The organism is Curtobacterium sp. PhB130 (assembly GCF_003755165.1).
Classification (GTDB): Bacteria; Actinomycetota; Actinomycetes; order Actinomycetales; family Microbacteriaceae; genus Curtobacterium.
The window spans coordinates 111,681-166,955 of the sequence record NZ_RKII01000009.1 but is presented as its reverse complement, the minus strand read 5'-3'; the positions used below and the strand labels follow the sequence as shown (position 1 = coordinate 166,955).

The window sequence follows — 55,275 nt, the reverse complement described above, 5'->3', positions numbered from 1 at the left end:
CGGAGCACGGTGAAGCGTCGCTCGTCGTCGTTGAGGAACGTCACCGCCACGGCGCCCCACGTCGCGGTGTCGTCGCCGCGCAGGTTCACGTCCCGCAGGGCGCCGGACTCCGGGTCGCGCCGCGTGTCGATCTTGCCCCGCAGGTACGTCAGCAGGTTGCGCTGGTCGGCGCTCCGCGCACGCCCGGTGGTGGCGTCGTTCGACGCGCCGTTGAACGGCACGTCGGACGGCATCATCACCGCGAGGTACGCGTCCATCAGCGTGGACTTGCCCGTGCCGGACGCGCCGGAGATCAGCGTCGCCGCACCGGACAGCTCGATCTGGCGGTGGCCGTGGAAGCCGCCCCAGTTCACGACCTGCACGGACTGGGCGCGCCACTGCGCAACGGTGTCGAAGAGCGCCGGCATGCCGGCGGTGTCGATCCGGAAGTCGGTCACGCGGACTCCTCCTCGTCGTCGTCATCGGCCTGGAGGCTCGGCTCGGCTCCCTCAGGCGCGTCCACCGGTGCGGTGGTCGCGTTCGACGACGCAGTACTCGCCAACCACGTGTCCAGTTCCAGCAGCCGCTCCAGGGGGAGCAGGACCTCGACGACGCTCGCCACCCGGAAGCGGTCCGGGTCGCTCGTCTTCAGCAGGACCCGCGCGGTGATCAGGCGCTCGATCGCCTTCGCGACCCGGCCCTCGTCGCGGGTGCGGTCGGTCGCGGTGGCCGGTCGGAAGCCAGCCACGTGCCCGAGGATCTCCGACCGGTCGACGACGACCTGGTCGGGGCCCGGCCGGGTGTCGGCGCGGAGCCGCATCCGGAGGTAGACCAGGACGATCGTCTCCTCCCGCGTGTACGGCACGTCGCGGAGCAGCGTCGGGAAGCCGCGGCGCTGGCTCTCGGAGCGGGCCTGGCGCTTCCACGCAACCTCGCGGTCGCGGTCGACGTGCAGTTCCAGGAACAGGTCGTTCAGCCGGGACCGCAGTTGCCCCTCCGCATCGAGGACCGCGCGCCACTCGTCGGCGTGCGTCCGCGCGCTGACGTAGGAGTGCCGGAGCAGCGCGACGAGCGCGCGGCGCTGCGGTTCGTCGAGGCGACCCTCGTCGCCCTCGAAGAGGGCGAAGCTCGACTCGTCGCGCTCGTCCTCCTGCGGGACGGAGGCGGACTCGTCGAAGGGATCGATGCCGTCGAACGCGTCCGTGTCGTCGACGTGGGATGCCGTCGTGTCGGTCACCGGGCCTCCAGGGTGGTGCTGTCGTCGTCTGCCGGACGGTCCTCGGTGAGATCCGCCGTGGGCATGGTGAAGGTGACCGCCGTGCCGTCCGGGCGCACCGTGTGGTGCGGGACGGCGGTGACGGCGGTCTCGAAGTCGGTGTGGCCGGTGAGCAGGTGCGCGAGGCCGAACAGCTCGACCGGGCGACGCTGCTCCGGCGGCAGCGCGTGGAAGGCGCCGACGCTCGTGCCGGCACCGGCGGAGCGCAGCGCCTCGCGGAGCTCGACGAGCAGGGGGCCACCGTGGCGCCGGAGCGACTCGACGTCGATCTCGTCGAAGACGTCGTCGTCGGGTTCCTCGATGGGCGGCGGGACCGCCTCGGTGTCGGGGTCGTAGAAGCGTTCGCGGAGCGTGCCGACCTCGGCGACCGGGGGGAGGAGGCCGAGCGGGATGCGCTCCCGCGCACCGCCGGACTCCATGAGCGCGGCCATCCGGCGGTTCACGCTGCGGAGCACGGCGTCGAGCTCGCGGTCCCGGACGACGTCGTGCGCGACGATCTGGTCGCGGAGCGTGCCGGTGAGCAGGCGGCGCTGCGCGAGGACGTCCTCGATGCCCTGCCGGAGGATCACGACCGTGTTGCGGAACGTGCGGCGCTCGGCGGTGCTGAGCGACTCCGCGAAGGGATGGTCGAGGATCGTCGCGATGTCGTCCCGCAGGCGGAGGAGCAGGGCGTCGTCGCGGAGCAGCTCGAAGGCGCCCTCGAACGCACGGCCCTCCGGCGTGGCCTCCATCAGGGTATCCGTCCGCGCGAGGTAGTCGTCGAGGATCTCGCCGATCGGACGGACCTCGTTCCGGAAGTCCTCCACGATCTCGCGGTGCATCTTCGCCACCGCTTCCTCGACGCGCTTGAAGTCGCTCGGGAGCTGGCGGATCAGGTCCGTGATGTTCGTGTAGCCGTCGCGCATCCGGTCGTCGTCCACCGCGGTGGGCTCGTCCCCACTGGCGAGACGACCACGCTCGGCCTGCAGCTCGGCGATCTGTGCGTCGAGCCGGCGGATCTGCACGTCCGGGTCCGGCTCGGCGCGGGCGGCCCAGCGGTGCACGGCGTCGACGATCATCGCCAGGCGGCTCTCGCTGATGAGCGCCCGGTCCGAGGAGAGGGCGTCCACGAGGCTCAGCGCTTCGAGGGCGTGGCTCGTGAGGGAGTACTGCTCGTCGCCGTCGGGGGAGTTCGAGCGGACGAGCCACTGCGCGGCGACCCATTCGCGGCAGAGCGTGCGGCCGGTCGGCCTGGTGTCGGGCTCGTCCTGTTCCTGTTCCTGTTGCTGCTGCTGCGTGTGCTGCTGCTGCTGCTGCTGCGTGTGTGCCTGCAGCCGGGCGACGTGCTCCTCGACCTGCAGGTGCATCCGGTCGGCGGGGACGTACTGCACGTCGCGGTCGAACACCGTGCGGAAGACGGCGAGCACGACCGCGCTCGTGGGGCGGGACATGAGGCGGAGCGTCGGGCGGTCGAGCACCGCGCGGACGCGGGAGTACTCGAGGTCGACGTCGGTCATGCTGCCCTTGCTGATCGGGTGGGTCGGGGGATGCAAAGAGCCCGACGCGATTGCGCCGGGCTCTTTGTGCACTGCAGGTGTTGTTGCAGTGGGTGGTTCTTCAGGCCCTGAATGGGCACGTGGGCGATACCAGACTCGAACTGATGACCTCTTCGGTGTGAACGAAGCGCGCTACCAACTGCGCCAATCGCCCCCTGCACTTGCGTGCGGATCGATAGTAGCGGATGTCGGCGGTGGTGCCGAACCGCGTGTCGCTCCCGCGCGCGTCGTGCTGCCCGGCGTGCTGCTGCGCCTGCGGTTCCGCAGTGTGCGAGCTTCCGTACACCGTGGGGCCCCGCGTGCCTCGCACCCTGTCCGGAACCTCGCACACTGGGCACCGCGAGCCGCCGGCGAGCCGCCCGCGAGCCGCCGGATCCGCATGAACTCGGGGGACACGCCCGGTGGACGGGGAGGATTTTGGAGAAACCGCTCGGAGTCGGATACAGTTTACGAGTCGCCGCGAGAGCGGGTCACGACATGCGGATGTGGCGCAGTGGTAGCGCATCACCTTGCCAAGGTGAGGGTCGCGAGTTCGAATCTCGTCATCCGCTCGAGTGCTGGTTCCCTCGGGAACCGGCTTCTCACCAGAGGGTATCCCACCGTTCGGGTACTCACGGAGACGTGAACCTCGATGGTGGGGTGGCCGAGAGGCTAGGCAGCGGCCTGCAAAGCCGTCCACGCGGGTTCGAATCCCGTCCCCACCTCAAGTTCCTGCAGTGACCTCGGTCAACGCAGCGACTCTCTGGGCGATTGGCGCAGCGGTAGCGCGCTTCCCTGACACGGAAGAGGTCACTGGTTCGATCCCAGTATCGCCCACCACGAAACCCCCGACAGGACTCCGGTCCGGTCGGGGGTTTTCTCGTTCCCGCTGCAGTTCAGCAGCAGTCGCCACCGTCAGAGGTCGACGGGGAAGGTGATCAGCAGCACCGCGCCGACGACGGTCCCCGCGATCGCGGTCAGCAGCAACACGTCCCGGAGCCGATCGTTGAGCTCGCGTTGCGACATCGCGGTGAGGAAGAGCACCAGGGCGAAGAGGACCGTGAGGATGGAGTAGTTGTCCGCGCGCTGGTTCATCTGCAGCGCGACGTCGAACCGCTGGTCCGCGCGGTGGCTCAGCGCCGCAGCGTGCGCGCTCCCCTCGGGGACGTAGGACTTCTCCGCGAACGGCCCGGTGTCAGCGCGTCCGTCCGCCTGCCACGCGTCGAAGGCGGTGCGGAGTTCCGGCGTGAAGCGTTCCTCGACGTAGTTGCGCAGGGTCGTGTCGCCATCGGCGTCGGCGAGCACCCACTGCACCCAGATCGTGAGGTCCCACTGGCGGGCGTCCCGAGCCTCGGAGGACGCGTCCGCCGCTTGGACACGCGCACTCGACGCCTGGCTGAAGGCGATCGACATCTCGCCGCTCCACTTCGACGCCTGGAAGCCGCACCACGCGGTCAGGACAGCGGTGACCGACAGGATGATGACGGTGACGAGCTCGCGGCTCCCGCGCCACCGATCGCGCTTGCTGACGGACTCGGTCACCGTTCGCTCCTCTCTGCGCGTCGGACCGGTCAGTCCTCGCGCCCGCCCTCGTCCGTGATCCGACGCGTCACGCGTTCGCCGGTCACCGGGTCGACCGTCACCGTGTACGTCGACTCCACCCGGCGCCGTCGGACGCGGCTGACGATCCCGAGGACGAGCACCAGGAACCCGGCGACGAGGAGGATGTAGCCGATCAGGTTGATGTCGACGCGCGCGAGCTGGAAGTCCAGCGCGAACGCCATGATCGCGCCGACGACCATGAGGAAGATCCCGCCACCGATGCTCATGCTGGCTCCTGTGCTCGTCGTGGTCATCTGCGTCAGTCCACGGAACGGCACCCGCCGACCGCCCGCATCGCCCGGGCCGGGTGAGTTCGTCCGGTGTCGAGCGTCACCCTGGTCGGGTGGTGTCGTCGCCGGCAGGGTGCGGTAGACCGGGCGGCACGCAGAACGGAGCCGCCATGACCGATCTCCTCGTCATCACGTTCCACGACGACGCCCGGGCGTCTGCCGCGTACGAGGACCTGCGATCCCAGGAGCAACTCGACCTCGGAGGCATCGCGCTCGTGCACGTCGACGAGTCGGGACGGATGCACGTCGAGACGCCGGGTCGCGGGGCGGTGCGGGGTGCGCAGGCGGCCACGAGCGCGGTGTTCGGTGCGCTGATCGGTCTGGTCTTCTTCGTCCCCGTGATCGGACTCGTCATCGGTGGAGCGGTCGGCGCGCTGTTCGCCGGGCTCGACCGCACCGGGGTGGACGCCGCGTTCCGTCGGCGTGTGCAGGACGAGGTGCATCCCGGCACGAGTGCGGTGGTCGTCTACGGAGACGCCGGGCCCGGAGGCGACGTGATGGACGCCGTCGAGCGCCACGGCGGCACGGTCCTGCGCACGACCCTGTCAGACGCAGACGAGCGAGGGATCGCGCACGATCGCTCGCACCGGGACTGATCGGCCCGCGGCGACGTCAGGGCCGGTAATCGTCGCGCGGCGGGCGCTGCTGCATCGGCGCAGGCCCGTTGCTCGTCGTGCCGTTCGCGCCGAGCGCGCCCAGCACGCCCGCCAGCACCTGGATGCACAGCAGTGCGGTTCGTCCAGCCCACCTCAGGATCCCCATGCCCCGACGATAGCCGTCGCTGTGTCAGGTCGTGGGGACCGGGCGGGTGCGCACCGGGGCGAGCTCCGCCGTGAGGACGGTCGCGACGATCGCCCCCGCCGCGATGATCGCCGCCAGCACGACGATCTGGAAGCGCCCGGCCTCGAGCGGTGAGACACCGCCGAAGATCGCACCGACGAACGCGCCCGGCAGCGTGACGAGCCCGGTCGTCCTGGTCTGGTCGGTCGCCGGGACCATCGCGGCGTGCACCGCGCGGCGGACCAGGTCGGCGGTCGACTGCCGCGGTGTGGCACCGAGCGCGAGCCACCCCTCGACCTCCTCCCACCGGTCGTCGGCGAGTTCGACGAAGCGTCGTCCGGAGAGCGTCGCGGTCGTCATCGCGTTGCCGATCACGATCCCGCCCACGGCGAGCACGTAGCGCGGGGTGAACGCGATGGCGCCGGTGACGAACACGACGCCGAGCGCGACGACGATGCCGGCCGCCATCGCGAGGACGACGGGCAGGAACCGTGTCCGCAGGGTGCCGAGACGTCGAGCGGCCGTGGTCGTCGCGACGCCGAACATCACCAGGAGCGCCACCACGATCCAGAACGGGTCGCGGATCACTCCCGTCAGGACGAGGCTGATCGCGGCGAGCTGGAGTGTGCCGCGGAGCACGGCGAGTGCTGGTGCCCACGGCGCGGGCGCGCGGGTGACGAGCAGCACCGCGGTCGCCACGGCGACGAGGACGAGCACGCCGAGGAGGGTCCACACGACGGTGCTCGGCTCGATCACCCCTCGAGCCTGCCACGACGGGGGCACTCAGCGCTGGTGGCTCCGGGCTCGGCGGCGTGCGAGGAGGCCGATCATCCCGAGGACGAGCAGGACCACGGTGGCGGCGAACGGCACGGCCAGCGACACCCCGGTCCAGGCGAGCCCGCCGAACTGGTCTGCCGTCGCGGAGCCGACCAGCCCGACCGGGCCGCCCTGGTCGATCGTCGTCGCGGACGGGGCGGCTCCGCCGCTGCCGGTGTCGGAACCACCGTCGTCACCCGTGCCGTTGCCGCCGGAGGGTGTCGGCGTGGTCCCCGCGACGGTCCAGGCGCCGCCCGCGTCGTTGTCGGTGGGGGAGGCCGCCGGGTCCGTCTCGAGGGTGGGGACGACGAGCGGGCTGGTGCGTTCGACGACCTCGTCATCGTGTCCGTCGCCGTCGAGGTCGCGCACCGGTGCCGGAGCGACGTAGGCAACCACACGGAGGTCTGCCGGCGCGTGCTCCGTCACACGGACGGTGACGGTGACGGGCGGCGCGTCTTCACCCGCGGCGAGCGGGTCCTCGGCGGTCGCCGTCGTCCCGTCGAAGCGGTACCCGTCGCCGGTCATCGACACCAGCGTCACTCCGTCCGGGAGCAGCTGCGTCACGGTCCACCCGGACGGTGCTGCACCGGGGCCGTCGTCGTGGGAGGTGAGCCTCCACGACACGGTGTCCCCGGCGTGCAGCGGGACGTCGGTCGGGGTGATCGCGCTCTGGGTCAGCGCGAGGTCGATGCAGTTCTCCGGGTACAGCACCGGGGCCACCGCCAGTTCGTACACCGTGGCCCCGCCGCCGTCGTACGAGAGCGCGTCGTCGAGGTACCCCGTCGCCCGGCACGGCGACCCCCAGTCGTTCGGGTCGCCGTGGTCGCGGGCATCCACTGCCACGGGGCCCGTCACGTCCGTCGGTGCCACCGTCCGTGCCGCGGCGCCGAAAGCGGCGACGTCGGCACTGTCCGCGCCGACCACGGCGTTCGGGAACGTCCGGATCGCGACGGAGTCGGCGGGGAAGGTGTTGCCGACGACGAGGACCGGGTCCTGCAGCGTCCGGCGCTCGGCGCTGTCGCTGCCGGCCGGCGACCCCACACGGATCCAGGTGCCGGACCCGCTGAACCGGTTGTCGTGGACCTCGATCCCGGAGGACGAGTACGAGCCGGGATCGGCACCGTCCTCGTACGTCGGCACCACGACGACCGCCGTCGCGTCGGCGCTGGTCTGCGTCACGGTGTTGCCGCTGATGACGACGTCGTGCGCCGGCGCGGCGGTGATGACCGCCGGCTGGCCAGTCACGACGTTGTCCGTGAACCGGACGTCGCGCGTCCCGGCCGAGAGGTTCACGCCACCGCGGTTGTCGGTCATCGTGCTGTCGTGGATGACGACATCGTGGCTGATGCCGTCGGCGGGGACGGTGACGACGATGTTCCCCACGGCTCCGTTGTCACGGAAGACGCTGGTGCCGATGTCCAGGTCGGCGCTGCTCCGCGCGTAGACGCCGTACTCGGAGACGTTCGCGACGGTGACGTCGGTGACGTCCGAGCCGACGGTGGACGAGTAGAACACGCCGTAGGAGCCGCCGTCGATGCTCGCGTGGGAGACGTTCACGCGCTCGGAGCCGTAGGCGCGGAGGATCGCCGCGCCACTCGTCGGCGTGAGCCCCGGCTTCCCCGTCACGGCGACGGTGCTGACCGTCACGTCGCTGGACTCGTGGGTGATCACCCCGGCGCCGGCGATCTCGGCCACGACGTCGGTGATCCGGGTGTCCGTCACACCGAGGAGGGTGACGGCGTTGGAGGCGTTCGGAGCGCCGTCGACGGTCAACCGCTCGATGGTGATGCCGGTCCGGTCGCTGTCGGCGTCGATCTGCGAGGTGGTGCCCACGCCGTAGAGCATCCCGGTGACGTCGGCATCGCTGACGGTGACCCGGCCGGCGTTCTGGGTGTTGATCCCGGTGCCCGGAGCCGACGCTGTGATGGTCGCGTCGGTGATCCTCGCACCCTGCGTCGACCCGAGCGTGACGCCGGTCGTGACGTTCCTGATCGTCGGCGTGACGATCCGCGGACCCGTCCCGGTGTCGCCGACGTTCGTGAACACGCCGTACGCGAACGAGTCGATGGTCGGCCGGGTGATCGTGACCCCCGTTGCGAGGTAGAGGTTGATGCCGGTCGACGCCGCGGCCGCGGTCCCGGTCACGTCGGCGCCCGTGATCGCCGCGCGACCGGTGCTCCCGAGCGAGATGCCCTCCCGGCTCACCGCACTGATGGTCGGGTCGGTGATGGTCGGGCCGGCGGCGGTGCTGGTGTTGGCCGTCCCGATGCCGCGTGCGAACGAGGAGACCCGCACATCGCTGACGACGGACGCGCTCGCGTTCTGCAGGTCGATGCCGGTGCCGAGTGCGCCGGGACCGGTGACCGTCGTGCCGGCGACCTCCGGGGCCGTCGCCGTTCCGAGCGCGATGCCGGTGGTCGCTGCCGTGATCGTCCCGCCGCGCACGGCGATGCCGGACGCGGTCGACGTCGACGTCACGCCGACTCCGGTGGCGACGCCGGAGATGGTGGGGTCGGTCACGGTCGCGGACCCCGTGGTCAGGTTGACGCCGAAGGCCGAGGCCTGGCCGCCGCCGTCCATGGTGAAGTCCGCGATCGTCACGCCCGTCACGCCGGCGCCGAGCTGCACACCGGTCGGGCGGAGCACGCGGTTCGGGTTGCTCACCCGCAGGTCCGCGAGGGCGACACCGCTCCCGGTGACGGAGAACACGGGCGTCGCAGACACCCCGAAGCGGACCGTACTCGCGGCGGTCAGCCCGCCGGCGCTCACCGTGAACCGAGCGAACAGCGTCGAGTCCGCGGCGGACGCGAGCGTGACGGGGCGCTGCACGGTGAGCGCGGTGGTGAAGGCGTAGTCGTTCGGATCGAACGACACCGTGCCGCCTGCGGGCGCGGCGTTCAGCGCTGCCTGCAGCGTCGACAGCGTGCTCTCCGACCGCTGCGCCGGGGTCCCGACCCACGCCATCGGCACCGTGTTCGCGTTCGGGACCAGCGCCTGCGTCGTCGGCGGGGCGGCCGCCTGGACCGCAACCGAGCGCGGCGGATCCGGTGCCGATGAGCGTGTCGGTGTCGGGGCCGACGGCGGCGTCGGAGTCGGTGTCGGTGTCGGTGGCGACGTGGGTGTCGACGTCGGATCGGGCGAAGGCACCGGAGAGGGTGTCGCCGTCGGCGCAGCGGCTGGCGTCGCCGACGGCGAGGAAGTCGCCGTCGGTAGCGGTGTCGGTGTCGGTGTCGGTGGCGCGACGGCGCCCACCGGCATCTCCTCGGCAGCAGCCGACGGCCCCGCGGCGGTCATCCCCATCGCGACAGCGACCCCGAGGGCCGCAGCCAGTGCCGTGAACGAGCGCGCCCTCGTGCGGATCCCCATGGGGCACTCTCTCCGCACCGCGACGCCGCTGTCCATCGCCCGTGTCGGGTGAAACGCGCCGCGCCGCGGCGCGCCGCCGTGCGCCGAGCACTGTCCGTCCTGATCGCGGTCGCGACGCTGGTCGCGGTCGCCACACCGAGCCTCCCGTCCGCCCTGTCCCAGGCGACGTCCGCCGTCACCGCGACGTCCGTCGCACCACGTGGCGGTGCCGCCGCTCCGCCGCACCAGAACCCGATCACCGCGTCGACGAGCGCGGACGGCCGGCACTTCGTCCAGGGCGGGACGTGGACCGCCGACCTCGGCGACGCGCCGCGGATCGGGCTGATCTCGCTCGGCGGGTCCGGGTTCACGAGCACGTTCGACGACCTCCGGGTGAGCACGGTCGCGCGCTGAGGGGGTTCGCAGGTCGGGGCGTGGGCCTCCCGCACCGGGTGCGGGGGGCCTAGGGTCGCGGTGTGGGGAACAACAACGCACCGGGTCGGCGACGCGGCGGACTCATCGGCATCCTCGTGGTCGGGGGCTACCTCGTGCTGCGCTTCGGCTTCCTGGCGTGGCGCGAGCACGAGGACGGCATGTCGACCGGAGCGGTGGCCGGGACGCTCGCGCTCTACGCGGTCGGGATCTTCGCGCTCCTCGAGATCGTCCTCGCGTTCCAGAACGCCACCGTGCGTCGGCGCGAGGCCGCACTGGCGCAGCTGCACCCCGGTGCGCACCTGGCACCCGTGCTGCTGAAGAAGGACCTCGCGACGGAGATCCGCCGGACCGCGGCGATGCTCGGCACGGACCTCACCGGGGACGTGCCCCGGCGCGGGTCGGCGACGCTCGTCGCGGACCACAACGGCATCGGGCTGTACGCCGGCGGGAGCACCCCGCGGCTGCTGCTCGGGATCCCGCGGGCCGTGGTCCGTTCGGTCGGCAACGGGGAGACCACGGCGGCCGGTCGGTACGCGTTCGGAAAGGTCGACGCACTCCGGGTGGTCGTCGACAACGGGCAGTGGACGGCGATCGACCTGCCGCTGTACCGGACGGTGATCGGGTTCCCGAAGCACCTGCGCGGCGACGAACTGACCGAGCGGGTACGCGCCGTGGCCGTGGCCGCCGGCGTCCGCGAGGACACCGCGCAGCAGGACTGGATGCGCTGAACGAGCACCCGGAACGGGTGAGGCGCGCAGGAGGCCGGTCGGGGACCATCGCCCCATGACGGAACTGACATCGTGGCGCCCGGGCGCCGCACGGACGACGATCGAGGACTTCATCGCGCGGGCGACGAGCGGGCCGGACGCGCTCGACCCGGCGGACCGCATCGCGGTGTTCGACAACGACGGAACCCTGTGGACGGAGAAGCCGGTCCCGACACAGCTGCAGTGGCTCGTCGCGCAGTGGGCCGACGCCGCGCGCGACGACCCGGAACTCGCCGGGACCCAGCCGTACGCAGCAGCCCTCGCCGGGGATCTGCGGTGGATCGGGAACGCCGTGGATGCGCACGCCGCCGGGGACGACACCGACCTGCGCCTGCTGCTCGGCGCGGTCGTGCACGTGACCGCGGGCATGAGCGTCGACCGGTACGGCGAACTGGTCGCGGACTTCTACGCCACCGCCGAGCACCCGGTGCTGCGCACCCCGTACTCGGCGACCGTGTACCAGCCGATGGTCGAACTCATCGCGGTGCTCCGGAGCCACGGGTTCGCCTGTTACGTGGTGTCGGCCGGCGAGCGGGACTTCATGCGGCCGATGACCGAGGTGAACTACGACATCCCGGCGGAGCGCGTGGTCGGGTCGGCGATGGGCCTCGAGTACGTGGACGGGGAAGTGCGGTACGTCGACGCGCTCGCGTTCTTCGACGACGGTCCGGAGAAACCGGTCCGGATCTGGAGCCGCATCGGTCGACGTCCGGCCGTGGCGGTGGGGAACTCGGACGGCGACCGGGAGATGCTCGAGTACACGCTGCCCGGTGCCGCCGGACTGCGTCTGCTGGTCCACCACGACGACACGACGGGCCGGGGTGACGAGCCCTACGACCGCGGCGCGGAGGCGATGCTCGCCGAGGCCGCCGACCGCGACGTGACGGTCGTGAGCGTCCGCGACGACTGGGACACCGTGTTCCCGGCCTGAGTGCCGTCCTGAGCGCCGTCCTGAGCGGAGTTCGCCGGTGCGGATCCCGGTGGGGCGGTCCCCGGCGTCAGAAGCGCCCGAGTCCGTCGCCGACGAGCACCGCGCCGACGAGGAACAGGACGACGAGCGTCACCGCCCGCGAGTTCCGGCCCGACCAGGCTCGGATCTCCTCGAGCCGTCCGCGGGCGGAGTCGCCGCCCACCACGGCGAAGACGATCGGCCCGATGACCGTTCCCGCGGTGAGCACCGCGCTCACGGCGAGGAGCGCCACGGCGGGTCCCGGCGCGACGTCCGCCGGCGCGAGGACGATCCCCACACCGGCAGCGAGCAGCAGGGCCTTCGGCCGGACCGCGAGCACCGCGCCGACGGCGAACGCGATGCCCGGTCGCACGGTGCCGAGCGCCGCGGACAGGACGGTGCTCATCCGGCTCGGCTCGGTCCGCGCGGGGCGGGAGCACAGCACGGCGCCGGCCAGGACGGCCCCGCCGCCGAGCACCAGCTCGAACACGCCGAGGGTCGGGTCCTTGCCGAGGTGGAGGTCGGGCACGAGGACCGTCGAGAACAGTGCGGTCGCGACGAGAGTGGCCACGAAGACCGTCGCCACGTACCCGAGGGCGAAGAGGATCGCGGGGCCGAGTCGTCGCGCGCCGAGCAGGAGTGTCAGGACGCCGGCGATCGGGACGGAGCTCAGCGCACCCGCGATCGCGAGTGGCAGCACCTGACCGATCGCGGCGAGCATGGGCCGACGTCAGATCCTGGTGAAGTCGCCAGGGGTCCAGCTGCGCTCGAAGTACGGCTCGAGGGGCCCGTACAGACGCAGGTACGAGAACCAGTGCTGACCGGGGATCGTCTGCACCCAGTTGGACTCCCGGCCGGCCGGCGCTTCGGGGCCGAAGTGCAGGACGACCGAGCCGTCGGACTCGACCACGAGGTCCGCGTCACGACTGCCGCGGTCCCCGCGCTGCTGGGCGTTGTCGATGAGGCACCGGCTCGCCACGTCGTAGACGGTGACGGACCAGAAGAGCGCCGCGGGGACGTCGGGCGGAACGGTCAGGGTGTACGCGGCGCCGCCGTCGAGCCACGCTCCCTCGGCGTCGACGTAGGCGCCCAGGTACGCCTGGCCCTTCCCCGGGGTGGTGCTCTTCATCGCCGAGGAGAAGCTGACGGCCTCGTAGAACCACGACGCCCGCTCGAGCAGTTCGTCGTACCAGGGACCGCGCTGGTCGGAGCGCGACAGGACGACGGCGGTGTCCCACCGGCGATCCGGCCAGTACCGCGCGCCCGGGAAGCGCTTCGCGAACGTGTTGGCCTGCGCCATCCGTTCGCCGTCGGACGTCGCGCGCTCGAGGACGGCGCGGAGCCGGTCGTCGGGCGCGAAGGGCTCGCCCGGTGAGATCCCCAGCTGCCGCATCATCGCGAGGAAGAACCGGTCGCGTTCGTCGACCACCTCGGACTGGTAGACGGCGTGCAGCGACTCCCAGTACCCCAGTCCGCGCGGTTGGTCTCCGGACCACGGACGTCCTGCGGGCGAGACGAGTCTCGTGACCGGCGGGTCGTCGTGCTGGGACAGCGGGTGGACGCGCACCGCACCGGCCAACGCGGCGCCTCGGGCTGGGTCGGGATCGAGGGTGCGGAACCCGAACATGATGTTGACCCCGGTCGAGTGCACGACGTTCCAGGAGTCGTCGTGTGGCGGGACGCCCTGGCCGGGTCCGACGACGAGGGTCGTGCCACCGTGACCGGCGTCCGGGCCCATCTCGCCGAGGACAGCCACCTCGCGTTGCCAGAAGTCGGAGATCCCGCCGGCGGTCGGCCCGGGTGGCAGTTCGATCACGAGCGGACCGGTCGCCGACAGGTCGAAGAAGTTCAGGATGTACGGGGTGGTCGCGTTCGCGGTGATGATCCCGAGCCGGTCGCGGTACGAGACGTAGCGCACCAGATCGTGGTCCGATGCCCCGAAGACGTCTCGGTGCACCGCACTCCAGTGCGCGTACGACACGATCGGCAACGCCCAGAGGTAGGTGAGGCACGCAAGCTGGTGGTCGAGGTCGTCGAAGAGGCCGGGGATCGCTGCCATCGGCGGCAGGTCCGGTGTGCTGACCGTCGTCTCGTGATCGCTCATGGCGCCACTGTCGCGCTGCCGGTACGGGGCCGCATCACCCGGGCCGGGTGAGTGCCCGGCACGCCTGGAATCACCCGCTTGGGGTGGTCCTCCGGGTGTCCGGTCCCGGATAGACCTGGGCCCATCAACTCAGGGAGGGATCCGTCATGGACTTCTGGACCACATTCTGGGCGATCGTCTGGTACGCGTTCCTCGCGTTCACGTTCGTCGCCGCGCTGATGGCGCTGTTCTCCGTCATCGCCGACCTCTTCAGGGACCGCGAGCTCAACGGGTGGTGGAAGGCCGTCTGGGTCCTCTTCCTCGTCTTCGTACCGTTCCTCACGGTGTTCGTCTACCTGATCGCGCGTGGTCGCGGCATGGCGGAACGGAGTGCCGCGGCGACGCAGCGCAACCAGGAAGCCGCAGAGGGCTACATCCGTCGTGTCGCCGGCAGCTCGCCGTCGGACGAGATCGCGAAGGCCCAGGCACTGCTCGACGCCGGCACCATCACGCCGGCCGAGTTCGACGCGATCAAGGCGCACGCACTCGGTGCCGCGCGTCCGTCGGCACACGCGGCGGCGTGACACCGTGACCACCACCTTCGCGTACGGACCGGCCGAGGTCTTCGTCGCCGCGTACCGCGGTGACCTGCCGGACACCGCGGTGCTCGGTGCACTGACCGACCTCATCGCATCGGACACCGTGCGACTGCTCGACCTCCTCCTCATCACGAAGGCGGAGGACGGGTCCGTCCGGGTCCGTGAGATCGACGACGTCACACCGGTCGCGATCCCGGGCTCCTCGGGGCCGGTCGAGCTCGAGGCCCGCGGGCTCGCCGCGAACGACGACATCGACGAGGTCGCGGAATCGCTGGAGCCCGGCACGTCGGCGGCCATCGTCGTCATCGAACAGCTCTGGGCGAAGGCCCTCGCCGAGCGGTTCACCGACAGCGGGAGCCACCTGCTGTGGAGCACACGCGTTCCGGCACCAGCACTCAACGAGCTCGCCGCAGCGGCGCACATCGGCTAGGAGACCCCATGTTGTACCGACGATTCGGCAGACCAGGACTCCTCGGGCTCGCCGCCCGGACCGCGGTCGTCGCGGGGACCGCGTCCGCGGTCGGCGGCGCGATGCGGAACCGCCAGCAGCGGGCCGCGGACGAACGCGCCTCGGCCGACGCGTGGGACGCCGAGCAGACCGTGCCGATGGCGCCACCGGCTCCCGCGCAGGCCCCACCGGCCCCACCGGTCGCGCCGGCGCCCGCCGAGCCGGACCTGATGACCGAACTGGAACGACTCGGCCAGCTCAAGCAGCAGGGGTTGCTCAGCGACGACGAGTTCGCCGCCGCGAAGCAGCGACTGATCAGCGGCTGACGACCCCTCGAGACCAGACACCAGACACCAGACACCACAGGAGGACATCCCATGGCAACGACGACCACCGCAAGCGACTCGACAGTCGGCGTCTTCGCGTCGAGCGACGAAGCGCTCGGCGCCGCGAAGGCCCTCAAGGACGCCGGGTACGGCGACGACGTCGTCTCGATCGTCGGGAAGGGCGTGAAGGACGACAAGAAGGTGCACGGTTGGATCCCGGTCGGGAACGAAGCAGGGACCTTCGGCGGCTGGGGCGCCCTCTGGGGAGCGTTGACCGGGTGGCTCCTCCTCGGGTTCGTCTGGTTGCCCGGCATCGGCTGGGTCGCCGCCGCCGGGTGGCTCGCGAGCACGCTCGTCGGCGCCGGCATCGGCGCAGGACTCGGCGCGCTCATCGGCCTGGCAGTCCCCGAGGAGGAGATCCCGCAGTACGAGGACGACCTCAAGGCCGACCGCTACCTCGTGGTCGTCCACGGCGACGCCGCGACCGTGGACGAAGCACACCGCATCATCGACGCCGCCGGTCCGGTGCGCGTCAACCGCTACACCAAGTGATGACCGCCAACAACCGAAGGAAACGACCATGGCAGACCTCATCGTGATCTCGTTCGAGGACGACAAGAACGCCGTCGCCGCGTACGAGGAAGTGCAACAGCTCCAGAGCGACCTCGTCGTCGAGCTCGCGGGCCTCGCGCTCGTCCACGTCGACGACAAGGGCAAGACGCACGTGGAGACCCCGGGACCGGCGGGCAACGTCGGCGCCGGAGCCGCCGGCGGTGCCCTGTTCGGCACCCTCCTCGGGCTCCTGTTCTTCGTGCCGTTCTTCGGACTGGTCATCGGCGGCGCGCTCGGCGCGCTGTTCGCCGGCCTCGACAAGACCGGCCTGAACGCGGAGTTCCGCGACCGTGTGAAGTCCGCCGTCGCAGACGGACGATCGGCAGTCGTGATCTACGCGACGAAGATCACCGAGGACAAGTTCGGCGAGGCGCTGTCGCGCTTCAACGGGACCATCGTGCAGACCTCGCTCTCCGCCACGGACGAGCACGAGCTCGCGCACGACATGACCGGCGCTCGCTGAGCCAGGGAGGGCCGGACCATGGGTGCGCTCATCCTCGGACTCATCGCACCGGCCCTCGGGATCCTGCTCAGCCCGCTCGCGATCATGGCGCTCGTCGCCGAGCTGCTGTCACGGCGGTACCGGGCGAACGGGATCGCCTTCGCCACCGGCTGGCTGCTCGCGACGGTCGTCGTCACCGGGGTCGCCGTGGCGGTCTTCACCGCGATCGACTTCCACCCCCGCACCGACGCTCCGCTCTGGGCGGGCGTGGTCCGCCTGGTCATCGCGGTCGTCCTGATCCTCACCGCCGTCTGGGTCTTCCGTCGCGGCGGGAAGGACCTGCAGAAGATGTCGGAGGCGTCCACGCCCGAACAGGTGGCGGCCGCGACCCCGCAGTTGCCCGGGTGGCTGCAGAAGGTCAGCGAGTTCTCGCCGGGACGTTCCCTGGCGCTCGGCTTCGGGATCTTCGCGGTGAACCCCGTCGATGCGTCGTGCGCGATCATCGCCGGCATCGACGTCGCCGGCGCTCCGGTCACCTTCGGCGCTGGCGCCGCGGTGGCCGTCGGGTTCGTCGTCGTCGCGGTCGTCCCGATCGTCGTCCCGGTCTGCTTCGTCCTCGCCCGCGGCGACGCGGCTGCACCACTGCTCGAAGGACTGCGGACCTGGATCGCGGGGCACACGAACGTGCTGAACGCCGCGCTCATCCTCGTCATCGGTGCCCTGCAGCTGCAGAAGGCCGTCTCTGCCCTGATCTCCTGACAGTGCCCCGAGAGGAACGCAGCATGACCACCATCGAGGACGAACTCGCCGCACTCCGAGCCGAGAACGCGACGCTCCGCGACCGGCTCGGGCAGCAGGAGACCCCTCGTCGACGCGGATGGGGATGGGCGATCCCGTCCGCCGCCCTGATCATCATCGGTGCGGTGCTCGCCCCGGTCGCGGTGATCACGACGTGGGCACAGCGGGAGGTGACCTCGACGGACGCGTTCGTCGCCACGTTCGGCCCGCTCGCGCGGGACCGTGCGGTGCAGACCTTCATCGCGAGCAGGACCGTCGACGTCATCGACGAGCGGCTCGACGTCGCCGGCCTCACCGGGACGGTCTTCGACGGGATCGCGCAGCTCGACCTCCCCCCGCGCGCCAAGAGCGCGTTGACGGCGCTCGAGGGACCGGCGACCGCCGGCATCCAGGACCTCATCAGCAGCACCGTCGACCGGTTCGTCGCCTCCGACCAGTTCGCGACGATGTGGAACGGGCTCCTCCGGACCGGGCACACCCAGTTGGTCGCGTCGCTCAGCGGCGATCGCAAGGCGGCGGTCGCGATCGGCGAGGACGGATCGATCGGCGTCCAGCTCGGCCCGGTGGTCGCCGAGGTGAAACAGCGCCTCGTCGACCGCGGGCTGACGTTCGCCGCCCGGATCCCGGCCGTCGACCGCACGATCGTCATCGCGACGTCCGACGCCGCGGTTCGCGCCCAGACGGCCTACACCCTCGTCCAGGTCACCGCGGCGTGGCTCCCGTGGCTCGTCGTCGCGTGCATCGGGATCGGCGTGGTGATGGCCAGGCGACGCGCCAGGGCCCTGACGCTCGGGGCGGTCGGCGTCGCCCTCGCGATGCTCGCCACGCTCGCGGCCCTCGGCGTGGGACGGGTCCTGGCCGTCCGGGCGTTGGCACCGGACCTGATGCCGCGGAACGCGGCCAGGGCGATCTACGACAGCGTTTCCGCGTTCGCACTGAGTGCTGCGGTCGCGGGCACGGTCCTCGCCCTGGCGGTCGCGGTGGTCGCGTGGTTCGGCGGGTCGACGGTCTCCGCGCAGTGGCTGCGACGCGGGTTCGGGAGCGGGGCGACGACGCTCCGCGCCTGGGCCGAGTCCCACGGGGTCAGCACCGGGCGGGTCGGCGTGGAGCTGTACCGCGCGCGGGTGCTCCTCCGCACGCTCGTCGCGCTCGGGGCGGCGGCGATCATCCTGCTCCACCGGCCGCTCCAGCCGGCCCTCATCGTGTGGACCCTGGTCGGTGCCCTCGTGGTGGTCGCCGTCCTCGAGCTGGTCGCCCGACCGCCGGAGGTCGGGGCCGGCACCGTGTCCACCGTCGGAACCGAAGGGAGCTGAGCGCCGTGCCGTTCTGGAAGCACCGATCCCGTCCCGCGGGACCCCCGGCGAGCACGAGCGACGACACCACGGAGCGCGCGCCGGGGGCGGGTCGGGGTCTCCGCATCATGGTCGGCCTCGCGGCGGCGGTCGTCATCGCCGTCGGCACCGCCCGGTTCGCGGGGATCATCAGCCCGACCGTGCTGGCCCTCGTCGTGACGATCTGCGTCCAGCCAGCCCGCGTCTTCCTCGAACGACTCGGGCTCGCGCGGAGCCTCGCGTCGGCGGTCGTCATCGTCGTGATCCTGGTCCTGCTCGTCGGGTTCTCCCTGGCACTCGTGGTCTCCGTCGCCCAGTTCGCGACGCTGTTCCCGAAGTACGCGGACCAGATCCACGCCTTCGAGGAGCAGCTCGGGCACTGGCTGACCTCGCTCGGCGTCGGACAGCAGCAGGTGCAGACGCTCCTGGCCGGGTTCGACCCAGGCAAGGTCGTCGGTGCGGTGTCGGGCCTGGTCGGCAGCGTCTTCGGGCTGGGGGTCAGCCTGGTCGTCGTCCTCGCGCTCATCGTCTTCATGACGCTCGACGCCGGGTGGGGACGACTCATCGCCGATCGGCTGCGCCCCGCCCGTCCCCGTCTCGTCGAGGCGCTGGCCGGCTTCACGGTGAGCGTGCGGCGGTACATGGTCGTGACAGCCGTGCTCGGCGCGGCGGTCGCCGCCCTCGACGCGCTGGCCCTGGTGCTCCTCGGGGTCCCGGGAGCAGCGCTGTGGGGACTCCTCGCCTTCATCACGGGGTTCATCCCGAACATCGGGTACTGGATCGGGATCATCCCCCCGGTGATCCTCGCGTTGCTCGCCAACGGGTGGCAGAACGCGATCGTGGTGATCGTCGTCTACGCGGTGATCAACGGCGTGATCCAGTCCGGGCTGCAGCCGCACATCGTGGGGTCAGCCGTCTCCCTCAACCAGACGATCGCGTTCCTCTCGGTCGTGTTCTGGTCGGCAGTCCTCGGGCCGATGGGTGCGATCCTCGCGATCCCGCTGACCCTGCTGGTCCGTGCGGTCCTCGTCGACGCCAACCCGGACGCGCGGTGGATCCGCCCCGCGCTCGGGGACGTCACGGGACTCGGCCCGCCCTCGCGGCGTGCGGCCAGACGAGCGACGGGCAACGCCCGCACGACGACGAAGGGCACACCGTGAACACCGCATCCCTCATCGGCGGACTCCTGCCCCAGGCGGTCACGATCGCCATCAGTCCGCTCCCGATCATCGCCGCGATCCTGATGCTCCTCTCGCCCCGCGCGAGGACGGTGGCCACGGCGTTCCTGGTCGGCTGGGTGGCCGGCATCGCGATCGCCGTCATCGTCGTCACGCTGCTGTCCTCGTCGATCCCCGCCGCGGACCCGGACGCGTCGAAGCCGGTGGCGGGGATCGTGGAGCTGGTCCTGGGCGTCCTGCTGGTGCTCCTCGCGGTCCACCAGTGGCGGGGCCGACCGGCGCCGGGCACCACCGCGGCGCCGCCGAAGTGGATGGCGGCGATCGACTCGATGACCCCGGGCCGGGCTGCGGGGCTCGCGTTCCTGCTCGCCGCGGTGAACCCGAAGAACCTGATGATGGCGGTCGCCGCCGGCGTCTCGGTCGGGACCAGCGGCGCCGACGCGGCCCCGACCGTCTGGGCGCTCGTCGTCTTCATCGTGATCGCGTCGCTGAGCATCGCGGTGCCGGTCGTCGTGTTCCTGGTCGCCGGTGAACGGGTCGCCGGTGCCCTCGGCACCCTCCGGGACTGGCTCACCGCGAACAACGCGACGATCATGGCCGTCCTGCTCCTGGTGATCGGCGTGACGACCATCGGCAAGGGGATCGGGGCCTTCTGATGCGCATCCTCCCGGGACTCGACCGGCACTCGTGGCGCACCGAGGCCCTCTCCGGCATTACGCTCGCCGCGATCGCCATCCCGCTCAACATCGGGTACGCGCAGATCGCGGGCCTGCCGCCCACCGCCGGGCTCTACTCCCTCATCGTGCCGGGGGTGCTCTTCGCGTTGCTGGCATCGAGTCGTCAGCTCGTCGCCTCGCCGGACGCGGCCGCCGCGGCGCTCGTCGGGTCCTCGCTCGCGGGACTCGCGACCGCCGGCAGCGCGTCCTACGTGCAGCTCGCGCTGGCGCAGGCGCTCGTCGGGGCGGTCGTGTTCGCCCTCTGCGCGGTGCTGAAGCTCGGGTTCCTCGCGAACTTCCTGTCCGCGCCGATCCTGGTGGGGTTCGTCGGCGGCCTGGCGCTCGACATCCTGCTCAGCCAGGTGGCGAAGATGCTCGGCGTCAAGGTCGACAGCGGTGACGAGTTCATCCCACGGCTCGGTGAGCTGTTCGCCGGGCTCGGCACGGTGAACGTGTGGTCGGTGTGCCTCGCCGCGGGGTCAGTGGTCATCCTCATCGTGGGCCGACGTTTCCGCGCGGTGCCCTGGGCGCTCGTCGTGCTCGTCGTGACGACCCTCGTCCTGGTCGTGTTCCGCCTCGACGACGCCGGCGTGTCGGTGCTCGGGAACGTCCCGGCCGGACCGCCGACGTTCACGTGGCCACAGATCTCCTGGCACCAGTGGGTCCAGGTGCTCCCCAGTGCCGTCGCACTGACACTGGTCGCGATGGCCGAGGGGCTGCTCGTGGCCCGCCGCTACGCGGAGAAGCACGACCTGCCGGACGACGCGAACCGCGACCTCTTCGCGTTCGCGGCCGCCAACCTCGGTTCCGGGCTGACCGGCGGGTTCACGGTCGGGTCGTCGGCGTCCCGCACGGCGGCGATGGACCAGACCGGCTCACGCACACAGCTCCCGGCCCTCGTGGCGGCGGTGCTCACCCTCCTGGTGGTCTGCTTCGGGACCGCGCTGCTGCAGGACATCCCGTCGCCGGCCATCGGCGCGATCGTGGCGGTGGCCGTCGTCCCGCTGCTCGGCATCCGGGACTTCGCGCGCCTCTGGCGACTCCGCCGGTTCGAGTTCGCGATCGCCGCGGTCTGCTTCCTCGGCGCGCTGCTCCTCGGGCCGATCATCGGCGTCGTGATCGCGTTCGTGCTCTCGTTGATCAACGTGATCCGTTCCGCCGCCAACCCGCCCGTGGACGTCCTCGTGCCGGACGGGGAACCGGTCGACGTCTTCCGCGCAGCACGGGACGGGAGCGTCACGTCGGCACCGGGGGTCATCGTCCTCCGCTTCGCCGGACCCCTGTTCTTCGGCAACGCGCAGCTGTTCGCGAGCGCCGTGCGGTCGAGCGTGACGGCGGGGACGGCGGCGGGAGCGCACGCGATCGTGCTCGACTGTGGTGCCGTGACGGCGATCGACACCACGGCGGCCGACGTCGCCGCCGAGGCCTTCGCGTGGGCGCGCGAGAACGGCGTCGAGGTGGCGTTCAGCCGCGCGCGAGCGTCGACGAAGGCGGAGCTCGAACACTTCGACCTCGTGGGGGAGAGCCGGTTCTTCACGAGCAACCGCGCAGCGGTCGCCGCCCTCGGTCGCTGACGCCCCTCAGCGGAGTTGCCGGAGCTCGGCGATGTCGAGCCCGAGATCGGCGAGCCGCGCAAGGAGCCCGTGCAACTGGGTCTGGTCGTCGAGGTCGCCGACCAGCAGTGTCTCGGCCGGCCCGATCGGCAACAGCTCGAACTCCGGGAACGCCGCCGTCAGGGTCTCCGACAGCGTGTACGGCAGGCGGACCTCGTAGCGGCTCATCGTCACCCTCCAGCTCGTCGTGAGGCCACGATCATCCCGCCGGAGCGGGACTGCCCGGTTCCCCTGAACCGGGTGAGGTCCGGCGGATCAGAGCAGCCCGCGTCGACGCGCGGCGCTCACCGCCTCGGTGCGGCCGGTGGCCGAGAGCTTGCCGTAGATGCTCCGGAGGTGCGTCTTGATGGTGTTCACGCTGAGGTGGTGCTTCGCGGCGATCTCGGCGACCGTCTGGTGGGCCGGGAGCTCGAGCAGGAGCTCCTGCTCCTTCGGTGTGAGCGGGACCGTCGCGTCCGGGTGCTCCTGGCCGACGCCGATGCGTTCGTGCTCGGCGAGTGCGAGGACGTGGTCCGCGTACGGCTCGAGTGCGCCGTAGGAACCGCGGTGGCGGAACACGAGCTGTGCGCCGGCGCCGCGACACGCGAGGAACTCACGCGCGTAGCCGAACTCCTCGCTGACGTCGAGCGCACGCCGCACCCGCTCGGCGGACTCCGCGACGCGGCCGTGGATGCACGCGTGCGATGCGAGCGCCAGGTGCGCGTTGACGATGCTGCTCCCGGACCACGCCGCGTCGTCGCCGTCGAGCGCATCCACCACAGCGTGCTCGACGACGTGGTCGTTCCGGGTGCCGGCGAGGAGTCGGAGGGTGTTCAGCTCGAGGGAGTCGGGACCGAGGACGTCGGCGAGCACGCGGCGGATCTCCGTCGCGGCCGGCGCACCGTGCAGTGCGGCGGACCAGCTCTGCATGCGCACGGAGACAGCGGCGACGATCCGCGGGTGGTTCCGTCCGTCGAACCGCACGAGCTGCACCAGGCGGGCGAGCGCGTCACGTGGTGCCGGCGACGCGTCGAGCGTCGCCACGAGCAGCAGCGCCCGGACGTGGAAGAGGAGGCCGAGCTCACTGCCGACGGGATCGGCCGCGTCGATGCGGTGGAGCGCCGTGAAGGAGACCGGTTCGCACCGTGCGTAGGCGCGGGACGTGGAGACGAGCAGCGCTCGCGCGGTCGCACGGTTGTAGGGCGGGGTCGTGTCGAACGGGACCGCATCCACCTGCGCTTCGTACGCACTCGCGGTGCGCCAGTCACCGGACCGGACGGCGAGGGTCGCGGCGGTGTCGGTCGCCACCAGGAACACCCACGAGTACCCGGCTCGGGAGGCTGCACCCTGGATCGAGCGCAGGAGCTGCTCGGCGTCCGCACGGCGCCTCATGACGACGAGGCACCACGCGACCGCCGACCGCAGGAGCAGTGCGATGTCGAGCGACTCCACCGGCGCGCTGCGCATGAAGTCGCCCAGTTCACGCAGGCGGACCGACGCCGCGTCGGGATCCTCGATCAGGAACGAGCTCAGCGCGACGACCACGGGCCGCCAGCGGTCTGCCACCGCCGGTTCCGCAGCCGCGAGGAGAACCGAAGCCTCTACGAGGCGTTCCTCCGCGCCGATGCGGTCCGGGAAGGTGGGCGCGTCCATGCCGACGCGCAGGGTGAGGGTCGCCAGCGTGTCCTGGCCCGGCGGGAGCGCGCGGAGCGCGGTGCTCACGATCGCGGTCCTGCCCTGCATGAGGAGCGTTCCGCCGGAGTGTTCGATCTGGGTGCGGAGTGCGTCCGGGTCGCGGGCGAGGAGCGCCTGTTCCAGGGCCGTGACGTGATCACCGTGCGCTTCGTACCAGCTGGCGGCGGCGACGTGGTTCCGGACCGCGCCGCACTCCTCCCGCCGTCGGAACTCGGCGCGCATGTACCCGGCGAGGATCGGGTGGAAGCGGAACCCGTCGTGGTCGGGGCTCGCGCTGACGAGCACGTTCCGGGCGCTCAGACGGTGCAGGACGGCGCCGACGTCGGAGCGGCCGGTCAGCGTGACGGCGAGCGCCAGGGGGACGTCCGAGCCGACCGCCGCCCGCATCAGGATGTCGCGGTCATCCTCGTCGAGGGTGTCCAGCACCCGGACGACGAGGTAGTCGGCGACCTGGTGCTGGTCGCCGCCGAACCGGGCGACCGCCGCGGCCGGATCGGGCTGCTCGAGGAGGTACGGCATCGCGAGCGCCAGGCCGGCCGCCCACCCGCCGGTCCGTGCCGTGAGGGTCTCGGCGTCCTGGATCGGCAGCACCAGGCCGAACCGGAGCGCGAGCGCGAGCGTGTCCTCGACGTCGAACGCGAGGTCCCGGGTCGGGACGACCGACCGTCCGCCGGCGGCGTCGGTCACGGCTGCGAACCCGCTCGGCTCGTACCGGCCGGCGATGACGAAGCGGACCCCTGGGCCGCTCCGGGTGATCAGCCGGATCAGCGGCGGCACGCCGAGGCCGCCGAGCAGCCGGTCGACGTCGTCGACGAACAACCAGTCCTCGCCGATCGGTTCGTCGGCGAGGAGGTCCGTCGCGCCGAGCCATCGCACGGTCTCGCCGTCTGAGCGCACCCGGTCGGACCAGTTCGTGAGCGCGGTCGTCTTGCCGGCACCGGCCGGAGCCCACATCGTGAGCAGTCTGCGGTCCGATCGCCGGAAACGGTCGAGTTGGTCGAGCAGGCGCGGGCGTTCGAGCGGGCGACCTCCGGCGTGCTGCGCCGATGAGTCACCGTTCGGTGTGTCGTTCGCCCGGGCGGTGCTCCTGGTCTCGTTGAAGGCGTACATGTCGAGCCTTTCCCTGCAAAGGCGTGATGTGGTGCTCACGATAGGGGCAGAACAGCGGTTCTGCGAGAAAAGCTTGCTGTCGCGCAGGAACAATCACCCCATCCGGGTGACCTCGTCCTGTGCGGAGGGACGGAGAGTCTGATCATGGACACTCGGGTCGAGGTCGTCGATGTCGCGGGCGGTGCGTTCTTGATGGGATCGGACCGCTTCTACCCGGACGAGGGGCCGGTGCACCAGCGGACGGTCGCCGCATTCCGGATCGGGTCCCACCCGGCCACGAACGCAGAGTTCGCGGCATTCGTCGACGCCACCGGTTGGGTGACGGACGCGGAACGCCCGCTGTCGTCCGAGGATTTCCCGGGGCTCGCGCCGGACGAACGCCGAGCGGGGTCCCTGGTCTTCACACCGACGGCCGGACCGGTCGATCTCCGCGACTGGCGGGCCTGGTGGAGGTGGCAGGCCGGCGCCGACTGGCGGCACCCGCGCGGCCCGGAGTCCTCCGTCGGCGGCCTCGACGACCACCCGGTCGTCCAGGTGTCCCACGCCGACGCCGCGGCGTACGCCGCCTGGGTCGGCGGTCGGCTGCCGACCGAGGCGGAGTGGGAGTACGCCGCCAAGGCCGGTGGTGAACCGGACTGGCCCTTCGCCTGGGGGACCGACGCCCACCCCGGGGGCGCGACCATGGCGAACACCTGGCAGGGTGCGTTCCCGTACCGGAACACCGGCGCTGCCGGGTGGGTGGGGACCTCGCCGGTCGGCTCGTTCCCGCCCAACCCGCTCGGGATCGTCGACATGATCGGCAACGTCTGGGAGTGGACCGACACCCCGTACACCGCCCGGCACGAGCCGGGCACCGCGACCGGCGGGGAGCACTGCGGATGCGGTCCGGCCGACGCGCACCACGGCATGACTGCCGACGGCTCGGCTGCGGAACCCGCGATGCGGGTGCTCAAGGGCGGCTCGCACCTGTGCGCCCCCGAGTACTGCCTGCGCTACCGTCCTGCTGCACGTTCACCCCAGAGCGACGACTCCGCGGCGACGCACATCGGGTTCCGGGTGGCCTGGGACGCCTGACCGCCGTCAGGACACATCGCGGCGTGCACCCTGCGCTGCTTCCACGCTCGGGAAGACGCGGTGCTGTCCGACGAGCCCACGGAACCAGTTGCTCCGCGACGCCGTGTCCGCCGCAGGTCCGTCGAGTCCGACGAGGATCAGTGTGACGCCCCGCTGCTCGAGCTCCTGGTCCAGGTCCCTGAGCGCATCGAGGATCGTCACGGTCGCTGCGCGCATGCGGCTGAGGTCGAGCACGAGCGCGTCGACGCCGGCGGAGGACTCGGCGACCTCGATGGCAGCGTTCTCGTACCCGAGCACGTTCGCGGTGTAGACGTCTCCGTCGACTCGCGCACTCACTGAGCGACCGACGACCGCTCCCGGGACGAGGCGGACGCGCTGGAGCTCACGCAGGATCAGGACGTACGTCCCGAGGACCCCGACGAGCACCGCCCCGAGGAGTCCCGCGGTGAGACCGACGACCGCAGTGAGCACCGCGAGCCAGAAGTCCCGGCGACTGATCCGCGCCATCCGGCGCAGCTCGGCGATGTCGATGAGCCCGACGACCGCGGTGACGACCAGGGCTGCGAGCGTCGCGGTCGGCATCAGCGCGAGGACCGGCCCGAGGACGAGCGCGACGAGGACCGCGAGCGCCGCCGTGACCAGGGTCGACAGCTGTGAGCGCGCACCGGCACGCTGGTTGACGGCGCTCTGGGAGAACCCGCCGGCAGCGGGCAGCGACTGGGTCACGGAGCCGGCGAGGTTCGCGACCGCGGTCGCGAGCAGCTCCCGGTCGCTGTCGATCTGCGGCTCGCTCCGAGCCCGGATGCCCCGCGCGACGGCGGCCGACTCGAGGAAGGCCATCGTCGCGATCCCGAGCGCACCGGGGAGGAGGCCGGGAACGAGTGTCAGGTCCGGCACCGCCGGCATCGGGAGCCCGTTCGGGACCGCCGGGATCACCTCCACACCGACGTCGGTCAGGTGCAGGGCTGCTGACGCGATGATGCCCCCTGCGACGACGACGAGCGGAGCGGGAAAGTGCGGAGCGAACCGCCGGAGGAGCAACAGGACCGCGATCGACAGGACGGAGAGCACGACGGTCGGGCCGTTCGCACGCGGGACCGCCTCGACGACCGCGACCAGCGAGCGGATGAACCCCCGGCCGGTCGGGTCGTCCGTGAGTCCGAGGAGCTTCGGCAGCTGACCGACGGCCACCGTGGCGCCGACACCGATCTGCACGCCGGCGAGGGTCGCCTTGTTGATGTTCTCGACGAGGGAGCCGAGCGAGAGCAACCGGGCGAGGACCAGCACGACACCCACGATGAGTGTCAGTGTCGCGAGTGCGCGGGGTGCATCGTCGGCGTTCGCCGCGACGTCGGCGGCGACGAACGTGGTGGCGGTCAGCGTCGCGATGGTCGACGTGGTCGACACGCTCATCGCGCGCGATCCACCGAGGAGCGCGTAGACGACCATCGGCGCCATGCACGTGTAGAGCCCGACCTGCACCGGCAGGTCGGCGATGGTCGCGTACGCCATCGCCTGCGGGACGACGACCGCACCCGCGCTCAGGCCGGCGACGACGTCTCGGCCGAGCCAGGCGCGGTCGTAGCCACGCAGGGTGGGAGCGAACCACGCGCTGCGGACCGCTGTCCGCGTCGTCACCGCGTCGTCGCGGACTGCTTCGCCATGGGGTGCTCCTCGTGGTCGGTCTGCACGATGAGGCTCGCCGCCGTCGCCACCGTCGAGCACCCCCGAAACGGGTGAGATCGTCCGCCGTCGGGGCCGGGCTTCAGTCGATCGCGTCGACGAGGGCGGTCAGGAACCGCGGCGGGTCCGAGGAGACGGAGCAGGTGAACCCGGCGGCGCCGAGCGACGCAGCGACCGCCCGGACCACCGAGGACCGCGAGACCTCCCGGTCCTCGTACGAGGACCAGAAGCGGATGCTGATGTCCGCCCACGCCGGGGTGAGCGTGTGCAGGAAGATCTCCGGGTCCGTCGCGCCCCGGTGCTCGACGGAGGCGACGGCGGCGAGGACCGCGGGGCAGACCGCGTCGAGGTCCGGGCTGCCGTGGATGCGCGCGCGGACCTCGCTCCGGACGGCGCCCGTCTCGCTGGCGTTCCAGAGCGGGTGCTCGAGCAGCATCGTGTTCGGGATCCGGATCGTCTTGCCGTCGGACGTGCGCAGCAGCACGGCACGCCCGGTCAGCTCGATGATGCGGCCCTCGACCCCCTCGAGCTCGATCGAGTCCCCGATGTGCACGGGGCGGCGGGCCTGGATGACGAGTCCGGCACCGAAGTTCGCGGCGATGCCCCGGAGCGCCAGGAACGCGACGGCGGAGATGATGATCACGGCGGCGAGCACCGGTTGCAGGGGCGCACCGAGGACGGTGAGCACGATGCCGATCGTCAGCAGCATGATCCCGTACCGCGCCAACCGCGCGGCGAGGTTCGTGGAGCTCGGGCCGAGGCCACTCCACTTCGACAGCGCCGCCGCGACGCCCCGCCGCGCCCACCCGGACGCGAACCACCCCGCGACGAGCACCACGGCGGCCAGGATCACGTCCCAGACACCGAAGGACGAGTCCTTGAGCAGCCCGCTCACGAGATCCTGCATCGCGCCTCCCGGGTCCGTGGGACGGCAGGATACGGCTCGCCCGGGTGCGCCGGTTCCCCCGGAGCGGGTGAGAACACCGGCTGGCACTCGGTGGCGGGGTGGGGCGTCATCGGGCAGGATGTGGAGCAGCACCGGGTGGGCGGGAACGGGGAACTGATGACGGTCGTGTCGACGACATCCACGAGGGGGCGGCTCCTCGGCGCCGCAGCACTGACGATCGTGGCGCTCACGCTCGGCGGGTGTGCCACGACCAGCACCGCGATGCCGGCGGTCGCCACGGCCACGAACCCGGCACCGAGCGCCACGCCGAACAGCCCGACGAGCAGCCCGACGAGCAGCCCGACGAGCACCACGCCGACCAGCCCGACGAGCACCACGCCGACCAGCCCGTCGACCCCGGCGCCCGCCGCCGGCACCGTCGTCCTCGACACCGACCTGGCGTCCGCCGACGGCCGGGCATCGATCCACCTCCGCGTCGTCGCCACCGGCCAGGACGACTACGTCGTGCAGACCTCCGCCTACCGCTCCACGCTCGGCGAACCGCTCGCGGTCTTCTTCCGGCAGTTCGACGAGCAGGTGGGCGACACGATCAGCGAGGGCGTGAGCTTCGGCTACGACGCCTGGGGCGCGCCGGGGGAGACCGCCCAGGTGCCGGACGCACGGTTCCGACTGCAGGAGGCCGGGGACGACCCGAGCTTCCTGCGGACCGCGGTGCTGGTGAACCGACCCGAGACGTCGCCGTGGCAGGTGCTCGGCGTCAGCGAACTGCACTGGTCGACGCCGGACCGGCACCCGGACCTGCACGTCGTCGACACCGGCCCCCGGAGCGGTGCCACCGGCACGGTCGAGTCGGCGGGCGGTGTGCCGCGCTGGTACCACGTGGCGGCGGGCGACCGGCTGGCCGACGTCGCGACGCGGTTCGGCGTGACGGTGAGCGACCTGCACTACCTCAGCGCGCGACAGGCCCTCGGCCTGGCGTACGAGCTGCAGGCCGGCGAGACCCTGAACCTCGACCGCACGAAGCGCTGATCCCCGGGTCAGGCCGGGTGGTAGACGGCGATCGCGGGGCCGTCGCCGGCGTCGTGGGTCTGCCGGGTCGCCGCCCAGGTGCGGCCGTCGTGCTCGATGGTCGGCGGCAGGTCACCGCGGACCAGGATCCGGACCGCTGGACCGTCACCGTCGACGAGGTCCACGCCGTGCGAGTCGGGCTCGTCCGGGTTGCCACCGCCGGTCTCCTTCACGAAGTCGTTCATGCACCCGAGTCAACACGGACACGCCCGGTACCGGCTCCGAGTCGGCCCTCGGAGCGAACACGGGTATAGTCATCCGAGCGCGACCGACAGGTCACGCGATGCGGATGTGGCGCAGTGGTAGCGCATCACCTTGCCAAGGTGAGGGTCGCGAGTTCGAATCTCGTCATCCGCTCGGGAACCGCCGGCTCCACCCGGCCCCCTACGAAGCCCTGACCTCGGTCGGGGCATTCGTGGTTTCAGGGCGCCGTGGTTTCAGGGCCCCGTGGTTTCAGGGGTCGGATTCCCGGGGCGATCGTGGTTCGAGACGCTCAGAGCAGCGCCGCCCGGACGCCCGGCATCGCGACCCACCGCCGCGCGCCGTCGGTCACCACCGTCACGAGCACGCTGTCGCAGTCCACGCACCGCGCGACCGAGCCCATCGCGGTCCGGTACGTCCGCGCCCGCCCGAGCACGCCGAGCGAACCGCACCCCGCACAGCGCAGCCGGGCCGAGGTCGCGTCCGGACCGAGGACGTCGGCGAGGTCCCCGGCAAGCGCGTTGCCGTCGAACAGGGTCATCAGTTGCCTCCGAACCGTTCCGCGCGGACGTCCGTCGTGTCGTGCCCGAGCTCCCCGAGCCACCGCAGGACCTGCTCGACGAACGGCGTCGAGCCGCAGACGTACACCAGGGCACCGGCGTCCGGCGGGAACACCGCCGCGGCGAGGACGTCCCGGGTGAGCCGCCCGACCGGCAGTGACGGGTCCGGCGCCCGGCGGCTGTACACGATCGCGTCGGTGAACGGCGCGGTGCCGGCGCGTGCGGCGTCGAGTGTGGACCGGAAGAAGACGTCGTCCGGCGTCCGCACGGCGTAGAGCAGCCGGAACGGGGTCGGGTCCTCGGCCTCGGTGTGCGCGGCGACCATCGCGGCGAGCGGCACGATGCCCGACCCGCCCGCGATCAGCTGGACGGGACGCGTCGGTGCGGCGGCGTCGGGTCGCCAGACGAACCAGCCGCCGAGCGGGCCGTGCACGTCGAGGGCGTCCCCGACCTCGACGGCGTCGACCAGGAACGGGGAGACCTCGCCGTCGTCGACCCGGTCCACGGCCAGGGTGACCATGGTGGAGTCGCCGGCGGACGCGATCGAGTACGAGCGCGTGGCCTGGTAGCCGTCCTCGGCGGTGAGTCGCAGGTCCAGGTGCTGACCGGGGTCGTTGCCGGGCCAGGTCGGGACGTCGAGGACGATCCGCCGGGCGGTCGGGGTCTCGGGGGAGACAGCGGCGACGGTCGCGGCGTGCCAGGCCGGCCGTCTGCGGGGCGGCGCGGACGGTGCGGAGCCGACCCCGGCCTCCAGACCGGCGGTGCCAGGCGGCACGACGGACGACGGCACCGTCACCAGTACCGCTCCTCCTTCCACGGGTCACCGTGGAGGTTGTAGCCCGCGTTCTCCCAGAACCCGGGCTCGTCCGAGGACTGCATCACGATCCCGCGCACCCACTTCGCGCTCTTCCAGAAGTACAGGTGCGGCACGAGGAGCCGCGCCGGCCCGCCGTGCTCCGGCTCGAGCGGTTCCCCGTCGGCCTCGAACGCGATCCAGGCCTGCCCGTCGAGCAGCTCGTCGAGCGGCACGTTCGTGGTGTACCCGCCGAAGCTGTGCACCATGCAGTAGTCCAGTGACGTCTCCACGTCCGCGAACAGCTTGTCGAGCGGCACCCCGCGCCAGGGCATGTCGAGCTTGGTCCAGTGCGTCACGCAGTGGATGTCGACGGTGACGTCCTCGACGCCGAGCGCCCGGACCTCGTCCCACGTCCACTCGTGCAGGCCCGACTCGGTGCGGATCGAGAAGCTCCAGTCGGTGGGCTCGATGTCCGGTGTGGCTCCGGCGGAGAGCACGGGCCAGTCGCGGACCAGGGTCTGGCCGGGTGGGATCCGGGACGCGTCGACCGACCCGGCATCGTCGCCCCGCCGTCGTCCGCCGAACCCGCGTGTGAAGCTCGCCATCGCAGCCCGTCCTCCCTGGACACGCACGCGCATCCGTCGGTCTGATCCTGGCCCCTCCGGGCCACCGGCGTGTAACGGGTTCGTAAACGTTCCGCGGATGCGCGTCACAGGATTCGCCAGCGACCCCACGGCCCTCTATCGTTCACCGGAACGATTACCAGGAGGGGTCACCCCGAATGCAGCCCATCGTCCAGCCCCCAGAACCCGACCGCCGTCCCAGCCGCCGCACGCTCCTCACGGGGGCGGCAGGACTCGCCGGTCTCGGCCTGCTCACCCTCACCGGGTGCAGCACCGGCGCGAGCGCGGGCACCGTCAGCATCCCCGAGCAGGCGGCCACCGGCGCCGCACGTCGCGGTGGTCGGCTCCGCATCGCCCGGCCGGCGGCATCGGCCGCCGAGACCCTCGACTCCGCCAGCTCGCTGTCCGCGTACGAGTACCTCGGCGCGCTCTACAACCGCCTCGTGAAGCTCGACGAGTCGGGGGAGACCGTCCCCGACCTCGCTCGCGAGTGGTCCGCGAACGCCGACGGCACCGTGTGGACGTTCCATCTGCGCCGTGGTGTCCGGTTCCACGACGGATCCCGGTTCAGCGCCGACGACGCCGTCGCGAGCATCGCGCACATCCTCGACGAGGCGACGGGCTCCCCGCAGGCCGGCGTCCTCGGTGAGGTGATGACGGCGAAGTCCATGCACGTGGTCGACCCGTACACGCTCCGCTTCGACCTGACGAAGCCGAACGCCGAGTTCCCGTCGCTCCTGACGGCGTACCAGTGCTACATCGTGCCGGCCGCCGCGGTGGCGACGATCGGCCGCACGGGCATCGGCACCGGACCGTTCAAGCTGTCCTCGTTCACGCCGGCCGGTGCCGGCAGCGTCGAGGCGTTCGACGACCACTTCGCCGGACGTCCGGCCCTCGACGGCATCGACTTCTTCTCCATCCAGGACACGACGGCCCGGGTGAACGCGCTGCTCGCCGGCCAGATCGACCTGATCTCGCAGACGAACCTCGACTTCGCCACGGCCCGGGTGGTGGCCGCCTCGGACCGTGCGACGGTCGCCCGCTCGGTGAACGCGCAGTGGTACACGATCCCGATGCTCGCGACGAGTGCCGAGTTCAAGGACCCGAAGGTGCGGCAGGCGATGAAGCTCGCCTACGACCCGAAGCGGATCGTGGAGACGGCACTGCAGGGGACCGGTTCGCCCGGTTGGGACAACCCGGTGCCGCCGCAGCTCGCCGCGTTCCTCGACGAACCCCGCGAGTACGACCCGGACAAGGCCAAGAGCCTGCTCAAGCAGGCCGGACGGGAGGGACTGCGCACCTCGATCTACACGTCCAGTTACGAGTCGGTCTTCACCCCGCTCGCGGTCGCGTACCGCGACCAGGTGGCGGACGCCGGGATCGACCTGACGGTCCGGAGCGCGTCCTCCGACTCGTACTACACGCAGATCTGGATGCAGAAGCCGCTGATGGTGAGCTACTGGTTCACCGGCCGGCCGATCGACCAGCTGCTCAACCAGATCTTCCGGTCCGGGTCCTCCTACAACGAGAGCGCGTGGTCGAACGGGTCCTTCGACCTGCTCCTGGACGAGGCCCGTGCGGAGATGGACGACGCCAAGCGGAAGACGCTCTACCAGGACGCCCAGCGACTCGTCGTCGCGGACGGCGCCGACATGACCCCGATGTTCGGCGACCGCCTCGTGGGGCTCTCCCGCGACGTCGTCAACTACTCGGAGTTCGGCTTCGAGTTCGACTACCTCCGGATCGGACTGCGCCGATGAACGTCCTCCTCCCCGTCCTCCGCCGCGTCGGCATCGCCGTGCTGACGGTGGTGCTCGCCTCCCTGTTCGTGTTCCTCGCGGTGCAGGCCCTGCCCGGCGACGTCGCGCAGCAGCTCCTCGGGCAGAACGCCACGCCGGCAGCGGTCAAGCAGCTGCGCGAGTCCCTCGGCCTCGACCAGAACGTGTGGCTCCGCTACGGGCAGTGGCTCGTCGGCGCGGCGCACGGCGACTTCGGGACCTCGCTCGTCAGCGGGGAGCCGGTCGCACCGACGCTCTTCACCGCGTTCCGGAACAGCATGCTGATCGCCGTGCCCGCGATGCTCGTCGGCGTGACGCTCTCCCTGACGCTCGGCGTCGTCGCCGGGGTCCGTCGCGGCCGTCCGAGCGACCGGGTGATCTCGATCGTCAGCCTCGTCGTGATGAGCGTCCCGGAGTTCATGGTCGCCACCGTGCTCGTGCTGCTCTTCGCGATCGGCATCCCGCTGTTCCCCGCCGTGGTGCTCCGCGGGAGCGACGCCACCGTCGGGGAGCTCCTGCCGACGATCTGGCTGCCGATCATCGTGCTGACCCTGGCGATGGCCGCGTACATCGTCCGGACCGCCCGGTCCTCGACGATCGACGTGATGGCGTCCGAGTTCGTCACCACCGCCGAGCTCAAGGGCCTGACGATGCGCCGAGTGGTCTGGAAGCACGCGGTGCCGAGTGCGCTGCTGCCGACGCTCAACGTCGTCGCGCTGAACGTCGCCTGGCTCCTCGGCGGCGTGGTCGTCGTGGAGAACGTCTTCAACTACCCGGGCATGGGCAAGCTGATGCTCGAGTCCGTCTTCAACCGGGACCTGCCGACGATCGAGGCGATCGCGCTCCTCAGCGCCGTCATCTACGTCATCTGCAACCTCGCGGCGGACCTCGTCGCACTGGCGCTCGACCCGCGGCTCCGCACCCGGCAGCGGCGGACCCGCGTCCGTCCGCCCGCACGACGGGCCGCACGCGCCGCCCGCGCCCGCGCGAACGAAGGGACCGCAGCATGACCGCCATCGCCCCCCGCTCGCGGAACGTGATCGGTGCCGCCGTCGCACCGTTGCGCTCCTCGACCGCCCTGAGCATCGGCCTCGGCCTCATCGCGCTGCACCTGGTGCTCGCGATCCTGGCCCCCGTCATCGCCGTGCACGACCCGGTGGCGACGGACTCGACGAACGTCCTCGCCGGCCCGGAGTGGAGCCACTGGCTCGGCACCGACCAGTACGGCCGCGACATCCTGTCCCGCACCCTGAACGGTGGCCGGTACGCGCTCCTGGTGACCTTCCTCGCGACGACCATCGCGGTCGCCGTCGGCACGGTCCTCGGTGCAATCACCGCGTACGCCGACAACTGGTTCGACGAGGTCGTGATGCGGGTCGTCGACGCACTGCTCAGCGTGCCGTCGATCCTCGCCCTGCTCGTCGTCGTGACGGTGTTCGACGCCGGGCTCTGGGTGATCGTGCTCGCCGTGACGATCGTCTACGCGCCCGCCGTGACCCGCGTGGTCCGTGGCGCCGCCCGGACGGTGATCACGCAGGACTACGTCACCGCGGCACGCGCCCGCGGGGAGAAGCCGCTGTCGATCGTGTTCCGCGAGATCCTGCCGAACGTCCTCGACGTCGTGCTCGTCGAGTACGCGATGCGGGCGTCCTGGATCGTCCTCCTCGTCGCCTCGCTGTCCTTCCTCGGCTTCGGTGCGAACCCGCCGACGCCGGACTGGGGCCTCATGGTGCAGGAGAACCGCACCGCACTGACCGTCGTGCCGCTCGGCACGCTGGCGCCGATCGTGGCGCTGGCGACGCTCGTGATCGGCCTCAACCTCGCCGCGGACGGGCTGGCCAAGTCGCTCGGCGTCGACCGTGCCACGCAGGGAGCAACGAGCGCATGACCGACCCCAGCACCGACGCGACCGCGTCGACGACCACGACCGCCGGGGACACGACCGCCGCGGACACGACCAGGACCGCACCGGACACCGCCACCGTCCGCGTCGAGGACCTCGCGATCTCCTACGCCGCCGGCCGGACCCAGGTCCCCGTCGTCCGCGGCGTCTCGTTCACCATCGCCGCCGGCCAGACGCTCGGCCTGGTCGGGGAGTCCGGCAGCGGCAAGTCCACCGTCGCCCGGACCCTCCTCGCGCACCTCCGCACCGGCTCCCGCATCGTCGGCGGTTCGGTCACGGTCGCCGACCAGGACGTCTTCGCCCTGTCGCCGTCCGCCACCCGGGCGCTCCGAGGCGGTACGGCCTCCGTGGTCGCCCAGAACGCCGGGCAGGCACTCACCCCCTCGATGCGCGTCGGCGAGCAGATCCGCGAGGCCCTCCGCGCCCACGGCGAGCCCGACGGCCCGGAGCGGGTCACGGAGCTCGTCCGGCTCGTGCGCCTGCCGTCCCCGGACACGATCGGCCGCCGGTACCCGCACCAGCTCTCCGGCGGCCAGCAGCAGCGCGTCGCGATCGCGATGGCCGTCGCCGCCCGACCCCGGGTGCTCGTCCTCGACGAGCCGACCACCGCGCTCGACGTCGTCACCCAGGCGGCGGTCCTCGACCTGGTCGCGGACCTCGGCCGGGAGCTCGGCATGGCCGTCCTCCTCGTCAGCCACGACCTCGGCGTCGTGTCGGCGATGGCCGACGAGATCGCCGTGATGCGGCAGGGCGAGATCGTCGAGCACCGCCCGACGGCGGCGCTCTTCGCCGACCCGCAGCACGAGTACACGCGCGCCCTGTTGGCCGCGGTGCCGGACGGGACCCGTCCTGGAGGCGGTGGGCACGCGCCGTCGACCGCGTCCGTCCCCGGGACGGTCGCCTCCAGGGCCACCGGCACCGAGCCTCCCGTCCGCCCCCTGGTGACCGCACGGGACCTGGTGGTGCGCTACGGACGCGGCCTGCCGGCCGCCGTCGACGGCGTGTCCTTCGACATCGCACCGCGCGAGACGCTCGCCGTCGTCGGCGAGTCCGGCAGCGGCAAGTCCACGCTCGCGACGGCACTCGCCGGGCTGGTGCCGGCCGAGTCGGGGACGTTCACCTACGAGGGCGGGGCGACCTCGGGGGACCTCCGGGACCCGGTCGCCGGACGGAGCACCGCGCTCCGCCGGGCCGTCCAGCTCGTGTTCCAGAACGCGGACACCTCGCTCAACCCCCGGCGGACCGTCGGCGCCGCGGTGGCGCGGCCGCTGCAACTGTTCACCGGATCGTCGTCGCGTGCGCGGGTCGACGAACTGCTGACGCAGGTGGGGCTCGGACCGGAGTTCGCGAACCGCCTGCCCGCCCAGCTCTCCGGCGGTCAGCGTCAGCGTGTCGGGATCGCCCGTGCGCTGGCGGCCGGACCGGAGCTCGTGATCGCGGACGAGATCACCACCGCACTCGACGTGCAGGTGCAGGCCGGGATCCTCGGGCTGCTGGCAGACCTGCAGCGTGAGCAGGGGCTGAGCTGCCTCTTCATCAGCCACGACCTCGCCGTCGTCCGGGGCGTGGCCGACCGGGTCGCCGTGATGACCGGCGGCCGGATCGTCGAGATCGGCCCGACCGAGCGGGTCTTCGGCGGCCCGAACCACCCGTACACGCGGACGCTCCTCGCGGCGACGCTCGAGCCGGGCGTCACCGAGCTGCCGGACGTCGACGACGGCGTGCAGCACTGGCGGAACGCCGACGGCTGGACCGACCACGGCGACGGCCACCGGATCAGGAACTGGGAGGACGCATGACCGCGTCGCTGACGGCGATCGGGGTGCCGGACGGCCTGCCGCCGGGCGTCGCGGTCCGGGACGAGTGGATCCCGATGCCGGACGGTGTCCGGCTGCACACCCGGATCTGGTCGCCCGTGACCGACGCCCCGGTACCCGTGTTGCTGGAGTACCTGCCGTACCGGCTCGACGACTGGACCGCGCCGCGCGACTCCGAGCGGCACCCCTGGTACGCCGCGCACGGGTACGCGTCCGTCCGGGTGGACATCCGCGGGACCGGGTCCTCGGACGGGTTCTTCGACGACGAGTACAGCGAGCAGGAGCTCCGCGACGGCGAGGCCGTGATCGCCTGGCTCGCCGAGCAGCCCTGGTCGACCGGTGCCGTCGGGATGTTCGGCATCTCCTGGGGCGGGTTCAACGCGCTGCAACTCGCCGCCCGCGCTCCCGCCGCACTCAAGGCCATCGTCACGGTGTGCTCCACCGACGACCGGTACGACAACGACGTGCACTACGTCGGCGGTGCGGTGCTCGGCATCGACATGGCGGCGTGGGGCGCGACGATGTTCGCGTTCAACTCCCGGCCGCCCCGGCCCGAGGTCGTCGGGCCGTCGTGGGTGTCCCGGTGGCGTGAACGGCTCGACGCGAACCGGCCGATGACGCCGGTGTGGCTGTCGCACCAGACGCGCGACGACTACTGGCGGCACGGCAGCGCGTCCGAGGACTACGCCGACATCAGCGCGGCGGTGCTCGCGGTCGGCGGCTGGGCGGACCCCTACCGGGACGCCGTGCTCCGCCTCGTGGAGCACGTCGACGCCCCGGTCAAGGGGATCGTCGGGCCGTGGTCGCACCAGTACCCGGACCGCGGACTCGCGCCGGGGCCGTCGATCGGCTTCCTGCAGGAGTCCCTCCGCTGGTGGGACCGGTGGCTCCGCGGAGTCGACACCGGTGTCGAGCAGGAGCCCGCGCTCCGGGCGTGGATCAACGACCCCGAGCCGCCCGCGTCGTACTACGCCGAGCGGACCGGTCGCTGGGTCGGCGCGACCGCCTGGCCGTCGACGTCCACCGAGCCGCGGGTGCTCCCGCTCGACACGTTGCGCGGCGGCCGCGACGGCGCCGTCATCGTGGCCTCGCCCGAGGAGACCGGCGCCGACGCGGGCCGGTTCTTCCCGTTCGGCAACGCCACCGACCTGCCGCCGGACCAGCGCGCGGAGGACGGCCGGTCCGTCTGCTTCGACCTGCCCGTCGAGGAGTCGTTCGACCTGCTCGGCAACGTCCTGGTCGACCTGTCGGTGACCAGCGACCAGCCGCGCGCGACCGTGACCGTGCGGCTCTGCGACGTCGCGCCGGACGGCAGCTCCACGCTCGTCACCCGTGGGGTGGTGAACGCCGCGCGTCGGAACGGGATGGACCGCGACGACCCGCTCGAACCCGGGACGTCGACCGTGGTGCCCGTGCGACTCGTCTCGACCGGGCACCGGTTCCTCGCCGGGCACCGCCTGCGCCTCGCGGTGTCGACGTCGTACTGGCCGTGGGTCTGGCCGCACGGGGTCGCCGCGGCGCTCGTGGTCGACCCGGCGGCGAGTTCGGTCACCCTGCCGGTGTGGCACGGCGACCCCGCGGTGGACGCCGGCATCCGCTTCGAGGACCCGGTCCGGTCGACGCCGCTGGCGATCACCCGGGTCGAGCCGACGGAACCGCTGCCGCAGCGCACCGTCACGCACGACGTCGAGACGGGGGAGTGGACGCTCGACGTCGACCCCGGCTACGGCGGCGGACGCGTGTACCCGGACGGGCTGGTGTTCAGCGAGGACGCCCGCGAGACCTACCGGATCCGCTCCGGGGACCCGACGTCCGCCAGTGCGGCGTCCCGGTGGGCGATCGGGCTGTCGCAGGACACCTGGGCGGCACGGCTCGAGACCACCTCGTCCGTCACCGCGTCAGCGGAGGCGTTCTCCGTCGTGAACACCGTGCGGGCCTGGGCCAGGGACGGGGTGGACGCCGCCGAGGAGCTCGTCGCCGAGCACACCTTCCGCGATGAGGTGCCCCGGGGGTCCGCGTGAGCACGGCGGCGTCCGCCCCCGGGCGCGTGCGGCAGCGGCCGGAGGTCCGGCGCGCGATGATCGTCCGCGCCGCGCGGTCGGTGATCGTCCGGAACGGCCTCGGTGCCACCGGGCTCCGGGACATCGCGGCCGAGGCCGGGGTGTCCGTCGGCACGGTGACCTACCACTTCGCGAGCGTGGCCGAGATCCTCAACGAGGTCGTCGTGCTCGAGACCGAGCGGTTCTACGGCGCGATCGTCGCGGCCGTCGACGCCGAGCCCGACACCGTCCGAGCACTCCGGATGCTCGTCGAGCCGCTCTTCGACGACAGCGACGAGGTCCGGCAGCACTGGCGGATCTGGTCCGACTACTGGACGGCGGTCGCACGCCGTCCGGAGGTCGCCGACGAGTACGCCGAGCGGATCCGCGTGTGGGAGGCGTGCCTGGTCCGGGTGATCCGGCGCGGGGTCGAGGACGGCACGTTCGACACGGCCTCGGACGGCATCGACGCCTCCGTCGTGGCGCTGAAGCTCGCCGCGTACAGCGACGGCGTGGCGACCCAGCTCGCGCAGAACGCCCCCGGGCTGACGAACGCCGTCGCGCTCACCTGGATGTGGGAGTTCCTTTCACAGCAACTCGGGGTTGTTCTGAGGTAAGGCTTCCCTTACCGTTGAGCCATGGCCCGGACCCGACGACAGCCTAGTGAGCGCATCCTCATCGCAGGAGCCGTCGAGGACCTCCCGGAGATCCACCGGATGCTCGCCGAACTGCCCGAGAACGCCTACGGCCAGGTCTTCGTCGAGGTCGCCCTCGACGAGCAGGTCCGCATCCTGCCGGCACCGCCGCGCGTCACCGTGACGTGGCTCGTCCGCACCACCCGCCCGTCGATCGTCCCGTCGCTCTGCTTCGCCGACCACGGGGAAGCCCTGGCGGCCGCCGTCATCGGCTGGGCGTCCGAGTGGTGCGTGACCGACTGCGAGCCGCGCACCTCCGTGTGGATCGGGTGCTCCGACAGCCCATGGGCCGAGCAGGCCCGCGCCGCCGTCCAGCTGGAGCTCGCCGACGCCGGCCAGCAGGTCGTCGTGGAGTACGGCGGGTAAGGTCAGCCTGTGCTTCCTTGCGCCGTTCAAGAAAACGGAGCATGGTGGGTCCATCGGTCAGACCGGGTGCAGGAACCCGGTGCAACCTCGAGGTAGCAGGAGGCAACCATGAGCACGAGCACCACCACGACCACCACCACGACGAACACCACGTCGCCGTTCTCCACCACGCCGGAGCTCGCCGCCGGGGTCGCCCAGTTCCTCGCGCCCGTCGTCATCGACCTCGAAGCCCTGGTCGTCAACGGCAAGCAGGCGCACTGGCACGTCCGCGGCCGCAACTTCATCGGCGTGCACGAGCTCCTCGACCAGATCGTCGAGCACGCGCAGGAGTACGCCGACCTCGCCGCGGAGCGCATCGTCGCCCTCGGCCTGCCGGTCGACTCGCGCATCGCGACCGTCGCCGCGAACACCACCATCCCGGCGCTGTCGGAGGGCTTCCAGAACTCCGACGTCACCATCACCGAGGTCATCGCCGACATCGACGCCGCGCTCGCGCAGGTCCGTCGTGCGGTGGAGGGCCTCGACGAGGTCGACCTCAACAGCCAGGACGTCGTCATCGAGATCGAGCGCGGGCTCACCAAGGACCGCTGGTTCCTGCAGGCGCACCTCGCCGCCTGAGTCGCGACCACTCCGCTGACGGGCAGGTCGAATCGCTCGCAGGAGGTCGAATCGCGCGTAGGAGGTCCGAACTTCGGACTTCCTACGCGCGATTCCGCTTTCCATCGCGACCGGGATGGGAAGAAAGCTCCGCCCGTGGCGCACACGCGCGGCGGACCGGTCGCTCAGGACCGGGCGGTGTTCACGAGGCACCGCCCTCCGAGGTGCCTCCTGACGTCTCGCGGATGCGGCGCACGACCGCACTCGTGGAGTGCTCCGGCACGTAGTCGACCATCACGACCTCGCCGCCGTAGCCCCGCACCACCTCGGTCTCGCGGAGCATCTCGGGGGAGTAGTCCCCGCCCTTGACGTAGACGTCCGGGCGGACCCGCTCGATGAGGGGGATCGGGGTGTCCGTCGCGAAGACGGTGACGAGGTCCACGCAGGCGAGTGCCGCGAGGACGCCGGCGCGGTCCTCCGCGGTGTTGATCGGCCGCTCGGGGCCCTTCAGACGGCGGACCGAGTCGTCGTCGTTCAGCGCGACGACGAGCAGGTCGCCGAGCTCGCTCGCCTGCCGCAGGTACGACGTGTGGCCACGGTGCACGACGTCGAAGCAGCCGTTCGTGAAGACCACCCGACGGCCGTCGCGGTGCGCCTGCTCGACGGCGGCGGCGAGGTCGTCGTGGTCGACGACGGTCTCCGCCGGGGCCTCCACGGAGCGGAGGAGGGCGTCGGCGTCGCAGGTGGACGTCCCGGCCTCGCGGACGACGACGTCGGCGGCGGCCTGGGCGAAGGTGACGGCGTCGCGGGCCGACGCACCGACGGCGAGGGCGACGGACGCGGCAGCGCAGAACGTGTCACCGGCGCCGGACGCCTGCTGCTCGGACGCCGGGGTCGCGCGGGTACGGAAGCCCTGGTCCTCGCCCCGTTCGAGGAGCACCGTGCCGTCGCGGTCGAGCGTGACCACGGCGGCCTCCGCGCCGGTCGCCCGGAGCACCTGCTCGCGCGCCTCGACCACGGTCGCGGCGCGGTCGGTGCCCTGGTCGAGCGTGCGACCGAGGAGCGCCGCGGTCTCGCTGGCGTTCGGCGTGACGAGGTCCGGACGGAGGTCGTGCCACCCGCGGAGGTCGTGGGCGTCCACCACGACGACGTCGGGGCGGTGCGCCTCGAGCACCGGCAGCACGGACTCCGGTGTGACGCCGAGGCCGTAGTCGCACACGACCGCGGCGTCGGCGCCGTGGACCGCTCGGGCGATCGCGGCGGCGAGCTGGTCGGTGTGGCCGTCGGTCGGGGTGCCCGCGAGTTCGTCGACACGGACGACCACGCGGTCGCCACCGAGGATCCGGGACTTCGAGGTCGTGGTGGCGCCGGGGATCCGCACCATGAACGACGTGTCGACGCCGGCCGCGCCGAGCCGCTCGAGCAGGACCGTGCCGGTCTCGTCGTCGCCGACGATGCCGACCATCCGGACCCGGGCGCCGAGCGTGCGGGCGTTCACCGCGGTGTTCGCGGCACCACCGGGGACCGCGATGGTCTCGGTGACGCGGACGACGGGGGCCGGGGCCTCGCGGGACACCCGTTCGGCCTCGCCGATGGTCCAGCGGTCGAGGATGCAGTCGCCGATGACGACGACGAGCGGTTCGCGGTCGTCGATGCGTCCGACGAGGTCCCGGACGAGACGGACGTCGGCGGTCACCGGTCGAACCCCTCGGCGTCGGCGGTGGACGTGTCGGCGGCGGCCTCGGGCGCTGCCGGCGCTGTCGGCCCTGCTGGCGGCGCCGGTTCGAGGTGCACCACCGTGGTCGTCGTCATCTCGTCGAGCAGGTGCGGCCCGTACCCGAAGCCGGCGCCGGAGGCCGCGCGGGGCTCGGCGCTGCCGCCGGGAGCGCCGCCGAACACGGCGTTCACCTTCACGGTGCCGACCGGCAGGGTCGCAGCGGCCCGGAGCGCGTTCCCGGTGTCGTTCGTCAGGACGGTGGCGGCGAGGCCGTACCGGTCCGCGGCCGCGAGGCGCAGCCCCTCGTCGAAGGAGTCGACGACCCGCACGGGCGCGATCGGCCCGAAGGTCTCCTCGGTCAGCGCGAGCGCGTCGTCCGGGACCTCGGTGAGCACGGTCGCCGGGTAGAACGTGCCGTCACCCTCGGGCACGGTGCCGCCGGTCCGGACCCTCGCGCCGCGGGACACCGCGTCGTCGACGTGCTGCTGCACGAGGCTCTGGAGCCGCTCGTCGACCAGGGGGCCGTACTCGGCGGCGGGCAGCGCGGTGCGGCGCTCGGCCTCGGCGACGAGTGCGTCCACGAAGGCGTCGGCGACGTCGCGGTGCACGTAGACGCGCTCGACGCTCGTGCAGATCTGGCCGGTGTTGGCGAAGGCGCCGAGGGCGGTCTGCGCGGCGGCCCACACCGGGTCGACGTCGGCGTCCACGACGACGGCGTCGTTCCCGCCGTTCTCACGGATCACGTGCGCGCGGGTGCCGGTCGCCGCCGCCGCGAGTCGGTCGCCGGTCGCGGTCGAACCGACGTGCGCGTAGACCGCGATGCCGTCCTCGGCGAGGAGCGCCTCACCGGTGGACGCGTCGCCGTCGACACCCACCAGGACGCCGTCGGGCAGCACCTCGGCGAGCAGCTCGTTGAGCCGTGCGATGGTCGCCGGGCACCGCTCGCTGCCCTTGTGCACGACCGTGTTGCCGGTCACGACGGCCGCGCCGATGATCCCGAGTGCGACCGCCACCGGGTCGTTCCACGGGGTGAGGGCGAGGACGACCCCACGCGGGTGCGGCACGGTCCAGTCGGCGGCTCCGTGTTGGCCGCGGAGCGACTCGCCACGGTGCAGCGGTCCGAGTTCCGCGTACTGCAGGAGCGTGCCGATGCCGGCCTCCACCCCGCCGAGTGCGTCGCCGGGGACCTTGCCGGTCTCGCGGGTGTTCAGCTCGGCGAGTTCGTCAGCGTGCTCGCGGAGGTGTTCGGCCGCGGTCCGGAGCAGCGCACCCCGGTCGGCCGGAGCGGTGCGCGCCCAGGTCGGGAACGCGGTCCGGGCCCGGGTCACGGCGTCGTGCACCTGCTCGGGGGACGCGACGGGCGTGGTCGACGCCACCGCCCCGGTCACCGGGTCGAGGACGACCAGCTCGGTGGTCTGCGCGGTCGTGGTGGGGGCTTCGAGCGTCATGCGCGTCCTTCCGGAACAGCTGTCGGGAGCGGGAAGTCAGACCGTGCTCCTCGCTCCCTGGGCACGGTCACGGGGTCCGCGGTGGGTGGCCAGGCCGGGCCGACCGGGGGACGCGCACGACTCGGTCCCGGTAGACAGGGAGGACCGGACAGGCGAGACGAAGGAGAACGCGGACGTGGTGCGGATCGGCAACGGCGGCGAACGGTTCGAGGGGATCCGCGAGATCGCGGTGCTGCGGGGCGGGGGCCTCGGCGACCTGATGTTCGCGATGCCGGCGATCGAGGCGCTGGCCGCCGCGTACCCCGAGGCACGCCTGACGCTGCTCGGCGCCCCGGCCGCCGCGACCCTGCTGCAGGGCCGGACGGACGCCGTCCACGCCTTCGAGGAGCTCCCCGTCGCCCCCGGCGTCCGGGACTCCGGCGAGGGCGCCCCCGACCTCGACGAGTTCTCGGCCCGGCTGCACGGCCGGTTCGACCTCGCGGTGCAGCTGCACGGCGGTGGCCGGAACTCGAACCCGTTCCTGCTGCGGCTCGGCGCCCGCCACACCGTGGGCACCGCGACCGAGGACGCCGAGGTCCTCGAGCGCTGGGTCCGCTACGTCTACTACCAGCACGAGGTCCTCCGCGGCCTCGAGGTGGTCGGGCTCGCGGGCGCCGACCCCGTCACGCTCGACCCCCGCGTCGCGGTCACCGACGAGGAACGCGCCGCGGTCCGCTCCCGGCTCGGCGTCACGCGGAACCTCGTCGCCATGCACCCCGGCGCCACGGACCCCCGTCGTCGCTGGAGCCCCGAGCACTTCGCCGCCGTCGCACTCGCCCGCATCGAGGCCGGTGACGACGTCGTCCTGGTCGGCGACGACTCGGATCGCCCGGCGGCGTCCGCGATCGTCGCGGCGGTCGGCCCCGCGGGCGCGGCGCGGCTGCACGACCTCGTCGGGACGCTGCCGCTCGGCGAGCTGCCGGCGGTGCTCGGCGCGGCCGACGTGATGGTCGGCGACGACTCCGGCCCGCGGCACATCGCCCTCGCCGTGGGTGCCAGGACGGTCGGCGTCTTCTGGTTCGGCAACGTGATCAACGCCGGTCCGCTCGACCGCGGCCGGCACCGGGTGCTGATGAGCTTCGTCACGCGCTGCCCGGTCTGCGGCGTCGACGTCACCCAGGTGGGCTGGACCGCGGAGCGCTGCGAGCACGACCCGTCCTACGTCGACGAGGTCACGCCCGACCGCGTCCTCGCCGAGGTCGAGGACCTCCTCCACACCCGCTGACGGCCGCCGCCCGAGACGGGGCACCAGGACGGACGGGAGGCCCGGTACCAGCTGGCACCGGGCCTCCCGTCCGTCGTGGGGTGGCGACCACCGGGTCACGGCCAGCTGGGCTCCGTGGCCGGCATGATCGACAGCTCGCGGATCTCGCAGCCGGCCGGCTGCGCGAGCGCGAAGAGGATCGCGTTCGCGACGTACGACGGCTCGATGAGCTGTGCGTCCGGTCCCGGCTTGTACTGCTCGGTCCGGTCGGCGAAGAAGTTCGTGCGCATCCCGGCCGGGATGACGTTGGTGACGCCGACCTTGCCGGCGGTCTCGGCCGCGAGCGCCTGGGAGAACCCGCGGACGCCGAACTTCGACGCCGAGTAGGCGGTGCCGTCGCCGACGCCGCGGAGCGCCAGCGAGGAGGAGATCGTCACGACGCGGCCGTGGTGCTCCTCGAGGGTGGGGAGCGCCGCGCGGACGACGGCGGCGGTCCCGAGCAGGTTGACGCCGACGATGCGCTCCCAGTCCGTGGCGGAGAGCCCGCCGATCGGGGCGGGCTTGTCGATCCCGGCGGCGGTGACGACGGCGTCGAGACCGCCGTGGCGCTCCGCGGCGTCGCGGACGGCCTGCTCGGTGGCGGCGGTGTCCGTCACGTCGACCGCGACCGCGTCGATCCCGTCGGCGACGCCGTCGACCCGGAGGTCGAGGACGATCGGGGTGCCGCCGGCCTCGATGACGGCGTCGACGACGGCCGCTCCGAGTCCGGAGGCGCCGCCGGTGACGAGGACGCGGCCGATGGGCGTGGTGGGGACGGGCATGTGGTTCCTTTCGTGGAGGGGAGTGGGGCGACGCGGTCGGGCTGGGTCAGCCGACGGCGGCCAGGGTCAGCCGACCGCGCCCAGGGTCAGCCGACCGCGGCCAGCGCGGAGGCGAGGCGGGTCGTGGACCGGCCGGGGTGGAACGGCACGGTGACGACCCGTCCGCCCCACTCGGCGAGCGTGCGGGCCTCGGGCAGTTCGTCCGCGGTGTAGTCGCCGCCCTTCGCCCACACGTCGGGGCGGAAGCGGCGGAGGGCCTCGTCGGGTGTGGTCTCGTCGAACACCACGACGGCGTCGACGCAGTCCAGCGCGAGGAGCAGTTCGACGCGGTCGTCCTGCGTCATGATGGGCCGCTCCGGACCCTTCAACTGCCGGACCGAGTCGTCGGAGTTCAGGCAGACGACCAGGCAGTCGCCGAGCGCACGGGCCGCGGAGAGCGTCCGTGCGTGTCCGGCGTGCAGCAGGTCGAAGCAGCCGCCGGTGGCGACGACGGTCCCGCCGGCGCTCCGGACCTCGTACACGACCCGCAGGGCGTCCCGGTCGGCTCCGGGCACGGCGACGGGGGTCGGTGCGGCGTCGGCCAGCAGCGACGTGACACCGCCGGCGGCGAGGTAGGCGGACGCGTCGGCGACCCCGGCGGCGACCGCGTCCGGGACGTCGGCGCCACCGGCGAGGGCGACGGCGACCCCGGCAGCGAGGCGGTCGCCGGCGCCGCACGGGTCACCGGCGGAGACCGACGGTGCCGGCAAGAACCGGCTGTCCATGCCGCGGGCGGTGCGGCGGCCGACGAGGGCACCGCGGTCGCCGAGCGTCACGGCGACGGCGCCGATGTCCCACGTGGCGACGAGTGCTGCCGCGGCGTCGGTCGCGAAGGGCACGCCCTCGCCGCCGATCGCCGTGAAGCGGCGGGCCTCGGAGGCGTTCGGCGTGGCGACGGCGATCCCGGCGACGGGGTCGGCGCCCTTGGGGTGCGGGTCCCAGACGACGGGGGTGTGTGCGGCGACGCGGGCGATCGCGTCGCGGAGCTCGGGCGCCGCGGCGACACCGCGGCCGTAGTCGGCGACGATCACGGCGTCGACACCGTCGAGCGCGGCGGTCATGGCGTCGGTGACCGACGGCACGGGCGGGGTGTCGCACCCCTCGTCGATGCGGACGAGGGCGTGGTCGCCGACCCGGACCCGGGTCTTCACGGGGGTGGCGACGCCGGAGGGTCCGGCGACGATGCGGACGTCCGGCAGGAGGCCGCGGATCGTCGTCGCGTGGTCGTCGTCGCCGAGGACCGTGACGAGGGTCACGTCGTGGCCGTCCTTCGCGAGCATCGTCGCGACGAGGCCGGCTCCACCCGCGCGGCGGTCGTCGGTGCGGACGTCGACCACGGGGACGGGGGCGTCGGGACTGAGTCGTTCGCTGGTGCCGCTGACGTCGACGTCGAGGAGCGTGTCCCCGACGACCGCGATGCGGAGACGGGCGGCGGCGCCGGGACCGCCGGCGGCGGCACGCTGCGCGCCGCCGGCGCCGGAACCGCCGGCGCCGGAACCGCCGGCGCCGGCACGCTGCGCGCCGCTCATCGTCGGCCCCCGCGCCGGAGCGCCGGCTCCATCGCCGTGCAGAGCGCGTGCACGAGGACGAGCTGCGCCTCCTGCACGTTGGCGGACGGCCCCTCGATGCAGATCGCGTCGTCGACGGCGTCGGCGAGCGGGTTCGGCCGCATCCCGGTCATCGCGAGCGAGCGGGCACCGACGGCCCGTGCCGCCGCAGCCGCGGCCAGCAGGTTCGGGCTCTTGCCGCTGGTGCTGAGGAGCACGACGACGTCCCCCGCCCTGGCGTGCGCCCGGACCTGCCGTGCGAAGACCTCCTCGAAGCCGTAGTCGTTCCCGATCGCGGTGACGGCGGACGTCTCGGCGTGCAGGGAGATCGCGGAGTACGCGGGGCGGTCCCCGTCGAAGCGGCCGGTGAGCTCGGACGTCAGGTGTTGCGCCTCTGCGGCCGATCCGCCGTTGCCCGCGGCGAGCAGGCGTCGCCCGGCGACGAGCCGCGACGCGATGTCGTCGGCCCACGCGGCGATGTGGTCGCGGTGGTCGACGAGCGACGCGACGACGGGCACCGACGCCGCGATGTGGTCGAGCACCGCCCGGGCGCTGTCGCTCATCCGCTCGGCGGTGCCGAGCGCACCGGCGGTCCCGGTCCCGGCTCCGTGCTGGTCGATCGTCATCGTGCTGTCCTCTCCGTCGCACGGACGGACCGGCTGGCGTGTGCGCCCCGGCCCGACGTCCTGGGCGCGAGGGCCGCGCCGCCGATCAGTCGCTCGTACACCCGCTCGGTGTCCGCGGCGACCCTGGTCCACGCGTAGCGGGACTCGACCCGAGCGCGTCCTGCTGCGCCGTACGCCGCTGCCCGCGCGGGGTCGTCGAGGAGCCCCGCGACGGCAGCCGCCACCGCGGCCTCGTCCCGCGGCGGCACGTGCATCCCGGTCGCGTCCTCCACGACGGTGTCGATGAGGCCGCCGACCTGCGACGCGACGACCGGCCGGCCGCACGCCATCGCCTCGAGCGGCACGATGCCGAACGGCTCGTACCAGGGCGCGCAGACGACGACGTCGGCGCTCCGGTAGACCGCTGGCATGGCGTCCTGGCCGAGCTGGCCGCGGAAGGACACGTGGTCCCGGACGCCGAGCGAGCGGGCGAGGGCGTCGAGCCGCTGGTACTCCGGGTCGTCCGCCAGGTCGGCGCCCGCGGTGCCGGCACCCCCGACGACGACGAGTTCGACGTCGCGACCGGCTTCGACCAGACGGGCGAGTGCGGCGATCGTGGTGCCGACGCCCTTGCGGCGCACGAGCCGCGACGCGGTGAGGATCCGCGCGGACCGGCCGCGCTCCTCGACGGGCCCGGTCGGTCGGAACCGGTCGACGTCGACCCCGCACGGCACGACCGAGATCGCGTGCAGCGGGACGCCGAGCGCCTTGAGTTCGAACGCCTCGTCGGAGCACGTCGCGACGACCTGGTCGACGCCGCGGCCCACGGCGGGCTCCACCCACTCGCGTTCGGCCGGGCTGGTGTCGGCGGCGCCCTGGTGCCGGCGCTTCACCACACCGAGGGCGTGGAAGGTCTGCACGATCGGGATCCGTGTCCCGCCGGTGCGTGCCTGCACCTGGGTGACAGCGTCGAGCGCCGCGTGGCCGGACATCCAGAAGTGTCCGTGCACCACGTCGGGCCGGTCGACGAACCACTCGGCGGCGAGCACCTGCGCGAACGTCGCCATGTACGGGTACAGCTCGTCCTTCGGGACCGAGCGCGCGGGCCCGGCGTCGACGTGCACGACCTCGACGCCGGGGCGCAGCATCACGCGGGCGGGCAGGGAGGCGTCGTCGCGCCGCGTGTACACCGTCACCTGGTGGCCGCGGTCCGCGAGCGTGCCGGAGAGTGCGGCGACGTGCACGTTCTGTCCGCCGGCGTCGACACCGCCGAGCACGGCGAGCGGGCTGGCGTGTTCGGAGACCATCGCGATCTTCATCGGGTGCTCCCTTCCAGAGTGGGACTCGGGGTCCGCCGCGCGCGCCGGTGGCGCGTCACGACGTCGTCGAGGAGCTCGTCCCAGTCCCCGAGGAACCGTCCGAGCGAGTGGCGTGCGAGCGCGGCTTCGCGGGCGACGGCTCCGCGACGGCGCGCCTCGTCCGGGTCGTCGACGAGCAGCCGGGAGGCCCGGGTCAGCTCCGCCACGTCGGTCCCGATCGCGCCGGCACCGGCGGGCACGGTGCGCACCGCGTCGGTCGTCGCGAGGACCAGGACCGGCATCGCCATGTGCATCGCCTCGATCAGGGAGAGCCCGAGCGAGGTCCAGCGGTTCGGGTGCAGGTACGCGCGCCGGTCGGCGAGCGCCGCGTGCATCGGGTCGGGCTTGACGTCGCCGAGCCCGACGAGCCGGTCCCCGTGTCCGAGGTCGGCGAGGTGTTCGGTCCCCATGCCGAAGACGTCGACGGGGGCGACCTCGGCGAACCGGGGGAGCAGGTCGGTGCCGACGACGCGGTTCCGGCGGACGGGTTCGTTGATCACCGCGCCGAAGCGCTCGAGCCGCCCGGTGTACAGCGGGCCGGGGTCGACGACACCGTGCTCGACGACGGTGGTCCGGGCGGCGCCGCAGTCCCACATCAGGGCGTTCCAGTGCGTCACGTGCGCGATCGTCAGGTCGTCCCGGTCGCGGAACGGGTGCAGGCTGTTCGGCACGTCGACCCGTGGGGCGTTGTGCTCGACGAAGACGGTGGGCACGTCGCGGCCGCCGAGGAGCGACCTCGCGACCTCGGCCTCCTCGGTCCGCTGCAGCACGACGAGGTCCACGTCGGCGTCGGCCAGGTCCTCCGGGGCGATCTCGACCACGTTCGGCCAGTCGCGTCCCCCGGTCCCGAGCCCCCATGCGTCGCGCGCCGGGGTGGTCGGGACGAGGTACTCGTGCCGGCCTCGGACGAAGGCGTCCATCCAGCCGCCGTGCACGTGCCAGACGAGGATGCGCATGCAGTCCCTTTCGGTGTGACGAGGAGGAGGAGGGGGAGGAGCAGTGCCGGACGCTACGCAGCGCTCTCTGGGCCGCTTCGCAGACTGCTCCCGTTCATCCGCGGAGCGCGTTCGAGCAGGCGTTCGTGCGCCGCGAGGACGTCCTCCGGGGTCACCGACGACAGGCACGGGTGCCCCGGGACCGGGCACTCCCGGGCACGACTGAGCCGGCACGCGGCGCCCTGATCACCGAGCAGTTCGACGTGCTCGGCGTCCGGCGCCCACTTCGCCGCCGGCACCACGGGGGAGAACAAGCTGACGATCCGGGCGCCGACCGCGGCGGCGAGGTGCGCCGGACCGGTGTTGCCCACGACGACGACCTCGGCGCCGGCCAGCACCGCGGCGAGCTCCGCCGGGGACGTCCGCCCACCGAGGTCGAGCACCGGCGTCGCGGAACCGGCACCGCCGGCGGCGACCTCGGCGGTCAGCGCGCGCTCCCCGGGGGACCCGGTGACGACCACCGGGACGCCGAGTTCCGCGTACACGGCGACCAGCGCGCGGTGGTGCTCCGGCGGCCAGGACCGCGCCGGGACGCTCGCGCCGGGGTGGACGACCACGTACCGGCCCAGCGCGACCACCTCGACCGGTGCGACGGCGTCGTGTCGGACACCGAGCCTCCCGTCGTCGTCCGGCGGCAGCGGGAACCCGGCCGCCTCCGCGATCCGCAGCGCGCGCTCCGGTTCGGGGATGTCCTCGGGGAGGTCCTCGCCCGGACGCAGCCGGACGTCGAGGAGCGAGCCGGGGTGGTCGACGGACGCGCCGGAGACCCGGGGGACCCCCGCGAGGCGGAGCAGCATCGCGAGCGGCAGCGGCGACTGGTGGAAGGAGGTGAGGACGACGGCCTCGTCGATGCGCTCCTCGGCGACGAGTGCGCGGAACTCGGCGAGGACGGCGCCGTCGAGCGGACGGGCTGTCTCCGTCACCCACGGCGCTGCCCAGACCCGGACGCGGTCGATGCCGGGGAGCAGCGCGGCGGCCGGGGCGCCCTGAGGGCCGCAGAGCATGGTCACGTGGGACGCTCCGGCGGCCACGGCGCGGACGGCGGGGCCGGTGACCAGGACGTCGCCGAAGGAGTCGAGCCGGGCGACGAGGACCCGGGGCTGGTCGTCGCGCACGGGGTCGCCGCTCCTGCCGTGGTCGTCGCTCATGGCCTGGTCGTCGCGACCCGCTGCAGTGCCAGCGCCACGGCCTCCTCGATCGTGTCGGCGACCGTCTCGGCAGCGTCGATCTCCTCGCGGCGGGTCCGCGGGGTGGGCACCAGGATCGCCTGGGCACCGGCGGCGGCGGCGGCGCCGACGTCCGCGCCGATGTCCCCGATCACGACGAGCACCGCCACCGGGACGCCGAGCCGCTCGGACGCCTCGAGCACGAGTCCCGGGCGGGGCTTCCGGCAGGGGCAGTCGTCCTCGGGGCCGTGCGGGCAGACGCACCAGACGTCGAACGGCCCGACGAGCTCGTCCACGCGGGCGTTCGTCGCGTCCACCTCGGCGCGGGTGGCTCCGCCGCGGGCGATCACGGACTGGTTCGTCACGACGCCGACCGGCAGCCCCGCCGCCCGGGCACGCTCGACGGCGCGACGGGCGCCGGGGACCGGCACCACCCGGTGCGGGTCCGCGTTGTACGGCACGTCGATGATCAGCGTGTCGTCACGGTCGAAGAGGAGACCGCCGACGACGCGGTCCACGGAGAGAGCCATGGCCCAGGTTCTACCCGGGACCGGCCGGGCGGCGGAGCAGGAAGGCCCAGGAGCGCGAAGGCCCCGGAGCGCGACGGGCCGGGCGCGTCCGGTCGGCGGCGGCTACCGTCGGCCGCGTGACCGCCCTCGATGCCCTCCCGCCCTCCGACGGCCGCCCCGAGCTCGTGGTGCTCCGCGCCATCAAGCTCGGCGACCTGCTCGTCGCCGTCCCCGCGCTCCGCGCGCTCCGCCGTGCCTTCCCCGACCACCGGATCAGCCTCGCCACGACGGCCTGGCTCGCGCCGGTCGTCGCGTTGGTCCCGGCCGTGGACGTACACCTCGCGCAGCAGGGCTTCGACCACCCGATCGGCGTCCCGGCCGGGGTCACCGACGTCGCGGTCAACCTGCACGGCGCCGGTCCGGAGTCCGAGGACCTCGTCGCGGCGCTCGGCGCACGACGGACGATCCACCACGGTGAGGGTGGTCCGTCCTGGGAGGACGGCCCCGTCAACGAGCGCGAGCGCTGGGTGCGGCTGCTCCGCGCGTACGACATCCCGGCCGACGCGGACGACGTCGCGATCGACCGTCCGACGGAGCCGCCGGTGGTCGACGGCGCGGCGGTCGTGCACGTGGGCGCCTTCCACGGCGCGCGGCACTGGCCGGTGGACCGCTTCGCCGAGGTGGTGCGCGGGCTCCGTCAGCGCGGGCACGACGTGGTCCTGACGGGAGGCTCGGCTGACGTGGCGCGGGCGGCCGCGGTCGCCGACGCGGCCGGGCTGCCGCCGGAGGCGGTCCTGGCTGGCGTCCTCGACCTGCAGCCGTTCGCCGCGGTGGTCGCCGCCGCCCGGGTCGTCGTCACGGTGGACACCGGTGCGGCCCACCTCGCCTCCGCGTACGGCATCCCGTCGGTCGTCCTCTTCGGCCCGGCGCCGCCCGAGGCGTGGGGACCGCCGGCGTCCGGTCCGCACGTGGTGCTGACCGACGCGTCGGTCCGTCGCGGCGACGTCTTCTCCGAGGAGCCGGACCCCGCGATCCTCGCCGTGCACGCGGTGGACGTGCTCGCGGCCGTCGACGGGCTCGGCGTGGTGCCGGCCGGTTCCGGCGCGGGTGCCGGTCCGGACGCCGCGGGCGCTCGGGCAGCGGCGAGCGTCGACCAGTAGCGTCGGGAGGACGGGCCGGAACGACCGGCGCCGTGGAGGGAGCACCGTGTTCGAAGCGGCCAACATCCGGGACTGGATCGGCCTGCCGGTCGTCGACGAGAGCGACGACAAGGTCGGGACCCTCGAGAGCATCTACTACGACACCGCGACCTCGGAGCCGGCGTTCGGCGCGCTCACGACGGGGCTCGTCGGGTTCCAGAAGCTCGTCTTCGTCCCGCTCGTCGGCGCCACCGTGACCCCGAAGAACCTGCGGGTGACCTTCGGCAAGAAGGTCGTCAAGGACGCGCCGTCGATCCCCACCGACGGTGAGCTCGACGCCGCCGCCGAGCCGGACCTGTACGCCCACTACGGCCTCCAGTACCAGACCGGCAGCGGGGGAGAGCGTCGACTCGGCCGACGTTGAGGGGGACGGCACTAGCCTGATCCCTTCCCGTCCGACCGCTCCGCACTCCCGAGGTACCGCCCTGCTCCGCTCCGTCCGTTCGACGCTGCTCGCCGCACTGGCGGTCCTCGGCGTGCTCGCCGCCGGGTCCCTGCAACCGACCGCGGCGGAGGCGGCGCCGCTCTGGCCGGTCCCGCAGCCGTACCGGGCGACGAGCGAACCGGTGGAGCAGCTCGACGGGATCGCCGCGGGCAGCGAGTACGTGGCCCTCGGCGACTCGTACTCGGCCGGGTACGGTCTCGACGACCCGACCGGCCTGCCGGTCACCGCGTGCGGGCAGTCGGCCCAGGACTACCCGCACCGGATCGCGGCCCGGTTCGGGCTCGCGCTGCACGACGTCACGTGCGGCGGAGCGACGAGCTCCGACATCACCACCGGGCACCAGTTCAAGGGCGTCCCGCCGCAGATCGAGGCGCTCTCCGACACCACCCGGCTCGTCACACTGACGATCGGCGGCAACGACGCGGACATCTTCGGCACCGCGGCGTCCTGCCTCGCGCTCTCCGCGAAGGGGCCGGTGTTCTCCGGGCGCGACGCCCCGTCCTGCCGGAGCACCCTCGTGCAGGACGGCGTGGACCAGCTCGGCGCGAAGATCCAGTCGCGCGTCGCCCTCGGCATCGCGGGCACCCTCGCCGCGATCCGGCAGGCCGCGCCGAACGCCCGGATCGTGTTCCTCGGGTACCCGGCCATCTTCCCGGACGCCGCGCACACCCCGGCGAAGGGGTGCTTCCGGTCCGCGCTCGACATCGGCACGCTCACCGGCGCGTTCCCGGCGAACTCGTACCCGTTCACCAACACCGACGTGCGGTACCTGCACGGCGTGCAGGAGGAGCTGAACGACGTCGCGAAGTCCGCCGCCGCAGCCGCCGGCGTCCGGTACGTCGACCTGTTCGCGTCGACGCAGGCCCGGTCGGCGTGCGCGACGAAGCGCCCGTACGTCTCGGGCGTGACGCTCGACTCCGCGAACGGCCTGCGCCGCATCGACCTCGAACCCGGGGCGCTGCACCCGAACACCCGCGGCGTCGCCTACCTGACCCGCCGTGTCGAGTCCGCGGTGCGGAGCCTGGCGGGCTGAGGTCGGGTCAGGCGGGGACCTCCTCGTCGTCCGGCGCGGCGTCGGTCGCTGCTGCACCGCCGGCTGTTGCACTGCCGGCTGTTGCACTGTCCGCTGCTGCAGTGCTCGCGGCCGCCTCGTGCGCGCTCGGCGGGACGACGCAGACCGGTGACACCGTTGCGCGGAGGACGTCGTGCAGCACCGAACCCGAGAGCACGTGCACGTGTCCCTGCCCGAGCACCACGAGGGAGGCCTGCCTGGTGTGCGCCGCAATGGCCCGTCCGGGGTGCCCCTCGACCAGGAGCGGTCGGACCCGGACGTCCGGGTAGCGGGCCGCCAGCACGGCGGTCGCACGCTGCAGGAGCGCCTCGTTCTGCCGGC

The 55,275-nt window shown here is 72.7% G+C and carries 57 protein-coding genes and 5 tRNA genes (2 of these 62 running past the window's edge); 33 read left to right on the top strand and 29 right to left on the bottom strand.

Annotated elements, in window-relative coordinates:
* From EDF24_RS19265 to EDF24_RS14215, 4 genes are all read right to left on the bottom strand, one after another.
* On the bottom strand, positions 1-437 hold the 5' end (the start) of the coding sequence (locus EDF24_RS19265; protein ID WP_165931539.1) for an ATP-binding protein. The gene continues 2,938 nt to the left of window position 1, outside the view; the window shows 437 of its 3,375 coding nt (coding positions 1-437); the start codon lies at positions 435-437; its stop codon lies beyond the left edge, outside the window.
* A complete protein-coding gene (locus EDF24_RS14225; protein WP_123703704.1) occupies positions 434-1,216 on the bottom strand; it encodes a DUF4194 domain-containing protein in 783 nt (260 codons plus the stop codon). Before EDF24_RS14225 ends, EDF24_RS19265 begins: the two co-directional genes overlap by 4 nt.
* Entirely contained in the window at positions 1,213-2,751 is a 1,539-nt protein-coding gene (locus EDF24_RS14220; RefSeq protein ID WP_123703702.1) for a DUF3375 family protein, read from the bottom strand. The genes EDF24_RS14225 and EDF24_RS14220 overlap by 4 nt, the downstream gene beginning before the upstream one ends.
* Before the next feature lie 120 nt (positions 2,752-2,871).
* A tRNA-Val gene (locus tag EDF24_RS14215) sits at positions 2,872-2,944 on the bottom strand.
* A 325-nt stretch (positions 2,945-3,269) separates the two neighbouring features.
* Between EDF24_RS14215 and EDF24_RS14210 the strand changes: the two genes are divergently transcribed.
* The 3 genes from EDF24_RS14210 to EDF24_RS14200 all read left to right on the top strand — a co-directional run bounded on the left by EDF24_RS14210 (position 3,270) and on the right by EDF24_RS14200 (position 3,609).
* Positions 3,270-3,341: transfer RNA gene (locus tag EDF24_RS14210), tRNA-Gly, on the top strand.
* Between the two features lie 82 nt (positions 3,342-3,423).
* A tRNA-Cys gene (locus tag EDF24_RS14205) sits at positions 3,424-3,494 on the top strand.
* A 40-nt stretch (positions 3,495-3,534) separates the two neighbouring features.
* A tRNA-Val gene (locus tag EDF24_RS14200) sits at positions 3,535-3,609 on the top strand.
* 75 nt (positions 3,610-3,684) lie between these two features.
* On the opposite strand, the gene EDF24_RS14195 is transcribed toward EDF24_RS14200, so the two are convergent.
* Positions 3,685-4,311 carry a hypothetical protein gene (locus EDF24_RS14195; RefSeq protein WP_123653366.1) on the bottom strand — a complete coding sequence of 209 codons (627 nt, stop codon included), beginning with the start codon at positions 4,309-4,311 and terminating at the stop codon, positions 3,685-3,687.
* 29 nt (positions 4,312-4,340) lie between these two features.
* Entirely contained in the window at positions 4,341-4,625 is a 285-nt protein-coding gene (locus EDF24_RS14190) for a DUF6458 family protein (protein WP_243698394.1), read from the bottom strand.
* A 146-nt stretch (positions 4,626-4,771) separates the two neighbouring features.
* Between EDF24_RS14190 and EDF24_RS14185 the strand changes: the two genes are divergently transcribed.
* Entirely contained in the window at positions 4,772-5,257 is a 486-nt protein-coding gene (locus EDF24_RS14185; protein ID WP_123703700.1) for a DUF1269 domain-containing protein, read from the top strand.
* 16 nt (positions 5,258-5,273) lie between these two features.
* Here EDF24_RS14185 and EDF24_RS19260 read toward each other — a convergent pair whose 3' ends face one another.
* The 3 genes from EDF24_RS19260 to EDF24_RS14175 are packed head-to-tail and all read right to left on the bottom strand — an operon-like array spanning position 5,274 to position 9,221.
* Positions 5,274-5,423: a hypothetical protein gene (locus EDF24_RS19260; protein ID WP_185021675.1), complete on the bottom strand. Its 150-nt coding sequence runs from the start codon at positions 5,421-5,423 to the stop codon at positions 5,274-5,276.
* A gap of 24 nt (positions 5,424-5,447) precedes the next feature.
* Positions 5,448-6,197, bottom strand: a complete 750-nt coding sequence (locus tag EDF24_RS14180; protein ID WP_123703698.1) for an ABC transporter permease — start codon at positions 6,195-6,197, stop codon at positions 5,448-5,450.
* Between the two features lie 27 nt (positions 6,198-6,224).
* Positions 6,225-9,221, bottom strand: a complete 2,997-nt coding sequence (locus tag EDF24_RS14175; protein ID WP_148070902.1) for a right-handed parallel beta-helix repeat-containing protein — start codon at positions 9,219-9,221, stop codon at positions 6,225-6,227.
* Between EDF24_RS14175 and EDF24_RS14170 the strand changes: the two genes are divergently transcribed.
* From EDF24_RS14170 to EDF24_RS14155, 4 genes are all read left to right on the top strand, one after another.
* Positions 9,181-9,675 (top strand): hypothetical protein, encoded by a 495-nt coding sequence (locus tag EDF24_RS14170; protein ID WP_148070901.1) that lies wholly within the window; start codon positions 9,181-9,183, stop codon positions 9,673-9,675. The genes EDF24_RS14175 and EDF24_RS14170 overlap by 41 nt on opposite strands.
* Before the next feature lie 26 nt (positions 9,676-9,701).
* Complete coding sequence (locus EDF24_RS14165; protein WP_148070900.1) at positions 9,702-10,016, top strand: hypothetical protein; 315 nt, start codon at positions 9,702-9,704, stop codon at positions 10,014-10,016.
* A gap of 62 nt (positions 10,017-10,078) precedes the next feature.
* The gene (locus tag EDF24_RS14160; RefSeq protein ID WP_123653372.1) at positions 10,079-10,765 is read left to right on the top strand and encodes a hypothetical protein; all 687 of its coding nucleotides are present in this window, start codon (positions 10,079-10,081) and stop codon (positions 10,763-10,765) included.
* 55 nt (positions 10,766-10,820) lie between these two features.
* The gene (locus EDF24_RS14155; RefSeq protein ID WP_123703690.1) at positions 10,821-11,735 is read left to right on the top strand and encodes an HAD family phosphatase; all 915 of its coding nucleotides are present in this window, start codon (positions 10,821-10,823) and stop codon (positions 11,733-11,735) included.
* Positions 11,736-11,802: 67 nt separating this feature from the next.
* Here the strand turns inward: EDF24_RS14155 and EDF24_RS14150 are convergent, their stop codons facing one another.
* Positions 11,803-12,474, bottom strand: coding sequence for a GAP family protein (locus EDF24_RS14150; protein WP_123653374.1), 672 nt, complete (start codon positions 12,472-12,474; stop codon positions 11,803-11,805).
* Between the two features lie 9 nt (positions 12,475-12,483).
* Positions 12,484-13,857, bottom strand: coding sequence for a DUF1254 domain-containing protein (locus EDF24_RS14145; protein WP_123703688.1), 1,374 nt, complete (start codon positions 13,855-13,857; stop codon positions 12,484-12,486).
* Between the two features lie 146 nt (positions 13,858-14,003).
* Between EDF24_RS14145 and EDF24_RS14140 the strand changes: the two genes are divergently transcribed.
* Genes EDF24_RS14140 through EDF24_RS14100 form a run of 10 tightly spaced genes read left to right on the top strand, consistent with a single transcriptional unit; the run spans position 14,004 to position 21,860 of the window.
* Positions 14,004-14,420: an SHOCT domain-containing protein gene (locus EDF24_RS14140; protein WP_123703686.1), complete on the top strand. Its 417-nt coding sequence runs from the start codon at positions 14,004-14,006 to the stop codon at positions 14,418-14,420.
* Between the two features lie 4 nt (positions 14,421-14,424).
* Positions 14,425-14,865 carry a DUF6325 family protein gene (locus EDF24_RS14135; protein ID WP_132049997.1) on the top strand — a complete coding sequence of 147 codons (441 nt, stop codon included), beginning with the start codon at positions 14,425-14,427 and terminating at the stop codon, positions 14,863-14,865.
* A gap of 8 nt (positions 14,866-14,873) precedes the next feature.
* On the top strand, positions 14,874-15,209 hold the full coding sequence (locus EDF24_RS14130; RefSeq protein ID WP_123703682.1) for an SHOCT domain-containing protein: 336 nt from the start codon (positions 14,874-14,876) through the stop codon (positions 15,207-15,209).
* 51 nt (positions 15,210-15,260) lie between these two features.
* Complete coding sequence (locus EDF24_RS14125; protein WP_123653379.1) at positions 15,261-15,761, top strand: DUF1269 domain-containing protein; 501 nt, start codon at positions 15,261-15,263, stop codon at positions 15,759-15,761.
* Positions 15,762-15,789: 28 nt separating this feature from the next.
* Positions 15,790-16,284: a DUF1269 domain-containing protein gene (locus EDF24_RS14120; protein ID WP_123703680.1), complete on the top strand. Its 495-nt coding sequence runs from the start codon at positions 15,790-15,792 to the stop codon at positions 16,282-16,284.
* An 18-nt stretch (positions 16,285-16,302) separates the two neighbouring features.
* Positions 16,303-17,022 carry a GAP family protein gene (locus EDF24_RS14115; protein ID WP_123653381.1) on the top strand — a complete coding sequence of 240 codons (720 nt, stop codon included), beginning with the start codon at positions 16,303-16,305 and terminating at the stop codon, positions 17,020-17,022.
* Positions 17,023-17,045: 23 nt separating this feature from the next.
* Positions 17,046-18,374, top strand: a complete 1,329-nt coding sequence (locus EDF24_RS19255) for a hypothetical protein (RefSeq protein ID WP_165931541.1) — start codon at positions 17,046-17,048, stop codon at positions 18,372-18,374.
* A gap of 5 nt (positions 18,375-18,379) precedes the next feature.
* The gene (locus tag EDF24_RS19250) at positions 18,380-19,552 is read left to right on the top strand and encodes an AI-2E family transporter (RefSeq protein WP_165931542.1); all 1,173 of its coding nucleotides are present in this window, start codon (positions 18,380-18,382) and stop codon (positions 19,550-19,552) included.
* The gene (locus tag EDF24_RS14105; protein WP_123703678.1) at positions 19,549-20,226 is read left to right on the top strand and encodes a GAP family protein; all 678 of its coding nucleotides are present in this window, start codon (positions 19,549-19,551) and stop codon (positions 20,224-20,226) included. The genes EDF24_RS19250 and EDF24_RS14105 overlap by 4 nt, the downstream gene beginning before the upstream one ends.
* On the top strand, positions 20,226-21,860 hold the full coding sequence (locus EDF24_RS14100) for a SulP family inorganic anion transporter (protein ID WP_123703676.1): 1,635 nt from the start codon (positions 20,226-20,228) through the stop codon (positions 21,858-21,860). The genes EDF24_RS14105 and EDF24_RS14100 overlap by 1 nt, the downstream gene beginning before the upstream one ends.
* Positions 21,861-21,866: 6 nt before the next feature.
* Here the strand turns inward: EDF24_RS14100 and EDF24_RS14095 are convergent, their stop codons facing one another.
* Both EDF24_RS14095 and EDF24_RS14090 read right to left on the bottom strand, forming a co-directional pair.
* Positions 21,867-22,067, bottom strand: a complete 201-nt coding sequence (locus EDF24_RS14095) for a hypothetical protein (protein WP_123653384.1) — start codon at positions 22,065-22,067, stop codon at positions 21,867-21,869.
* A gap of 87 nt (positions 22,068-22,154) precedes the next feature.
* On the bottom strand, positions 22,155-24,683 hold the full coding sequence (locus EDF24_RS14090) for a LuxR C-terminal-related transcriptional regulator (protein ID WP_123703672.1): 2,529 nt from the start codon (positions 24,681-24,683) through the stop codon (positions 22,155-22,157).
* A gap of 144 nt (positions 24,684-24,827) precedes the next feature.
* Here EDF24_RS14090 and EDF24_RS14085 point away from each other — a divergent pair, with 144 nt between their 5' ends.
* The gene (locus EDF24_RS14085; protein ID WP_123703670.1) at positions 24,828-25,757 is read left to right on the top strand and encodes an SUMF1/EgtB/PvdO family nonheme iron enzyme; all 930 of its coding nucleotides are present in this window, start codon (positions 24,828-24,830) and stop codon (positions 25,755-25,757) included.
* Positions 25,758-25,763: 6 nt separating this feature from the next.
* Here the strand turns inward: EDF24_RS14085 and EDF24_RS14080 are convergent, their stop codons facing one another.
* Complete coding sequence (locus EDF24_RS14080) at positions 25,764-27,395, bottom strand: SulP family inorganic anion transporter (RefSeq protein ID WP_123703667.1); 1,632 nt, start codon at positions 27,393-27,395, stop codon at positions 25,764-25,766.
* A 127-nt stretch (positions 27,396-27,522) separates the two neighbouring features.
* Positions 27,523-28,347: a mechanosensitive ion channel family protein gene (locus tag EDF24_RS14075; protein ID WP_123653388.1), complete on the bottom strand. Its 825-nt coding sequence runs from the start codon at positions 28,345-28,347 to the stop codon at positions 27,523-27,525.
* Between the two features lie 156 nt (positions 28,348-28,503).
* Between EDF24_RS14075 and EDF24_RS14070 the strand changes: the two genes are divergently transcribed.
* On the top strand, positions 28,504-29,376 hold the full coding sequence (locus EDF24_RS14070; RefSeq protein WP_148070899.1) for a LysM peptidoglycan-binding domain-containing protein: 873 nt from the start codon (positions 28,504-28,506) through the stop codon (positions 29,374-29,376).
* Between the two features lie 8 nt (positions 29,377-29,384).
* Here EDF24_RS14070 and EDF24_RS14065 read toward each other — a convergent pair whose 3' ends face one another.
* Positions 29,385-29,600, bottom strand: coding sequence for a hypothetical protein (locus EDF24_RS14065; protein WP_123653390.1), 216 nt, complete (start codon positions 29,598-29,600; stop codon positions 29,385-29,387).
* A gap of 100 nt (positions 29,601-29,700) precedes the next feature.
* Between EDF24_RS14065 and EDF24_RS14060 the strand changes: the two genes are divergently transcribed.
* Positions 29,701-29,772, top strand: a tRNA-Gly gene (locus EDF24_RS14060).
* A 136-nt stretch (positions 29,773-29,908) separates the two neighbouring features.
* Here EDF24_RS14060 and EDF24_RS14055 read toward each other — a convergent pair.
* The 3 genes from EDF24_RS14055 to EDF24_RS14045 are packed head-to-tail and all read right to left on the bottom strand — an operon-like array spanning position 29,909 to position 31,577.
* Complete coding sequence (locus EDF24_RS14055; protein ID WP_123653391.1) at positions 29,909-30,157, bottom strand: DUF6510 family protein; 249 nt, start codon at positions 30,155-30,157, stop codon at positions 29,909-29,911.
* Positions 30,157-30,972 carry an FAD-binding oxidoreductase gene (locus EDF24_RS14050; RefSeq protein ID WP_260233451.1) on the bottom strand — a complete coding sequence of 272 codons (816 nt, stop codon included), beginning with the start codon at positions 30,970-30,972 and terminating at the stop codon, positions 30,157-30,159. Before EDF24_RS14050 ends, EDF24_RS14055 begins: the two co-directional genes overlap by 1 nt.
* Positions 30,969-31,577: a molybdopterin-dependent oxidoreductase gene (locus EDF24_RS14045; RefSeq protein ID WP_123653392.1), complete on the bottom strand. Its 609-nt coding sequence runs from the start codon at positions 31,575-31,577 to the stop codon at positions 30,969-30,971. The genes EDF24_RS14050 and EDF24_RS14045 overlap by 4 nt, the downstream gene beginning before the upstream one ends.
* Positions 31,578-31,753: 176 nt before the next feature.
* Here EDF24_RS14045 and EDF24_RS14040 point away from each other — a divergent pair, with 176 nt between their 5' ends.
* From EDF24_RS14040 to EDF24_RS14005, 8 genes are all read left to right on the top strand, one after another.
* Positions 31,754-33,355: an ABC transporter substrate-binding protein gene (locus tag EDF24_RS14040; protein WP_123703663.1), complete on the top strand. Its 1,602-nt coding sequence runs from the start codon at positions 31,754-31,756 to the stop codon at positions 33,353-33,355.
* A complete protein-coding gene (locus tag EDF24_RS14035; protein ID WP_123703661.1) occupies positions 33,352-34,383 on the top strand; it encodes an ABC transporter permease in 1,032 nt (343 codons plus the stop codon). Before EDF24_RS14040 ends, EDF24_RS14035 begins: the two co-directional genes overlap by 4 nt.
* On the top strand, positions 34,380-35,261 hold the full coding sequence (locus tag EDF24_RS14030) for an ABC transporter permease (protein WP_123653395.1): 882 nt from the start codon (positions 34,380-34,382) through the stop codon (positions 35,259-35,261). The genes EDF24_RS14035 and EDF24_RS14030 overlap by 4 nt, the downstream gene beginning before the upstream one ends.
* A complete protein-coding gene (locus tag EDF24_RS14025) occupies positions 35,258-37,075 on the top strand; it encodes an ABC transporter ATP-binding protein (protein ID WP_123703659.1) in 1,818 nt (605 codons plus the stop codon). Before EDF24_RS14030 ends, EDF24_RS14025 begins: the two co-directional genes overlap by 4 nt.
* Positions 37,072-39,114, top strand: coding sequence for a CocE/NonD family hydrolase (locus EDF24_RS14020; RefSeq protein ID WP_123703657.1), 2,043 nt, complete (start codon positions 37,072-37,074; stop codon positions 39,112-39,114). The genes EDF24_RS14025 and EDF24_RS14020 overlap by 4 nt, the downstream gene beginning before the upstream one ends.
* Positions 39,111-39,749 carry a TetR/AcrR family transcriptional regulator gene (locus tag EDF24_RS14015; RefSeq protein ID WP_260233450.1) on the top strand — a complete coding sequence of 213 codons (639 nt, stop codon included), beginning with the start codon at positions 39,111-39,113 and terminating at the stop codon, positions 39,747-39,749. Before EDF24_RS14020 ends, EDF24_RS14015 begins: the two co-directional genes overlap by 4 nt.
* Before the next feature lie 21 nt (positions 39,750-39,770).
* On the top strand, positions 39,771-40,193 hold the full coding sequence (locus EDF24_RS14010) for an SIP domain-containing protein (RefSeq protein ID WP_123703655.1): 423 nt from the start codon (positions 39,771-39,773) through the stop codon (positions 40,191-40,193).
* Positions 40,194-40,301: 108 nt separating this feature from the next.
* The gene (locus EDF24_RS14005) at positions 40,302-40,811 is read left to right on the top strand and encodes a Dps family protein (protein ID WP_123653399.1); all 510 of its coding nucleotides are present in this window, start codon (positions 40,302-40,304) and stop codon (positions 40,809-40,811) included.
* A gap of 181 nt (positions 40,812-40,992) precedes the next feature.
* Here the strand turns inward: EDF24_RS14005 and rfaE2 are convergent, their stop codons facing one another.
* Both rfaE2 and EDF24_RS13995 read right to left on the bottom strand, forming a co-directional pair.
* A complete protein-coding gene (gene rfaE2 / locus EDF24_RS14000) occupies positions 40,993-42,486 on the bottom strand; it encodes a D-glycero-beta-D-manno-heptose 1-phosphate adenylyltransferase (protein WP_123703653.1) in 1,494 nt (497 codons plus the stop codon).
* Entirely contained in the window at positions 42,483-43,955 is a 1,473-nt protein-coding gene (locus tag EDF24_RS13995) for an aldehyde dehydrogenase (RefSeq protein WP_123703650.1), read from the bottom strand. The genes rfaE2 and EDF24_RS13995 overlap by 4 nt, the downstream gene beginning before the upstream one ends.
* 175 nt (positions 43,956-44,130) lie before the next feature.
* On the opposite strand from EDF24_RS13995, the gene EDF24_RS13990 reads away from it, so the two are divergent.
* On the top strand, positions 44,131-45,219 hold the full coding sequence (locus EDF24_RS13990; protein WP_123703648.1) for a glycosyltransferase family 9 protein: 1,089 nt from the start codon (positions 44,131-44,133) through the stop codon (positions 45,217-45,219).
* A 95-nt stretch (positions 45,220-45,314) separates the two neighbouring features.
* On the opposite strand, the gene EDF24_RS13985 is transcribed toward EDF24_RS13990, so the two are convergent.
* The 7 genes from EDF24_RS13985 to EDF24_RS13955 all read right to left on the bottom strand — a co-directional run bounded on the left by EDF24_RS13985 (position 45,315) and on the right by EDF24_RS13955 (position 52,259).
* On the bottom strand, positions 45,315-46,019 hold the full coding sequence (locus EDF24_RS13985) for an SDR family oxidoreductase (protein ID WP_123653403.1): 705 nt from the start codon (positions 46,017-46,019) through the stop codon (positions 45,315-45,317).
* Positions 46,020-46,105: 86 nt separating this feature from the next.
* The gene (locus EDF24_RS13980; RefSeq protein WP_123703646.1) at positions 46,106-47,587 is read right to left on the bottom strand and encodes a PfkB family carbohydrate kinase; all 1,482 of its coding nucleotides are present in this window, start codon (positions 47,585-47,587) and stop codon (positions 46,106-46,108) included.
* On the bottom strand, positions 47,584-48,231 hold the full coding sequence (locus EDF24_RS13975) for an SIS domain-containing protein (RefSeq protein ID WP_207909653.1): 648 nt from the start codon (positions 48,229-48,231) through the stop codon (positions 47,584-47,586). The genes EDF24_RS13980 and EDF24_RS13975 overlap by 4 nt, the downstream gene beginning before the upstream one ends.
* Positions 48,228-49,529, bottom strand: coding sequence for a glycosyltransferase (locus EDF24_RS13970; protein ID WP_123703644.1), 1,302 nt, complete (start codon positions 49,527-49,529; stop codon positions 48,228-48,230). The genes EDF24_RS13975 and EDF24_RS13970 overlap by 4 nt, the downstream gene beginning before the upstream one ends.
* Positions 49,526-50,524 carry a glycosyltransferase gene (locus tag EDF24_RS13965; protein ID WP_123703642.1) on the bottom strand — a complete coding sequence of 333 codons (999 nt, stop codon included), beginning with the start codon at positions 50,522-50,524 and terminating at the stop codon, positions 49,526-49,528. Before EDF24_RS13965 ends, EDF24_RS13970 begins: the two co-directional genes overlap by 4 nt.
* Positions 50,525-50,577: 53 nt before the next feature.
* On the bottom strand, positions 50,578-51,711 hold the full coding sequence (locus tag EDF24_RS13960) for a glycosyltransferase family 9 protein (protein ID WP_123703640.1): 1,134 nt from the start codon (positions 51,709-51,711) through the stop codon (positions 50,578-50,580).
* Positions 51,708-52,259: an HAD-IIIA family hydrolase gene (locus EDF24_RS13955; protein WP_123703638.1), complete on the bottom strand. Its 552-nt coding sequence runs from the start codon at positions 52,257-52,259 to the stop codon at positions 51,708-51,710. The genes EDF24_RS13960 and EDF24_RS13955 overlap by 4 nt, the downstream gene beginning before the upstream one ends.
* A 116-nt stretch (positions 52,260-52,375) precedes the next feature.
* Between EDF24_RS13955 and EDF24_RS13950 the strand changes: the two genes are divergently transcribed.
* The 3 genes from EDF24_RS13950 (at position 52,376) to EDF24_RS13940 (ending at position 54,915) form a co-directional block, all read left to right on the top strand.
* Positions 52,376-53,398 carry a glycosyltransferase family 9 protein gene (locus tag EDF24_RS13950; RefSeq protein WP_123703636.1) on the top strand — a complete coding sequence of 341 codons (1,023 nt, stop codon included), beginning with the start codon at positions 52,376-52,378 and terminating at the stop codon, positions 53,396-53,398.
* A 46-nt stretch (positions 53,399-53,444) separates the two neighbouring features.
* Positions 53,445-53,801, top strand: a complete 357-nt coding sequence (locus EDF24_RS13945; RefSeq protein ID WP_123653410.1) for a PRC-barrel domain-containing protein — start codon at positions 53,445-53,447, stop codon at positions 53,799-53,801.
* A 112-nt stretch (positions 53,802-53,913) separates the two neighbouring features.
* On the top strand, positions 53,914-54,915 hold the full coding sequence (locus EDF24_RS13940) for an SGNH/GDSL hydrolase family protein (RefSeq protein ID WP_185021674.1): 1,002 nt from the start codon (positions 53,914-53,916) through the stop codon (positions 54,913-54,915).
* 7 nt (positions 54,916-54,922) lie between these two features.
* Here EDF24_RS13940 and EDF24_RS13935 read toward each other — a convergent pair whose 3' ends face one another.
* A protein-coding gene (locus tag EDF24_RS13935) for a universal stress protein (protein ID WP_123703632.1) crosses the window boundary here: on the bottom strand, positions 54,923-55,275 show its 3' end. The gene runs 574 nt beyond the window's last position; only the last 353 of its 927 coding nucleotides appear in the window; its start codon lies beyond the right edge, outside the window; the stop codon is at positions 54,923-54,925.

Bases quoted from the DNA above. Each gene is read 5' to 3' on its own strand.
- EDF24_RS14075 (WP_123653388.1), bottom strand. From the start codon at position 28,347: ATGCAGGATCTCGTGAGCGGGCTGCTCAAGGACTCGTCCTTCGGTGTC.
- EDF24_RS14070 (WP_148070899.1), top strand. From the start codon at position 28,504: ATGACGGTCGTGTCGACGACATCCACGAGGGGGCGGCTCCTCGGCGCC.
- EDF24_RS14125 (WP_123653379.1), top strand. From the start codon at position 15,261: ATGGCAACGACGACCACCGCAAGCGACTCGACAGTCGGCGTCTTCGCG.
- EDF24_RS14150 (WP_123653374.1), bottom strand. From the start codon at position 12,474: ATGCTCGCCGCGATCGGTCAGGTGCTGCCACTCGCGATCGCGGGTGCG.
- EDF24_RS14185 (WP_123703700.1), top strand. From the start codon at position 4,772: ATGACCGATCTCCTCGTCATCACGTTCCACGACGACGCCCGGGCGTCT.
- EDF24_RS14175 (WP_148070902.1), bottom strand. From the start codon at position 9,221: ATGGCGTGGGTCGGGACCCCGGCGCAGCGGTCGGAGAGCACGCTGTCG.
- EDF24_RS14140 (WP_123703686.1), top strand. From the start codon at position 14,004: ATGGACTTCTGGACCACATTCTGGGCGATCGTCTGGTACGCGTTCCTC.
- EDF24_RS14025 (WP_123703659.1), top strand. From the start codon at position 35,258: ATGACCGACCCCAGCACCGACGCGACCGCGTCGACGACCACGACCGCC.
- EDF24_RS14190 (WP_243698394.1), bottom strand. From the start codon at position 4,625: ATGACCACGACGAGCACAGGAGCCAGCATGAGCATCGGTGGCGGGATC.
- EDF24_RS14020 (WP_123703657.1), top strand. From the start codon at position 37,072: ATGACCGCGTCGCTGACGGCGATCGGGGTGCCGGACGGCCTGCCGCCG.
- EDF24_RS13970 (WP_123703644.1), bottom strand. From the start codon at position 49,529: ATGAAGATCGCGATGGTCTCCGAACACGCCAGCCCGCTCGCCGTGCTC.
- EDF24_RS14005 (WP_123653399.1), top strand. From the start codon at position 40,302: ATGAGCACGAGCACCACCACGACCACCACCACGACGAACACCACGTCG.
- EDF24_RS14145 (WP_123703688.1), bottom strand. From the start codon at position 13,857: ATGAGCGATCACGAGACGACGGTCAGCACACCGGACCTGCCGCCGATG.
- EDF24_RS14030 (WP_123653395.1), top strand. From the start codon at position 34,380: ATGACCGCCATCGCCCCCCGCTCGCGGAACGTGATCGGTGCCGCCGTC.
- EDF24_RS14220 (WP_123703702.1), bottom strand. From the start codon at position 2,751: ATGACCGACGTCGACCTCGAGTACTCCCGCGTCCGCGCGGTGCTCGAC.
- EDF24_RS13955 (WP_123703638.1), bottom strand. From the start codon at position 52,259: ATGGCTCTCTCCGTGGACCGCGTCGTCGGCGGTCTCCTCTTCGACCGT.
- EDF24_RS19255 (WP_165931541.1), top strand. From the start codon at position 17,046: ATGACCACCATCGAGGACGAACTCGCCGCACTCCGAGCCGAGAACGCG.
- EDF24_RS14085 (WP_123703670.1), top strand. From the start codon at position 24,828: ATGGACACTCGGGTCGAGGTCGTCGATGTCGCGGGCGGTGCGTTCTTG.
- EDF24_RS14095 (WP_123653384.1), bottom strand. From the start codon at position 22,067: ATGAGCCGCTACGAGGTCCGCCTGCCGTACACGCTGTCGGAGACCCTG.
- EDF24_RS19260 (WP_185021675.1), bottom strand. From the start codon at position 5,423: ATGGGGATCCTGAGGTGGGCTGGACGAACCGCACTGCTGTGCATCCAG.
- EDF24_RS14055 (WP_123653391.1), bottom strand. From the start codon at position 30,157: ATGACCCTGTTCGACGGCAACGCGCTTGCCGGGGACCTCGCCGACGTC.
- EDF24_RS14065 (WP_123653390.1), bottom strand. From the start codon at position 29,600: ATGAACGACTTCGTGAAGGAGACCGGCGGTGGCAACCCGGACGAGCCC.
- EDF24_RS13985 (WP_123653403.1), bottom strand. From the start codon at position 46,019: ATGCCCGTCCCCACCACGCCCATCGGCCGCGTCCTCGTCACCGGCGGC.
- EDF24_RS14090 (WP_123703672.1), bottom strand. From the start codon at position 24,683: ATGTACGCCTTCAACGAGACCAGGAGCACCGCCCGGGCGAACGACACA.
- EDF24_RS14155 (WP_123703690.1), top strand. From the start codon at position 10,821: ATGACGGAACTGACATCGTGGCGCCCGGGCGCCGCACGGACGACGATC.
- EDF24_RS14130 (WP_123703682.1), top strand. From the start codon at position 14,874: ATGTTGTACCGACGATTCGGCAGACCAGGACTCCTCGGGCTCGCCGCC.
- EDF24_RS14100 (WP_123703676.1), top strand. From the start codon at position 20,226: ATGCGCATCCTCCCGGGACTCGACCGGCACTCGTGGCGCACCGAGGCC.
- EDF24_RS13960 (WP_123703640.1), bottom strand. From the start codon at position 51,711: ATGAGCGACGACCACGGCAGGAGCGGCGACCCCGTGCGCGACGACCAG.
- EDF24_RS14010 (WP_123703655.1), top strand. From the start codon at position 39,771: ATGGCCCGGACCCGACGACAGCCTAGTGAGCGCATCCTCATCGCAGGA.
- EDF24_RS14035 (WP_123703661.1), top strand. From the start codon at position 33,352: ATGAACGTCCTCCTCCCCGTCCTCCGCCGCGTCGGCATCGCCGTGCTG.
- EDF24_RS13995 (WP_123703650.1), bottom strand. From the start codon at position 43,955: ATGACGCTCGAAGCCCCCACCACGACCGCGCAGACCACCGAGCTGGTC.
- EDF24_RS13980 (WP_123703646.1), bottom strand. From the start codon at position 47,587: ATGAGCGGCGCGCAGCGTGCCGGCGCCGGCGGTTCCGGCGCCGGCGGT.
- EDF24_RS13975 (WP_207909653.1), bottom strand. From the start codon at position 48,231: ATGACGATCGACCAGCACGGAGCCGGGACCGGGACCGCCGGTGCGCTC.
- EDF24_RS14045 (WP_123653392.1), bottom strand. From the start codon at position 31,577: ATGGCGAGCTTCACACGCGGGTTCGGCGGACGACGGCGGGGCGACGAT.
- EDF24_RS14115 (WP_123653381.1), top strand. From the start codon at position 16,303: ATGGGTGCGCTCATCCTCGGACTCATCGCACCGGCCCTCGGGATCCTG.
- EDF24_RS13965 (WP_123703642.1), bottom strand. From the start codon at position 50,524: ATGCGCATCCTCGTCTGGCACGTGCACGGCGGCTGGATGGACGCCTTC.
- EDF24_RS14040 (WP_123703663.1), top strand. From the start codon at position 31,754: ATGCAGCCCATCGTCCAGCCCCCAGAACCCGACCGCCGTCCCAGCCGC.
- EDF24_RS14120 (WP_123703680.1), top strand. From the start codon at position 15,790: ATGGCAGACCTCATCGTGATCTCGTTCGAGGACGACAAGAACGCCGTC.